The organism is Roseomonas sp. BN140053 (genome assembly GCF_047690175.1).
Taxonomy (GTDB): domain Bacteria; phylum Pseudomonadota; class Alphaproteobacteria; order Acetobacterales; family Acetobacteraceae; genus Roseomonas.
The window spans coordinates 278983-335343 of the sequence record NZ_JBLLEB010000001.1 but is presented as its reverse complement, the minus strand read 5'-3'; the positions used below and the strand labels follow the sequence as shown (position 1 = coordinate 335343).

The window sequence follows — 56361 nt, the reverse complement described above, 5'->3', positions numbered from 1 at the left end:
GCAGCGTGTCTGCTGCGGCAGGGGCAATTGCCCTTTCGCTCGGGGGGGCGAAACACCATGCTTCGCGAAATGAAACGCCGTTTGCAGGCGGCAGTGTTGCCCGTCGTCTTTCTGGGCATCTGCGGTTACTTCGCCCACCACGCGATCGGGGGATCGCGCGGCACCGAGGCGCGGGAAGCCCGGCTGGCCGAGATCTCGGCCGCCAGGACCGAACTGGCCTCCGCCGAGGCGGAGCGCGACGCCATGGAGCGCAAGGTGGTCGGCCTGCGCAACGACCATCTCGACCGCGACATGCTGGAAGAGCGGGCCCGCGCCCTGCTGAACGTCGTGGCACGCGACGAGATCATCGTGCCCTACGGGCCGTCCAACCGCCTGTACTGACGGCGCCGAAAAGGGCCGCCGGGAAAGGCTGCTCCTACCGGCTCAGGGAAGCTGAATCCCGTGTGGTCGCCACGCCGAACGGTAGGGCCCGATGTCGCATCTAGTGCGACCCGAATACATTTTCCCGAAAACCGACGCTCGCTGGTCCGGTTCAGTGCTGACCTCGGGAGCTTCCCGACCTGCAGGACTGGCAGCTGATTGCGTCCACACCCCTGTCCGCCACCAGCAACAGGCTTAACCTCGATTTGGTTAATCGCTATACTGCACTGCAACATCAATGACTTATGACGGTGCTTCTGCGGGTCGTCGCCTTGCACCGGCTACCTTGCCCGCGTATCTGCCCAGCGAGTGCCCCGCCAAGGGGCGGTCCGGATACTGAGCGGGAGCACCCTAATGATCCAGGGCGTCGACACGGCCACCAAGCGTCGCGGCAAGTCCACGGCACCCGCAGCCTCGCCGGATGAGTTGAAGCGCGCCTACCGCGACATGCTCCTCATCCGCCGTTTCGAGGAAAAGGCCGGCCAACTCTACGGCATGGGCCTGATCGGCGGCTTCTGCCACCTCTACATCGGGCAGGAGGCCGTGGTGGTCGGCCTGCAGATGTGCCTGCGGGAGGGTGACCAGGTCATCACCTCCTATCGCGACCACGGGCACATGCTGGCCACCGGCATGGAAGCGCGCGGCGTGATGGCGGAGCTGACCGGCCGCGCCGGGGGCTACTCCAAGGGCAAGGGCGGCTCCATGCACATGTTCAGCCGCGAGAAGGGCTTCTACGGCGGCCACGGCATCGTCGGCGCGCAGGTGAGCCTCGGCACCGGCCTCGCCTTCGCGAACTGGTACCGGCAGGACGGCAGCGTCTCCATGACCTATTTCGGCGAGGGCGCGTCCAACCAGGGCCAGGTCTACGAGAGCTTCAACCTCGCCGCCCTGCTCAAGCTGCCGGTCGTGTTCATCATCGAGAACAACAAGTACTCGATGGGCACCAGCGTCGAGCGCGGCTCGGCCTCCAAGGACCTGAGCAAGAACGGCGCGCCCTGGGGCATCCCGGGCGAGCAGGTGAACGGCCAGGACGTGCTGGCGGTGCGCGAGGCCGGCGAGCGCGCCGTGGCGCATTGCCGCGACGGCAAGGGCCCGTACCTGCTGGAAGTGCAGACCTACCGCTACCGCGGCCACTCCATGTCCGACCCGGCCAAGTACCGGACGCGGGAGGAGGTGCAGAAGATGCGCGAAACCAGCGACTGCATCGAAACCGCGCGCAAGCAGCTGCTGGAAGCCGGCCTGGCCGAGGCGGACCTCAAGACCATCGACGACGAGGTGAAGGCGATCGTGGCCGACGCGGCCGAGTTCGCGCAAACCTCGCCCGAACCCGACGAATCCGAACTGTTTACCGACGTGCTGGCGGAGGCCGAGTGATATGGGCGTGACGGTGTTGATGCCTGCCCTGTCCCCCACCATGACGGAGGGCAAGCTCAGCCGCTGGCTGAAAAAGGAAGGCGACGAGGTGAAGTCCGGCGACGTGCTCGCCGAGATCGAGACCGACAAGGCCACCATGGAGGTCGAGGCGGTCGACGAGGGCAAGATCACCCGCATCCTGGTGCCGGAAGGCACCGAGGGCGTGTCGGTGAACGCCCCGATCGCCGAGCTGGACGGCGGCGAGGGCGGCAAGGCCGCCACCCCCGGGGACACCGCCACCGCGCCGCAGCAGCAGGGGGCCAAGCCCGCCGCGCCGACGCAGCCGGAATCCAATGCCACGCAGCAGGGCGGTCCGGTGGCGCAGGTCGCCAGGGATGCGGAAGACCATAACAAGGTCGCCGACAAGGGCACGGCGCAGCGCGAGCAGTCCGGTACGGCGGGCAGCGCGCAGGGCCAGCAGGCGGCGCCGGAAAAGGACTGGGGCCCGACCAAGCCGGTCACCGTGCGTGAAGCGCTGCGCGACGCCATGGCCATGGAGATGCGCGCCGACGATCGCGTCTTCCTGATGGGCGAGGAGGTCGCCCAGTACCAGGGCGCCTACAAGATCAGCCAGGGCCTGCTGGACGAGTTCGGCCCGCGCCGCGTGATCGATACCCCGATCACCGAGCACGGCTTCACCGGCATGGCCGTGGGCGCGGCGATGAACGGGCTCAAGCCCATCGTCGAGTTCATGACCTTCAACTTCGCCATGCAGGCGATCGACCAGATCATCAACTCGGCGGCCAAGACCCGCTACATGTCCGGCGGCCAGCTCGGCTCGCCCATCGTGTTCCGCGGTCCCAACGGCGCGGCCTCCCGCGTCGCGGCGCAGCACAGCCAGGACTACAGCTCCTGGTACGCCCACGTGCCGGGCCTGACGGTGGTGGCGCCCTGGTCCGCGGCCGATGCCAAGGGCCTGCTGCGCGCCGCGATCCGCGATCCCAACCCGGTGATCTTCCTGGAGAACGAGATCCTCTACGGGCAGACCTTCGAATGCCCCACGGCGGAAGACTTCGTGCTGCCCATCGGCAAGGCCAAGGTGGAGCGTGAGGGCAAGCACGTCACCATCGTCAGCTACTCCATCATGGTCGGCCTCGCGATGCAGGCGGCCGAGGAACTGGCGGGGCAGGGCATCGAGGCGGAGGTGATCAACCTGCGCTCGCTGCGGCCGCTGGACACGGCGACGGTGGTGAACTCGGTCAAGAAAACCAACCGCCTGGTGACGGTGGAGGAAGGTTGGCCCTACGCCAACATCGGCACCGAGGTGGCGATGCGGGTGATCGAGGAGGCCTTCGACCACCTCGACGCACCGCCGACGCGGGTCTGCGGCGTGGACGTGCCGATGCCCTACGCCGCCAACCTCGAGAAGCTGGCGCTGCCCACGGTGGCGCAGGTGGTCGAGGCAGCCAAGTCCGTGTCCTACAAGAAGTAAGGGGCACCGGAGCATGGCCACCAACATCCTGATGCCCGCCCTGTCCCCGACCATGACGGAAGGGACGCTGGCCCGCTGGCTCAAGAAGGAGGGCGACACCGTCAAGTCCGGCGACATCCTGGCCGAGATCGAGACCGACAAGGCCACCATGGAGGTCGAGGCGGTGGACGAGGGCATCCTCGGCAAGATCCTGGTGCCCGACGGCTCGGAAGGGGTGAAGGTCAACGCGCCGATCGGCGTGCTGGTGGAGAGCGGCGAGGCCGTGCCGTCCGGCGCCGCTGGTGCCTCCGGCGCTGCCGGCGGCAACGGCGCCTCCGGCGGCAGCACCCAGAAGGCCGAAGCGCCGGCGCCCTCGCCCTCCGGCTCGCCCGCGCTGGAAGCGATCAAGGACGCCGGCGGCAAGGTGGCCGGCGCCGCGGAACAGCCCGTGGTGCCTGACCTCCCGCCCAAGGCGTCCGGCGGCGCCGCCCCGGCCCCCGCGTCCAACGGCCACGACGCATCCGGCGGGCGGGTCTTCGCCTCGCCGCTGGCGCGCCGCATGGCGCAGCAGGCCGGGCTGGACCTCAGCGCCGTGCAGGGCTCCGGCCCCAACGGCCGCATCGTGAAGGCCGACGTGGAGGCGGCCGCTTCCGGCGCCAGCAAGCCCAAGCAGGCCGCCGCCCCGGCGCAGCCCGCTGCCGCTGCCCCGGCCCCGGCTCCCGCGGCCGCGCCGGCACCCGCGCCCAAGCCCGCCGCGCCGACGATCACCATGCCGCACACGGCGGTGCCGAACAGCTCGATGCGCAAGGTGATCGCGCGCCGGCTGTCGGAATCCAAGCAGCACGTGCCGCATTTCTACGTCTCGATGGACATCGAGATCGACGCGCTGCTGAAGCTGCGGGCCGACCTCAACGCCCGCTCGCCCAAGGACGGGCCGGGCGCCTACAAGCTCTCGGTCAACGACCTCGTCATCAAGGCGGCCGCCGCGACGCTGCGGAAGTTCCCCAACGTCAACGCCATCTGGACCGACGACGCCATCCTGCAGCTGCACGACGTCGACATCTCCGTTGCAGTCAGCATCCCCGACGGGCTGATCACCCCCATCGTGAAGGGCGCCGACCGCAAGGGCCTGGCCACCATCTCCAACGAGATGAAGGACCTCGCCGCCCGCGCCAAGGCCGGCAAGCTGAAGCCCGAGGAGTTCCAGGGCGGCGGCTTCTCCATCTCCAACATGGGGATGTTCGGGGTCAGCAACTTCGCGGCCATCATCAACCCGCCGCAGGCCGGCATCCTGGCCGTGGGCGCCGGCGAGCAGCGCGCGGTGGTCAAGAACGGCGCCCTGGCCGTGGCCACGGTGATGACCTGCACGCTCAGCGTAGATCATCGCGTGATCGACGGCGCGCTGGGGGCGGAATGGCTGGCCTCCTTCAAGAAGACGGTCGAGGACCCGCTGAGCCTGTTGCTGTGACGGACACCGGGGGCGCGACCCCGCGCTGCCCGGTTCCGCCGCGCGCGCCGTGGCGGCCGGGCAGGGCGGTCCGGCCCCGTGCCGCCTAGCCTCGCCGTGGCGGGTGTCAGCGCCGAACCGGCGCGGCCGGGAAAGGCCGTCGCCCCCGGAGGCTATCCGGCGCGCCACGCGCTGCTGGCCTTCGTCGCCTGCTTCGCGCTGCTGCTAGCGGCGGGGTGGCGCGAGCGGCCGCGCGACCTCGGCTACGGCGACCAGTACTTCTATGCCAGCGTCGCCTGGGACCTGCTGCACCACGGCGTGTATTCGGACGGCTTCTTCGACCGGGTGGACAGTGCCACCGCGGTGCCGCCGCCCGGCATGTTCCTAGGGCCCGGCTATCCCGCCCTGCTGGCCGGGGTGATGGCGCTGGACCCGGCCCTGCGCGACGCCGCCGCCTGCACCGTCCGCCACCTGCCGACCAGCGACGTGTCGCAGCGATGCCCGCCCTATCGCGGCCTCGTGCTGCCGGTGAACATGCTGCTGGTGGCGGGCGCGCTGGGTCTGCTGTTCCTGGCGGCGCGGCGGGTCGCGGCGGGCCGGCTCGCAGTGGCCGCGACCGCCACGGCGATCGGGCTGCTGACCATGCTGTCCTATGCGCGGCTGCTGGGACTGGCGATGACGGAAAGCCTGGGGCTGTTCCTCTTCGCCGCCAGCGCGCTCGGCTTCCTGGCGGTGTGGCAGGACGGCCGCCGCCGCGACGCGGCGCTCACCGGCGCGGCCTTCGGCCTGCTGTTGCTCACCCGTCCGAGTCACGGCGTGCTGGCGCCCCTGTTGCTGGCCGCGCTGGCGCTGGCAGCCCTGCGGGCGCCGCGGGAACAGCGGCGCCGCCGCTGGCAAGGGCTGCTGCTGGGCGCCGCGGCGCTGGCGGCGGTGACGCTGCCCTGGGCGGCGCACAACGAGCTGGTGCTGGGGCGCTTCGCCCTGACCGCCGGCTACGGCCCCGCCGTGCTCGTGGAACGCCTCGCCTTCGACGCGATGACGCCGCGCGAGTTCGGCGCCTCCTTCCTGTACTGGCTGCCGGATTTCGGCGACGCCTGGGCGGAGCGGGTCTTCGGCGCCGAGACGGTGCACCGGCTGGACTGGAACCGCGCCGGCTCCTTCTACGACCAGGGCCAGCAGGACCGGCACGCCGCCCTGGCGCAGCCGGGCAGCCTGGACGACCGGCTGCCGGCGATCCTGCGGGCGGAACTGGCGCGGGCACCGCTGGGCTACGCCATGGCCACGGTGTCGCTGGCCTGGCGCGGCCTCTGGGTCGGGCGCTACTGGGCGCTGGCGATGCTGGTGCTGCTGCCCTTCGGGCTGCTGGCGGCGCGGCGTGCCGGGCGGCTGGGGCTGCTGCTGCTCTTCGCGGCGCCGTCCTGGATCATGCTGCTGGTGCATGCCGGGGCTTCGGTGAACCAGGAGCGTTACAACCTATCTCTCGCCTTGGGGCTGTCGATCGCGGCGGCCTGGGCGCTGGTGGAGTTTGCGGCCCGTATCCGGGCAGCGCGGCCGGGCCCCGTGCGGGCGGGCGCGGCGAATTGAGCGAAACGGAGGAAGGCAGCATGGCCGAGCAGTTCGACCTGGTGGTGGTGGGCGGTGGCCCCGGCGGCTACGTGGCCGCAATCCGCGCCGCGCAGCTGAAGATGAAGGTCGCGCTGGTGGAGCGCGAGAACCTGGGCGGCATCTGCCTGAACTGGGGCTGTATCCCCACCAAGGCGCTGCTGCGGGCCAGCGAGATCAACCACCTGCTGCACACGCTGGACGCCTACGGCTTCGCCGCCGACAACGTGCGCTTCGACGCGGCCAAGGTGGTGAAGCGCTCCCGCGCCGTGGCCGGACAGCTTTCGGGCGGCGTGAAGCACCTGCTGCGCAAGAACAAGGTCACCGTGTTCGACGGCCACGCGAAGCTGGCCGGCCCCGGCAAGCTGGCGGTGGCCAAGGACGGCAAGCCGGTGGCCGAGCTGGAAGCCAAGAACATCATCCTGGCCACTGGCGCCCGCGCCCGGGTGCTGCCGGGCATGGAGCCGGACGGCAAGCTGATCTGGAGCTACCGCGAGGCGATGGTGCCCGACGCCATGCCCAAGTCGCTGATCGTGATCGGCTCCGGCGCCATCGGCGCGGAGTTCGCCTCCTTCTACCTGAACATGGGCGCCAAGGTGACCATCGTGGAGGCGCTGGACCGCGTGCTGCCGGTGGAGGACGAGGAAATCTCGGCCTTCGCCCGCAAGAGCTTCGAGAAGCAGGGCATGACCGTGCTGGTCGGCGCCAAGGTGCAGAGCGTCCGCAAATCCGCCGACAGCGTCACCGCCACGATCGAGGTCGGCGGCAAGGTCCAGGAGGTCACCGCCGAGCGCCTGATCTCCGCGGTGGGCATCGTCGGCAATGTCGAGGACCTCGGCCTGGAAGGCACCAAGGTGAAGGTCGAACGCACCCACGTGCTGACCGACGAGTACGGCCGCACCGGCGAGCCGGGCGTCTACGCCATCGGCGACCTGACCGGCGCCCCCTGGCTGGCCCACAAGGCGAGCCACGAGGGGGTGATCTGCGTCGAGGCCATCGCCGGGCTGCACCCGCACCCCATGGACATCGGCAACATCCCGGGCTGCACCTATTGCCGCCCGCAGGTCGCCTCCGTCGGCCTGACCGAGGCCAAGGCCAAGGCTGCCGGGCACGAGGTCAAGATCGGACGCTTCCCCTTCATCGGCAACGGCAAGGCCATCGCCATGGGCGAGCCCGAGGGCATGGTGAAGACCGTGTTCGACGCCAAGACGGGCGAGCTGCTGGGCGCCCACATGGCCGGCCCCGAGGTCACGGAGATGATCCAGGGCTACACCATCGCCCGCACCCTGGAATCCACCGAGGCCGAGCTGATGCACACGGTGTTTCCGCACCCGACCGTGTCCGAGGCCATGCACGAGGCGGTTCTTGATGCCTATGGCAGGGTGATCCACATCTAGGGGCATGGGAAACCGTATTCTGGTGGATCACCGCGCCGGCGGCGCCGTGGGTCCAGACCTTGCCGGCGTCGCGGCGCCGGCCTCCCCGGGCGGCCTCTTCGCGCCCGAAGGCGTGGCCTCCGGCACGATCCAGGCCGAGGCACGGCCGGCCTTGCGCCACCCCGAGAAGGCGCACCGGCCGGACAATCCCATCAAACGCAAGCCCGACTGGATTCGGGTCAAGGCGCCGACGCACCCGATCTACCACGAGACCCGGGCGCTGATGCGCGACAACCGCCTGGTCACGGTGTGCGAGGAAGCGGCCTGCCCCAACATCGGGGAATGCTGGTCGCAGCGTCACGCCACTATGATGATCATGGGCGAGATCTGCACACGCGCCTGTTCCTTCTGCAACATCACCACCGGCATGCCCAAGGCGCTGGATGCGGACGAGCCGCGCCGGGTCGCGGAGGCCGTGGCCAAGCTCGGCCTGCGGCACGTCGTGATCACCTCGGTGGACCGCGACGACCTGCGCGACGGCGGGGCAGCGCATTTCGCGCACACGATCCGGGCCATCCGCGCCGCGGCGCCGGACACCACGATCGAGATCCTGACCCCCGACTTCCTGCGCAAGCCCGGCGCCCTGGAGGTGGTGGTGGAAGCGCGGCCGGACGTGTTTAACCACAACCTGGAAACCGTGCCGAAGCTGTACCCGAACATCCGGCCGGGTGCGCGCTATTTCCACTCGCTGCGGCTGCTCGACCGCGTCAAGGAACTGGACCCTTCCATCTTCACCAAGTCCGGCGTGATGGTCGGGCTGGGCGAGGAGCGCATCGAGGTTCTGCAGGTCATGGACGACATGCGCTCCGCCGACATCGATTTCCTGACCATCGGCCAGTACCTGCAGCCCACGGTGAAGCACGCGGCGGTAGTCCGCTTCGTGGAACCGGCGGAATTCGCCGACTACGCCGCCATGGCGCGATCCAAGGGCTTCCTGCTGGTCTCGGCCACGCCGCTGACCCGCTCATCCTACCATGCGGACCGCGACTTTGCGGCGCTGCGCGACGCCCGCAATGCCAAGCTGGCCGCACGCGGCAGCGAGCTGACCGCCAGCGGCAGCGTGCTTACCGCAAGCGGCAGCGTGCAGCCCAGCTGATGCCGACCCATGCCGAGAAGAAGCTGCTCCGGTACACGCCGGAGCAGATGTTCGACCTGGTGGCCGATGTCCGGCGCTACCCGGAATTCCTGCCCTGGTGCGTCGGCGCCCGCGTGGTGTCGCAGACGGAGAAGGAGCTGATCGCGGACCTGACCATCGGGTTCAAGATGTTCCGCGAAACCTTCCGGTCCCGCGTCACCCTGGACCGGCCGCAGCACGTCCAGGTGGAATACCTGACGGGCCCGTTCCGTTACCTGAACAACCAGTGGCACTTCCGCCCGGCGCCGGACGGCACGGCGCTGGAGTTCTTCGTGGACTTCGAGTTCAAGTCGCGCCTGCTGCAGGCGGTGATCGGCACCGTGTTCAACGAGGCCGTGCGCCTGATGGTCCGCGCCTTCGAACGCCGCGCCATGGCGCTCTACGGCCGCAACGGCACGGCACCGGCAGCCCCGGCCCCGCAGCCCGCCAGCTGACCGCGTCGTCGCGGCGGTTCCGCCCGCAGCGGCGCTGAGCCGTTCGCGTTTTCGGGAAACGCAGTTCGCCGTCCCCGGCTATCCAGCAGCGGCTCACCCTGGCATCAAGCGCCGCACTCACGCTGGAGACCGTACGCATGGTCCATGCCCCCGCCCGCCCGCCCGAGGGCGCGCGTCCCGTCCGCATCAACCTCTACTCCGACACCCAGACCCGCCCGACCCCCGGAATGCGCGAGGCCATGCTGCGGGCGGAGGTCGGCGACGACCAATCCGGCGACGATCCCAGCATCAACACGCTCTGCGACCGCATGGCGGCGCTGCTGGGCAAGCCAGCGGCGGTGTTCCTGCCCTCGGGCACCATGTGCAACGTCATCGCCACGCTGGTGCACACCCGCCCCGGCGACGAGATCCTGGCGCACGAGACGGCACACATCCTGACCAGCGAGGGCGGCGCCCACGGCGCGCTGGGCGGCGTGCAGATCCAGGGCCTGAAGGGCGAGGGCGGGCTGTTCGACGCCGACACGCTGCGCGCCGCCATCCGCCCGCGCAACCGCAACAGCCCGCCGCAGACCCTGCTGGAGGTGGAGCAGACCGCCAACATCGGCGGCGGCACGGTGTGGCCGCAGGCGCAGCTCGACGCCGTGGTGGCCGTGGCGCGCGAGCAGGGCTGGGCGACGCACATGGACGGCGCGCGGCTGATGAACGCCAGCGTGGCGGCGGGCCTCCCGGCGGCCGAGATCTGCGCCGGCTTCGACAGCGCCTGGCTGGACTTCACCAAGGGCATGGGCGCGCCGCTGGGTGCCGTGCTGGCCGGCTCGGCCGAGTTCATCGACACGGCCTGGCGTTGGAAGCAGCGTCTGGGCGGCGCGATGCGGCAGGCGGGCGTTTGCGCCGCGGCCTGCACCTACGCCCTGGACCACCACGTCGAGCGGCTGGCGGAGGACCACGCCAACGCCAAGGCCCTGGCGCGCGGCCTGCGGCAGATCCCGGGCGTGTCGGTCGGCGAGCCCGACACCAACCTCGTCTACTTCGACCCCTCGGGCGCCGGGATGGACGCGGCCGGGCTGGTGCAGGCGCTGCGCATGCAGGGCATCCTGGTGAGCATGCTGGGCGGCCGCATCCGCGCCTGCACGCATCTCGACGTCCAGGCCGGGATGATCGAGGAAACCCTGGCCGCCATCAGGGACGCCCTGGCGCGACGCTGAGCGCGGGAGGCAGGAAGGCCGGGGGAGTGAACTCCCCCAGTCCCCCTCCTTTTTTCAGGAGTTGAAGAGCGCCATCGGCCAGGGGCGCACCCAGACTCCCGAAAATAGAAGGGGGTTCGGGGGGATACTTCCCCCCGGCTTTTTCGCCCCGCCCCCGTCAGGGCCGCAGCTGCGCCCGCGCCGCCGCGATGGCCCGGCGCGTTTCGCCCCACAGCTCCAGCGCCTCGACCTCCGCCGGCGCGAAGAACCGCGCTTCCGCGGCGTCGTCCCCGGCGCGCGGCTCGCCCGAAACCCAGTCCGCGCAGAAGTCCAGGATCGTGTAGTGGAAGCGCACGCGGTCCTCCGCGTCGCGCTCGATCACGTCCACCGCGACCGCGTGCCGCAGCGGGCCGACCTCAACCGCGGCCTCCTCGCGCAGCTCGCGCCGTGCGGTGGCTTCGGCGGTTTCGCCCAGCGCCTGGGCACCGCCGGGGATCGACCATTGCCCGGCCAGGGGCGGACGGCCGCGGCGCACCAGCAGCACCTCCTCGCCCCGCAGCACCACGCAGCCGATGCCGACCCAGGGGCGGTCCGGGTACTCGCGGCCGCTCAAGGCGCGGCCGGCGCGGCGCCGGGGTCCCGCGGTTCCTGGCGGCGCAGGTCCTCCAGCCGCGGCGCGAAGGCCTTCTCCTTCCAGGCCCCCACCTGGTAGGCCCAGCCGCGCCAGCGGGCATTGAGCCGGGCGGCCTCGTCGTCGCCCGCCGCCGCCAGCCGCAGCCAGATGGCCTCGTTGTCCCGCGTCACCCGCGCCGTGACCGACAGGTTGTCGGTCAGGGTGAAGCGCGACTCCCCCACCGCCTCGCCGCCCAGATCCGCCTCGCGCCGCACATCCGTGAAGGTCAGGACTTCCAGGGCGCGGCCGATCTCGTCCAGGGCCACGTCGTCGGTGGGCGGCGCATCGGCCGGGGTCACCAGCCGCAGCGGCGCGTCGGCGTCGCCGGCGCGGGCCAGCGCCAGCGTGGCACCGTCGCGCGACACCTCGACCCGCTGCACGCGGTCGCGCGGCAGGTTGGCGACGTCGCGGTCGATCCAGAGCTGCGGGTCGGCGTCGATGTTCAGCCGCCCCTCCGCCAGCCAGGCCTGACTCTCCGCCGGGCGGCGCACGTAGATGCTTTCCGGCAGGTTGCCCTGGGTGCGGACGCGGCGGCGGCCGGTCACCAGCTCCAGGATCGGCGCGCCGCCGGAGTCCAGCACGCGCAGCAGGGCGGAGGTCGCGCCCGGCTGGGCCGGGTCCTCCAGCCCCAGGCGCTGCAGCAGCTCCGGGTTGGCGGTGCGCGGCTCGGTCAGCCGCAGCTCGGTCAGCCCGACCAGCAGCTCGCGGACGCGTTCGCCGCGCGCCGGGTAGTTCGCCTTGTCCGGCAGGGTCCAGACATCGCCGGACTGCCGCACCAGGGCGAGGGTGGCGTCGGCGCGCCGCACCTCGACCCGGGCGGCACTGCCCAGGCGCTGCGCCAGCCCCGGAAAGGCCAGCTGCGCGGCGGAGGGCAGGGGCGTCGCGGCCTCGCGCGGCGTCAGCAGCACGGCCGCCCCCACGGCCGCCACGGCCGCGCCGCCCAGGCCGACCAGGGTGCGTCGGTTCACCACCTGCTCCCTCTCAGGCCCGCGCCGCGGCGCGGCGGCGCGAGCGCAGCACGGCCAGGGCGATCGCCAGGATCGTCACCAGCACGGGCACCGCCACGATGTTGAGGATGCGCAGCCAGCGCTCCAGCCCCTCGATGTCGCGGCGCAGCTCCAGCTGCACGGCGCGCAGCTGGCGGCGCGTGTTGACGATCTCCGTGCGGGCGCGGTCGATCTCGGCGCGCTGCTCGGGGGTGATCACCGTGGCGGCGTTGCGCTCGGGGGCGCCGGGGGTGGCGGCGCCGCCCTGGCGCAGCTCGCGCAGCCGGCGCTCCGTGGCCTCCAGCCGCTGCGTCAGCTCCCGCTCGCGCTGCCGGTACTGCGTTTCGGCATTGGCGCGCATGTCCTCCACCAGGTTGAAGGGCCGCAGCGACTCGCCGCGCGACCGCAGCGAGATCAGCGCATCGCCGCCGGCCAGCGTGTCCGTCAGGTTGTTCAGCAGCGACCCGTTGTCGCTGAAGGGCGTGGCGACCTGCTGGCCGAAGAAGTCCTGCACCTGCACCCAGAAGCGGTCTTCCAGCAGGTCGGCGTCGCCCGACACCACCAGGTTGGCCGGGCCTTCCGTGCGGGCGCGGTGGGCGGGGAAGTCGGCGGGGCGCTCGGTGCCTTCCGCGACCGGCGGCGGTCCGTCGGGAAAGGCGCTGGCGAGCTCGCCGCGCACCCGCGCCATCAGAACGTGGCGCTGCCCGTCGGGGCGGAACTCGGCCAGCAGCCGCGCGGGGTCGGGGTTCTGCCGCACCCGCGCCACCTCCGCCAGCATGGAACGCTCGCTGCTGGTCAGGATCGGGGTGAACTCCACCGTGGCGCCCTCGCGCCGGCGCAGCTCGCCCGCGGAGGCCAGGGTCACCTGGTTCAGGTCGGCGCTGGCCACGTCGGAACGGTTCAGGCTGTCACCCTGCAGGTTGAACCACGCCGCGTAGTCCACCGCCTGCACCCGGTCGGTCGGGCTGGCCCGCACGCGCCAGGCGCCGCGCAGGTCCAGCACCACCTTGTCGGACGGCGCCTCGACCCCCCAGGCGTTCAGCAGCCGGTTCAGGCTGGACGCGGTGTCCTGCGGCGGCTGCCCGTTGGGCCCGGGCCGGCTGGCCTGACCCTCGCTGTGCGGGTCGGTCATCACGAACAGCTTGCCGCCGCGCATCACGAACTGGTCGATGGCGTAGAGCGCGTTGTCGTTCAGCCCCTGCGGGTGCACCACCAGCATCACCTGGATGGCGGGGTCCACCGCCTGCACGTCGGCCGGCACGTCGCGCACCGTGAAGAACTGCCGCAGCTGCGTCATCGCCGCGAAGGGCTGCCCGGCCCCGGGCACCCGCATCATCATGGCGCGCGGGTCGCCGTTCAGCGGCAGGGAGGACAGCACGCCCACCACCGGCCGCGTCGGGCTGGACAGGTCGTAGACCAGCCGGGTCAGGTCGTATTCCAGGAAGCGCTCGCGCTCCGGCTGGAAGAAGGCGACCGTGCGCTCGTCATCCAGCAGGTTCACGCCCGCGAGGCCGAAATACACCTGCTCGCCGGACTGATCCACGGGAACGCCCTGCAGCCCGTAGGCCAGCGCCCGGTCCTCGGTTTCCGAGAAGGGCTCGGGGTCCAGCACCTCCAGCCGCAGCTTGCCCCCCGAGAGCGCGACGTATTCCTGCAGCATCTCGCACACCCGGTCGGCATAGGCGCCGTAGACCGGCACGGTGGCGCCCAGGCGGCGGGAATAGAACAGCCGCAGCGTGATCGGGTCGGCCAGCCGCGACAGCACCTGCCGCGTGCCGTCGCTGAGGGTGAAGAGCCGCTGCTGCGTCAGGTCCAGCCGGGCCCGGGGCAGGGTGCGGTCCGCCACCAGGTTCAGCCCGATTGCCAGGGCGAGCGCCGCCACCAGGGCGCCGAAACTCAGCCAGAAGCGGCTCGGCGCCCGCTTGGGCGGCCGGCCGGAAGACGGGGCGGCGCTAGGCGCTGTGGTGTCGCTCAAGGGTCAGTCGGCCTTGCGGTTGTCCACGGCCACGGCATTCGCGAAGAGCCAGAAGCCGATAAAGGTCGCGAAGAAGACGAGGTCGCGGGCGGTCACCACCCCGCGCGAGAAGGCCGAGAGCCGGTCGGTGACCGACAGGCCGCGGGCGATCTCGCTCAGCGCCGGCAGGTTGCGGTCCAGGAACTCGCCCACGATGGGCGACCCGGCGGCGGCGAACAGGAAGCACACCGCCACCGCCAGCACGAAGGCGATCACCTGGTTCTTGGTCAGCGCCGACAGCGCCGCCCCCACCGCCAGGTAGGCCCCCGCCACCAGCAGGCAGCCCAGGTAGCCCGCCGCGATCACGCCGTTATCCGGGTCGCCCAGGATGTTGACGGTGATCACCAGCGGAAAGGTCAGCAGCAGCGCGATGGCGCAGAAGGCCCAGGCGGCCAGGAACTTGCCCAGCACGGCCTGCCACTGCGCGATCGGCAGGGTCAGCAGCAGCTCGATCGTCCCCTGGCGACGCTCCTCGGCCCAGAGCCGCATGGACAGCGCCGGCACCAGGAACAGGAACAGCCAGGGCACGAAGGAGAAGAAGGGCTGCAGGTCCGCCGTGCCGCGGGCGAAGAAGTTGCCCAGCGTGAAGGTCAGCGTGCCCGCCAGCACCAGGAAGATCACGATGAAGACGTAGGCGACGGGGGTGGCGAAGTAGCCCGCCAGTTCCCGCCGCGCCACCACCAGGGCGTTGCGCATCAGCCTTCCCCCGCCGCGGTTTCGGGGCCGAGCAGCGGAGTCAGCGTCAGGTCGCGGAACACGGCGTCCATGGTGGGGCCCCGCCGCGCCAGCGCCGCCGGCGTTTCGTCCGCCACCACGCGGCCGCGGGCGATCACCACCGCGCGGGTGCAGATGGCCGACACTTCTTCCAGCAGGTGGGTGGAGATCACGATGGCCTTGCTCGGCGCCATGCGCACCAGCAGGTCGCGCACCTCGCGCTTCTGGTTGGGGTCCAGCCCGTCCGTGGGCTCGTCCAGTACCAGCACCGGCGGGTCGTGCAGCAGCGCCTGCGCCAGCCCGACGCGGCGCTTGAAGCCCTTGCTCAGCGTCTCGATCGGCTGGAGGCGCACGCCTTCCAGCGTGGTCAGCTGCATCGCCTCCGCGACGCGCTCCCCGACCTGGCGGCCGGAAAAGCCGCGCACCCGGGCCACGAAGGCCAGAAAGGCGGACACCGTCATTTCCGGATAGGTCGGCGCGCCTTCGGGCAGGAAGCCCAGGTGGCGCCGGGCGGCCACGGCGCGGTCCACCACGTCCTCACCCAGGATGCGGGCGGTGCCGGCGGAAGGGGCCACGAAGCCGGCCAGCATCTTCATGGTGGTGGACTTGCCCGCGCCGTTGGGGCCCAGGAAGCCGACCACCTCGCCCTGGTTCACCGTGAAGGACACGTCCTGCACCGCGGTGAAGGCCCCGAAGAGCTTGGTGAGGCGCTCGATCTCGATCAATGCGCTGTTGTCGCCGAGCAACGATGTGGACCCCAGTTTCTGGCGGGCTGCGGGTTTACGCCTGCCCCGTCGCGGCGCAAGTCCCTGGCCGCAAAGGTTACCCGCTGTTCAGTTGGCGCCGCGGCGCAGCTCCGCCTGGATCTTGTCCACGTCGATCGGCACCACCAGGGCGTTGCGGATGCGCGCGGTGGGCTCGTTCTTGCGGATGTTCTGCACGGCGCGGGCCTCGGCCCGTTCCTGGTCCGTGTCCACCACCACCGACAGGGCGAAGCGCTGCGTCACCTCCATCCCTTGCGGGAGGTCGAACACTACCGTGACGGCAAAGGCCTGCTTCAAAACCCATCTCCCGACCGGACGTGTTCCGCCGATGCGGCGGGCCGGGCGCGGCGTCAACCCCGCGCGGGCCGGAGACTGCCCCAAACCAGCCACCGACCGGTGCGCGGCAAGGGCCAAATGTGGCAGGAAACGCCGGAAGTGGCAGAAATCGCCGAATCTGTCACAGACGCCGCCAGGCTTGACCGCCAGACCCTTGAAGTTGTAGGATTATCCTCTGAAAATGGGCCTGTCCGCGCGGCTTCCGGTAAGGAAGTAAGGACGTAAGGCGAAGCGCCGCTCCGGAGGCCCGGGCACGCTCCGCAACTGCCTCTAGCCGGCGCCCAGCGGACCCAGGGTCAGGTCATGGCCGAACAGCGGCAGGAGCTCCCGCGCCGCGCGACCACGGGCCGTGATGTCCAGTTGCGGGTCCTTTTCCAGCAGCAGGGTGGCGTCCTGATGCGCCATGCGCACCAGCCCCCCGTGCCGCTGCGGGTCCACAAACCTCCGGCCGATCTGCCCGGCCTGCCGAGTCCCCAGCGCGTCGCCGCCGCCGCGGAACTCCAGGTCGGCATCGGCGATCAGGAAGCCGTCCTCCGTGTCGCGCAGCACGGAAAGGCGCTTCTTCTCGGTTTCCGTCAGCTCGCCGGAGGGGAGAAGGAGGCAGAAGGACTGCGCCTCGCCGCGGCCGACACGCCCACGCAGCTGGTGCAGGGCGGCGAGGCCAAAGCGCTCGGCCTGCTCGATGATCATGATGGTGGCCTCGGGCACGTCCACGCCCACCTCGACCACCGTGGTGGCCACCAGCAGCTTGGCCCGACCGGCGGCGAAGTCGCCCAGCGACGCTTCGCGCTCGTCCAGCGCCTGGGCGCCGTGGGCCAGGCGCACTGTGTCGCCGAAAACCTCGCGCAGGTCGGCGAAGGTGGTCTCGGCGGCGGCATTGTCGTGGAACTCGCCTTCCTCCACCGCGCGCACCACCCAGTAGGCGCGGTCGCCGCGGTCAAAGGCGCGGCGCAGCGCGGCCAGCACCTCCTCGCGCCGTTCGCGCGACACGATGCGGGTGACGATGGGCTTCCGCCCGGCGGGCCGTTCCGCGAGCCGGGACACCGCCATTTCGCCCCACTGGGTCAGCAGCAGGGTGCGGGGGATCGGGGTGGCGGTCATCACCAGCATGTCCGCCTCGCCCTTGCCCGCCAGGGCGAGCCGCTGCGACACGCCGAAGCGGTGCTGTTCGTCCACCACCACCAGGGCGAGGTCGCGGAAGGCCACCTTTTCCTGGAACAGCGCGTGGGTGCCCACGGCCAGCGGGATGGAACCGCTGGCGAGGCCCAGCAGCACGCGGGAACGCTGCTTGCCCTTCACGCTGCCCGCCAGCAGCTCGACCTGCGCACCCGCCGCGCCGGCGAGTCGCTGAAAGGTCCGCAGGTGCTGCCGGGCCAGCAGCTCCGTGGGCGCCATGATGGCGGCCTGGGCGCCGGCTTCCACCGCCCGCAGCATGGCCAGCAGCGCCACCAGCGTCTTGCCGGAACCGACATCCCCCTGCAGCAGCCGCAGCATGCGGTGCGGGGCGGCGAGGTCGGCGTCGATCTCGGCCAGGGCGCGGGCCTGTCCGGCGGTGGGGGCGAAGCCGAAGGCGGCCAGCGCCTTTTCCCGCAGGGAGCCGTCGCCGCACAGGGCGCGCCCCGGCCGTTCCTGCACCGCCCGGCGCACCAGCCCGATGGCGAGCTGCCCGGCCAGCAGCTCGTCATAGGCCAGGCGGTCGCTGGCCTCCGGGCCGGGCAGGGCCTCGGGCGCCTGCAGCTGCCGCAGCGCTTCCGCGAAGCCGGGCCACCGGCGGCGGCGCAGCAGGGCAGGGTCCTGCCATTCCGCGATGACCTCCAGACCAGCGAGCGCGGTCTCCACCGCTTTCGCCACGTCCTTGCCGGTGATGCCCTTCACCAGCGGCCAGACCGGCTGCAGCGCCGGGATCTCGTCCGGCGGGCTGATGAAGTCGGGCGCGTCCATCTGCCAGCGGCCGCCGAAGCGGCGCAGCCGGCCGGATACGGTGCGGGCCGCGCCTTCGGGGAAGGAGCGGGCCAGCCAAGGGCCGACCCAGCGGGCGCGCAGGAAGTACGCGATCTCCAGCGACTCGCCCTCGCACAGGCAGCGCACCACCCAGGGACGCGACACGTTGCCCGGGGCCGACACGCCGGTGACCAGGACGGGCAGGGTGGCGATGTCGCCGTCCACGGCATGGGCGAGCGTGGTCACCCGCCGCCGGTCCACGTAGCGCTCGGGCCGGTGGAACAGCACGTCGATCAGGCGATCGCCGCCCACCGCCTCGGCCAGCTTGGCGGCCTTGGGCGCGAGGTCGGGGACGGAGGCGAACGGGGAAAGCAGGGTGTCCGGTCGGGCTGACATGGTGGGGAACGCCCCTTATATGGCAGCCCACGAACGAAGGGCGAACCCTCGCCCGCCCCGTGTGATGTGATGCCCACGAACGAACCCGACGAGCTTTCCCCGCGCCGCAAGCGCCTGCTGTTCCGCGCGTGGCACCGTGGCACCAAGGAAACCGACCTCCTGGTGGGGCACTTCGTCGCGCGCCACCTCGCGACCTTCACCGAGGCGGAGCTGGACGAGCTGGAAGCGGTGCTGGAACTGCCGGACGTGGACATGGCGGACTGGCTGTCGGGCCGGCGTCCCATCCCGCCCGAGCACGCCACGCCCATGCTGACGCGGATGGCCGGGGAATGCGCGGCCGCCGGCGCTGGGGTTCCCGTGGAGGCGCGCCGTTGAGCGGCAACACCGCCGCGGTGGGAACCACCGTTTACGGCGCCCCCGAAGGCTTCGACGCCCTGCTGCTGGCCCGGCGACGGGCGGAAAGCGGCAACCCCATCCTGCACGCCTGCCGCGACGACGCCCGCATGGCGCGGCTGGCGGAAGCCCTGGGCTTCTTCGCACCGGGCGTGGAGGTGCTGCGCTTCCCCGCCTGGGACTGCCTGCCCTTCGACCGCGTGTCCCCGAACCCGGAGATCGTGGCGGAGCGCGTGGCGACGCTGGCCCGCCTGCTGGACCCTGCCACCGCGCCGCGCATCGTGCTGACCACGGTGAACGCGCTGGTGCAGAAGGTGCCGCCGCGGGCCATGTTCGCCGGCGCCACGCTGCACCTGAAGCGCGGCGGGCGGGTCAAGCCGGAGCGGCTGACCGGCTTCCTGGAGTCCAACGGCTACGGCCGCACCGGCACGGTGATGGAGCCGGGCGAATACGCCGTGCGCGGCGGCATCGTGGACCTCTATCCCTCCGGCGAGCCCGGCCCGGTGCGGCTGGACCTGTTCGGCGACGAGATCGAAGGGCTGCGCCGCTTCGACCCTTCCACCCAGCGCAGCGCCGAGGCGCTGACGGAGCTGTGGATCCGCCCAGTGGGCGAGGTGTTCCTGGACCCGGACTCGGTGGCGCGATTCCGCACCGCCTACGTGGACCTGTTCGGCGCCGCGGCGACGGAGGACCCGCTCTACGTCAGCATCTCCGCCGGACGGCGGCACCCAGGCATGGAGCACTGGGCGGGGCTGTTCCACGAGGAGATGGAGACGCTGCTGGACTACCTCGGCGCCGGCGCGCCCGAGGTCAGCCTGGACAACCAGGCGGAGGAGGTCCTCGCCGCCCGGCTGGAGATGATCGCCGACCACTACGAGGCCCGGCGCCTGCCGCCGCGCGACGGCGAGATGCCGTACCGTCCGGCGCCGCCGCGTTCGCTCTACCTCGACCGCGCCGGGTGGGACCGCGTCCTCTCGGCCGGAACCCTGGCACGCTTCTCCCCCTTCGCGGGGGAGGACGGCCCCGATGCCGGCGGGCGGCCGGGCCGCCTGTTCAGCGAGGTCCGCACCTCCGGCGGCAACGTCTTCGCCGCCTACGGCGAGCACGCCCAGGCGCTGGCGGCGCAGGGGCGCCGCCCGGTGCTGGCCGCCTGGACTCGCGGATCCCGCGAAAGGCTGGGCAACCTCCTGCGGGAAAATCGCATCTCCGCCGAGCCGGTGGAGAACTGGGCGGACGCCCGGAAGCTGGCGCCGGGCGCGGTGGCGCTGGCCGTGCTGGGGGTGGAGCGCGGCTTCGTGGCGCCCGCCGCCGGCGGCCCCGTCACCGACGGCATCGTGCTGACCGGCGAGCAGGACCTGCTGGGCGAGCGCATCGCCCGCCCGCCCCGCCGGCGCAAGCGGGCCGACCAGTTCATCGCCGACGCCACGGAGATCGCCGAAGGTGACCTCGTGGTGCACGCCGACCACGGCATCGGTCGCTACGACGGGCTGGTGACCATCGAGGTCAACGGCGCGCCGCACGACTGCCTGCGGCTGATCTACGACGGCAACGACCGCCTGTTCCTGCCGGTCGAGAACATCGAGGTGTTGACGCGCTTCGGCTCCGAGTCCGCGGGCGTGTCGCTGGACAAGCTGGGCGGCGCTTCCTGGCAGAACCGCAAGGCCAAGGCCAAGGAACGCATCCGCGACATGGCGGCGCAGCTGATCCGCACCGCCGCGGAGCGCCGGGTGCACGAGGGCCGCGCCGCCATGCCGCCCGAGGGCGCCTGGGACGAGTTCTGCGCCCGCTTCCCCTTCGCCGAGACGGAGGACCAGCAGCGCGCCATCGCCGAGGTGGTGGAGGACCTGTCCTCCGGCCGCCCGATGGACCGGCTGGTCTGCGGCGACGTAGGCTTCGGCAAGACCGAGGTGGCGCTGCGCGCTGCCTTCCTGGTGGCGATGACCGGCGCCCAGGTGGCGGTGGTGGTGCCCACCACGCTGCTGGCGCGGCAGCACTACCGCACCTTCTCCAAGCGGTTCGAGGGGCTGCCGGTGAAGGTGGCGCAGCTGTCGCGGCTGGCCACGCCCAAGGAGGCCACCCAGACGCGGGAGGGGCTGAAGGACGGCAGCGTCAACATCGTGATCGGCACCCACGCGCTGCTGGCCAAGAGCGTGGAGTTCGCCGACCTCGGCCTGGTGATCGTGGACGAGGAGCAGCACTTCGGCGTGTCCCACAAGGAACGGCTGAAGGCGCTGAAGACCGACGTGCACGTGCTGACGCTGACCGCCACCCCGATCCCGCGCACGCTGCAACTGGCGCTGTCGGGGGTGCGGGAGATGAGCGTGATCGCCACCCCGCCGGTGGACCGGCTGGCGGTGCGCACCTTCATCATGCCCTTCGACGGCGTGGTGGTGCGCGAGGCGATCCAGCGCGAGCGCTTCCGCGGCGGCCAGATCTTCTGCGTGGTCCCCCGTCTGGAGGACATGCCCAAGCTGAGCGAGCGGCTGCGCGAGATCGTGCCCGAGGCCCGGGTGATCGAGGCGCATGGGCGCCTCTCGGCCACCGAGCTGGAACGGGTGATGACCGAGTTCGGCGACGGCAAGTACGACATCCTGCTGGCCACCAACATCGTCGAATCCGGCCTGGACATGCCGGCGGTGAACACGCTGATCGTGCACCGGGCGGACATGTTCGGCTTGGCGCAGCTGTACCAGCTGCGCGGCCGGGTGGGCCGCGGCAAGCAGCGCGGCTACGCCTACCTGACCTGGCCGGCCGCGCACCGCCTGTCGGCGGCGTCGCAGAAGCGGCTGGAGGTGATGCAGACCCTGGACAACCTGGGCGCCGGCTTCACCCTGGCCAGCCACGACCTGGACATCCGGGGCGCCGGCAACCTGTTGGGCCAGGAACAGTCCGGCCAGATCCGCGAGGTCGGCATCGAGCTGTACCAGCAGATGCTGGAGGACGCCGTCCAGGAGGTCCGCAACCGCGCCAAGGGCCGTCGCCGGACGGAGGAGGACACGGACTGGACGCCGCAGATCAACCTCGGCCTGCCCGTGCTGATCCCCGACGCCTATGTCCGCGACCTGCCGGCGCGGCTGGGCCTTTACCGCCGCATCGGCAGCCTGGCTTCGGAGGCGGAGGTCGAGGCGATGGCGGCGGAACTGGTGGACCGTTTCGGCCCGCTGCCGGTGGAGGTGGAGAACCTGCTCCAGGTCGTCTCCATCAAGCGCCTGTGCCGCGAGGCGGGCGTGGAGAAGCTGGATGCCGGCCCCAAGGGCGTCGTGCTGGCCTTCCGCAAGAACCGCTTCGGCAACCCGGCCGGGCTGGTGAACTGGGTCACCACCCAGAAGGGGATGGTGCGGCTGCGGCCCGACCACAAGCTGGCACTGAGCCGGGAGATGGACCTGCCCTCCCGTGTCAGGGCGGCCAAGGACATCCTGCTGGCCCTGGTCGGCGTGGCGGCCCAGGCCAAGGCGGCCTGAGCAGGGACCTTCGGGGGCATCGGCGCTGCGGGAGGTTCGCCCACCGCGCCGCGCGAAGCGGCGACCGCCAGCCGGCCTTCAGGCCCCGGCGGCTTCCGTCATTGCCACGTCCAGCAGGCGCTCCAGCACCTCCGGCTCCTGGGCACCGGCGATGGCGTGGCGGCCGGACACCACGAAGCAGGGGACGCCGTTGATGCCGAGCCGGTGGGCGCGGAGGTTCTCGGCGTGCACGGCCTCGGCTTCCGACGTTCCCGCCAGGAAGCGGCGCAGCGTCAGCCGGTCCAGCCCGAGGGTGCCGCCGAGGGCCACCAGCGTGCCGTGGTCGCTGATATCGGCCCCGGTGGAGAAGTGCGCCGTGAACAGCGCTTCCACCGCCGCGTCGGCCACGCCGTAGCGGGCCGCGAAGCGCACCAGGCGGTGCGCGTCCAGCGAGATCGGCACGCGGCGCAGCAGGTCGAAGCGGAAGGGCACGCCCTCGGCCCGGCCCAGCTCGGTCAGGGTGGCGTGCAGGCGGCGGGTGCGTTCCTCGCCGCCGAACTTGCGCGACACGTAGTCATGCCGCGGCAGCCCGGCCGGCGTCGCGTCCGGGTTCAGCAGGAAAGGGCGCCACACCAGTTCGGCCGCCATGTCGGGGCGGGCCCGCAGCGCCCGGCGCAAGCGGCGGACGCCCAGGAAGCACCACGGGCATACGAGGTCGAAGACGACCTCCACGGTCAGGCGAGTACGAGGCGGGACCAGGACGTTCACCGTCCGAGTGTACCGCCGGATGGAGTCGGACGGAACGCTGCTTCCGCGGCGAAAACGGGGTTGTGCGGCGGCCGGAAGGCGCGGGACGCCGGGATCGGCGGATGGGGTGGGATTCGAACCCACGGTAGGCTCACACCTACGGCGGTTTTCAAGACCGCTGCCATAGACCGCTCGGCCACCCATCCGGCGCCAGCCTCCTTGCCTCGTGTGGCCGGCCACGGCAAGGAGCGCTATGCGCCGCACCCTTCTCGCCTCCGTCCTGCTGCCCTTCCTGCTTTCCCCGGCCGGGGCGGCCACGCCGCCGGACCGGGCCGCCGTGCCGCCGCCCGACCCGCAGGGCACGCTCAGCCTGACGGTGGAGAACGACTTCTTCGGCGGCGGCACGGACCGCTACTACAGCAACGGCCTGCTGCTGACCTGGCGTTCCCCGAGCGCCGAGCTGCCCGCGCCCTTCGCCTGGATGGACCGCAACCTCGACTGGCTGCTGGGACCGGGCGAGCTGCGCTGGGGCCTGTCGCTGGGCCACAACATCTACACGCCCGAGGACAAGCAGCGGCGCCCTTCCGACCCTAACGACCGGCCCTATGCCGGCCACCTCTACGGCGCCTTCACGCTGACCCGCGAAACGCTGGGCACGCAGACCCTATTCGAGCTGCAGGCGGGCATTGTCGGCCCGGGCGCCCTGGGCGAGCAGGTGCAGAACAACTACCACCACCTGATCGGGGTGCGTCCGGCGGCCGGCTGGGACTCCCAGCTCAAGGACGAGCCGGTGGTGGACCTGCTGGCCGAACGCCGCTGGCGCCTGCCGCTGGCCCAGGTCAACGCGATCTCGCTGGAAGCGATCCCCTCCGTGACGGGTTCCGTGGGCAATGGCGCCACCTATGCCGCGGCCGGCGGCATGCTGCGGATCGGCGACGGGCTGGACGCGGACTGGGGCCCGGTGCGCATCCGCCCGGCGCTCGCCGGGTCCGGCTTCCTGCGGCCGCGCAGCGACCTCGGCTGGTACCTCTTCGCCGGGGTGGAAGGGCGCGTGGTGGCGCGCGACATCTTCCTGGACGGTAACACCTTCCGGGACAGCCGCAGCGTGGACCGGCGCTGGGTCGTAGGGGACCTGCAGCTCGGGGCGGCGGTGCTGTGGCGGGGGGTGCGGCTGGCCTACACGCAGGTGCTGCGGACGGAGGAGTTCTACGGCCAGCGCGGGCGCCAGTCCTTCGGCTCCGTCAGCCTGTCCGCCCGATTCTGAGGGGGCTTTCCGGCCACCCCGCGCGGCAAAGCGTTTCCGCGCGGGATCATGCGTTGCCGAGTGCGGCGGCCCGTGCCACCTGTGCGCCCATGCTGGCCACCCGTCGCTTCGCCCTGTCCGCCCTCGCTGCCCTCGGCGCGGGACCTGCCCTCGCGCAGCCCGCGGGCAGCTTCGAGAGCTTCCTGGAAGGGCTGCGTGCCGAGGCGCGGCGCGGCGGCGTGTCCAACGCCATCCTGCAGAACGCCCTGGCCGGGCTGCGTCCCAACGACCGGGTCATGGAGCTGGACCGCCGCCAGGCCGAGTTCACCATGACCTGGGAACAGTATCGCGACGGCCGCCTGACGCCGCAGCGCATCGATCGCGGCCGGCAGATGGTGGCGGAGAACCGCGCCCTGCTGGAATCCATCGAGCAGCGCTTCCAGGTCAGCAGCCGGGTGGTGGTGGCGATCTGGGGGCTGGAAACCAACTACGGCAGCTTCACCGGCAATTTCAACGTCGTCGAGGCCTTGGCGACCCTGGCCTGGGAAGGGCGCCGCGCTTCTTTCTTCCGCAGCGAGCTGCTCGCCGCCCTGAAGATCCTGGATGCCGGGCATGTCAGCGTGGAGCGGATGCGCGGTTCCTATGCCGGAGCGATGGGGCAGCCGCAGTTCATGCCGACCAGCTTCAACCGGCTGGCCGTGGACTTCGACGGCGATGGCCGCAAGGACATCTGGGACAACAAGGCCGACGCCCTCGGCTCCATCGCCAACTACCTGTCCCGCAGCGGCTGGCAGGGCGGCGAGCGCTGGGGGCGGGAAGTGATCCTGCCGGCGGGGCTGGACGAGAGCAGCCTGGGCCGGGAGAACCGCCGGCCGCTCGGCGAATGGTCGCGGGCCGGCGTGCGGCAGGCGGATGGCTCGCCGCTGCCGATGTTCGATCAGCCCGCCGGCATCGTGGTGCCGCGCGGCGGCAGCGGGCAGGCCTTCGTGGTGTACCAGAACTTCAACGTTATCCGTCGCTACAACCCGTCCGACTTCTACGCGCTGGCGGTGGGGATGCTGGCGGACAGGGTGGCGTGAGGGGCACTGCCGCCCTCCTGCTGAGCTTGCTGCTCGGGTCCTGCCAGCGAGCGCCGGTGGCGCCACCGCCATCGCCGGCGCAGCAGGTGATCGGGAGCGGCTACAGCCTCCGCGGGCTCTGGTACTACCCGCGCGAAGACTACGGGCTGGCCGAAACCGGGCTGGGCGCCGTGATCGCGGACTCGTCCGCCGGCCGCCGCACGGCCAGTGGCGAAACCTATGACCCTGCGGCGCTGACGGCGGCGCATCGCACGCTGCAGCTTCCCGTGGTCCTGCGGGTGACCAACCTCGAGACCGGCCGCTCCCTGCTGGTGCGCGGCAATGACCGCGGGCCGGCCGATCCGGGCCGGGTGGTGGAGGTGTCGCGGCGTGCGGCGGAACTGCTCGGCATGGCTGCGGGCCGGCCGGCGCAGGTGTGGATCGAGGTGGAGGGCGAGTTGTCGCGGGCGTTGGCCGCCACCGTGCCGCGCGCACCGGGCGAGGCGCCGGCGCTGGCGATCACCACCGCCTCTGCCGGGACGGTGCAGCGCGAAGGCTTGGCGCCGCTGCCCGGGGCACGGCAGTCCGCGCAGCTGCGCGAAGGCCGCGGTCCGGCCGTCTCGGTGGCCGCCGATGTCGCCGCCAGCACAGCGGCCCCGCCACTGCGGCTGCCGGAACAGGTGTCCAGCGTTCCCGTGTCGCCCGGGCGCCTGCTGATCCAGCTCGGGACCTTTACCGGCAACCGGGAGGCCCAGCGTCAGGCGGCGGGCATCCCGGGCGCCCGGGTGGAGCCCTTCGGTCCGGGCGGCCGCCCGGAATGGCGGGTGCGCCTGGGCCCTTATCCCGACCCCGCCTCGGCCGACCGCGCCCTGGAACAGGTGCTGCGCCGGGGCGTGTCGGAAGCGCGAATTCTTGTAGACTGACGTTGAGCGACGATCCGGCCGGGGGGCCGGAAGGGAAGGGATTTTCAGCCATGCCGAACCGACGCGAACTGCTCGGCGCCGCCGCGTTGCTCGGCGCCGCCACCCAGGCCGGAACCGCCGACGCGCAGCGGCGCTCGACGCCGGCCCCGGCGCGTCGCACGCCCGCGCCGGCCGCCCCCACGGGATCGCCGGCCAGTACGCCGCTCGGCCCGGTGGACACCATCGCCCGGCAGGCCATCATCATCGATGCAGGCACCGGCGCCGTGTTGCTCGAGAAGAGCGCGGACGAGCGGATGACGCCGTCCTCCATGTCCAAGCTGATGACGATGTACATCGTCTTCGACATGCTGAAGCAGGGCCGCCTGCGCATGGACCAGCTGCTGCCGGTCAGCGAGCAGGCTTGGCGCATGGGTGGGTCCAAGATGTTCGTGGATCTCGGTTCCCAGGTGTCGGTGGAGAACCTGATCAAGGGCGTCATCATCCAGTCGGGCAACGATGCCTGCGTGGTGTTCGCCGAGGCCATCTCGGGCAGCGAGCAACAGTTCGCCGAGCTGGAAAACGAGTACGGGCGCAAGATGGGGCTGCGCAACAGCACCTTCCGCAACTCGACCGGCTGGCCCGACCCCGAGCACAAGATGACCGCGCGGGACCTGACGATCCTGGCGCAGCGGCTGATGACCGACTTCCCGGAAGAGGCCAAGTACTACAACGAGCGCTCCTTCCACTGGAACAACATCAACCAGGAGAACCGCAACCCGCTCCTGGCCCGGGTTGCCGGAGCGGACGGGCTCAAGACCGGCCACACGGAGGAAGCGGGCTACGGGCTGGTGGGCACCGCGAAGCGCGGCGAGCGCCGCATCGTGATGGTGATCAACGGCCTGCCCACCATGCGGGCGCGCGCCGAGGAAGGCGAGAAGCTGATGGAATGGGCCTTCCGCGAGTTCGACAACGTGGTGCTGTTCCGCGCCGCGGACACGGTGGAGGAGGTGCCGGTCTATCTCGGCGAACGTGCCACGGTGCCGCTGGTGGGCGGGCAGGACCTCGTGCTCACGCTGCCGCGGTCCTGGCGGCGGCAACTGGAAGTCAAGGTGCAGTACGAGTCCCCCCTGGCCGCGCCCATCGCCAAGGGGCAGGAGGTCGGCCGCATGCAGGTGGCGGGGCAGGGCGTGCCGCCGATGTCGCTGCCGCTGATCGCCGGCGCCGATGTGGGCCGCATGGGGCTGCTGCCGCGCATCCCGGCGGTGATCGGGCGCTGGGTGTCCGGCACCTGACGGCTGCGGACTCCTCCCGGGGGCGGCTGATCACGCTCGAAGGCGGGGAAGGGGCTGGCAAGACCACCCTGTCCCGCGGCCTGGCTGCGTTCCTGGCCGGGTGCGGCCTACCCGTGCTGCGCACCCGGGAGCCCGGCGGTTCGCCGGGCGCCGAGGCGGTGCGCCGGCTGGTGCTGGGGCGCGGCGGCTGGGACCCGCTGGCGGAGGCTTTGCTGATGTCGGCCGCGCGGCGCGAGCACATTGCCCGTACCGTGCTGCCGGCCATGGCGGCCGGCATCTGGGTGGTGTCCGATCGTTTCGCCGACAGCACCGCTGCCTACCAGGGAGCGGCGGAAGGCGTGTCGCCGGAACAATGCCGCAGCCTGGCGGAACTGGCCCTGGGGGATTTGCGGCCGAGCCTGACCCTGGTGCTGGACGTGCCGGCGGGCACGGGTACCCGGCGCGCCCTGGCCCGGGGCGACGCCAATCGCTTCGAAGGGGAGAGCGCCGCCTTCCACGCCCGGGTGCGGCAGGCCTTTCTCGACATCGCGGCCGCCGAGCCGGAGCGCTGCGTGGTGCTGGACGGCTCGGCGCCGGTGGCGGCCGTGCTGGAAGCCGCGCAACGGGCCGTCGGGCAGCGGCTGGGCCTTTCCGCTCCATGAGCCTGCCACCCGAGCCACGCGCCAACCCCGAGCTCGTCGGCCAGGACGGCGCGGCGCTGGTCTTGCAGGAGGCAGCGCTGGGCGGGCGGCCGCACCACGCGTGGCTGCTCGCCGGGCCCGAGGGCGTCGGCAAGGCGACGCTCGCTTTCCGCTACGCGCGCTGGCTGCTGGCCGGTCGTCCGGCGGCGGATGGCGCGCCCTTGTACCTCGCGCCGGACAGCGCCGTGTTCTCGCGCGTGGCCAACGGTGCCCATGCGGACCTTCGGGTGCTGGCGCCCGAGGTGGCGGAGGGCAAGGTGAAGCGGCAGATCGCGGTGGAGGATGCCCGGGCCGTGCCGCGCTTCCTGTCCATGACTCCCGCCGAGGGTGGCTGGCGCACGGTGATCGTGGACGAGGCGCAGGCGCTGAACGCCGAGGCGCAGAATGCCCTGCTCAAGACCCTGGAGGAGCCACCGAGCCGGGCGGTGCTGCTGCTGGTGACGGAAGCGCCGGACCGGCTTCTGCCGACGATCCGCAGCCGGTGCCGCCGGCTGGACCTGCCGCCGCTGGAAGCGCCCGTGCTCGGCGCGCTGCTGGCGCGCTGGCTGCCCGAGATGCAGGGGCAGGAGCGTGAAACCCTGTCCGCCCTGGCCGGAGGCTCGCCGGGACGCGCGCTGCGGCTGGCGGAGGGTGAGGCGCTGGCACTGCACGGAGAAGTGCAAGCTTTCCTGAACAGCCTGCCCCGCCCGGAGCCGCGCGCCATGCACGCCCTGGCCGACAAGCTGGCGGCCAAGCGCGACGGCACGGCCCTGGTCACCTTCATGGCGCTGCTGCGGGCGGCCATCGCCGCGGCGGTGCGCAAGGCCGGGCGAGGGGAAGCGGCGCCGGCCTGGATCGGGACCCGGCCGCTTGCGGACTGGGCGGTGCTGTGGGACACCCTCGGCCGCCTGGTGGACGAGACGGAGACGCTGTACCTGGATCGCAAACAGGCGGTGCTGGTCGGGCTCGGGGCGCTCGTCGGGCCTTAGCGCGGCGTTTCGTCCTCGGCGTTCATTCCCAGGGCGTTCCGGCCGCGGCACGAGTTTTCGGGAACGCGACGATGAGCGGCCAGCCCCTGACCTACCTGACCACGCCGATCTATTACCTGAACGGCAATCCCCATATCGGCCACGCCTATACCTCCATCGCGGCCGACGTGCTGGCGCGCTGGAAGCGTGTGTCCGGCGCCGAGGTCTTCTTCCTGACCGGCACGGATGAGCACGGCCAGAAGGTCGAGCGCGCGGCCAGCGAGGCCGGCATGGCGCCGGAAGCCTTCACCGACGCGCTGGCCGGCGAGTTCAAGGCGATGGCCGCCGATCTCGGCATCTCCAACGACGATTTCATGCGCACCACGGAGGAGCGGCACAAGCGGGCCTGCGCCGCGCTGTGGACGCGCCTCGCCGAGGGCGGGCACATCTATCTCGGGCATTACGAGGGCTGGTACGCGATCCGGGACGAGGCTTTCTACGGCCCCGACGAGATCGAGGAGCGCAACGGCCAGCGGGTGGCCATTGCCTCCGGCGCGCCGGTGGAGTGGACGCGGGAGCCGTCCTACTTCTTCCGCCTTTCGGCCTGGACCGACCGGCTACTGGCTTTCTACGAGAGCACCCCCGACTTCATCGCGCCCTCCAGCAGCCGCAGCGAGGTGCTGTCCTTCGTGCGGGCCGGCCTGAAGGACCTGTCGATCTCGCGGACCTCCTTCCGCTGGGGCGTGCCGGTACCGGGCGACGCCGACCATGTGATGTATGTCTGGCTCGACGCCCTGACGAACTACATCACGGCCCTCGGTTATCCCGACCTCGACGCGCCGCGCTGGAAGTTCTGGCCGGCCGACGTGCACTTCGTCGGCAAGGAGATCACGCGCTTCCATTGTGTGTACTGGCCGGCCTTCCTGATGGCCGCCGACCTGCCGCCGCCCCGCCGGGTCTTCGCCAATGGCTGGCTGACCATCGAAGGCGAGAAGATGTCCAAGTCCCTCGGGAACGGCATCGACCCGCGGGTGCTGATCGCCGAGTTCGGGCTGGACGCGCTGCGCTACTACCTGCTGCGCGAGGTGCCGTTCGGCAATGACGGCGACTTCAGCCGCAGGGCGCTGATCTCGCGGCTGAACAGCGAGTTGGCCAATGATCTCGGCAATCTGGCGCAGCGCAGCCTGTCGCTGATCCAGCGCAATTGCGACGGCCGGCTGCCCGACCTGACTCCGCCCACGGACGCGGATCGCGAGCTGCTGTCCGCCGTCGAGGGCTTGCCCTCCGGCGTGGGTGATGCGCTGGACCGGCAGGCCTTCGGGGAAGCACTGGAGCGGATCTGGGTGGTGGTGCGCCTGGGCAATGCCTGGATCGATGCGCAAAAGCCCTGGTCGCTGAAGAAGACCGACCCTGAGCGGATGAGTGCGGTGCTGCGCAGCCTGCATACCGCCCTGCGCGGCCTCGCCACCGTGCTGCAGCCCTTCATGCCCGACACCATGGCGGCGATGCTGGACCAACTGGGGGTAGGGCAGGGGGATCGCTCCCTCGCCAGCCTGGCGACGCCCGTTCCGGACGGAACCGTGCTGCCCGCGCCGACTCCGCTGTTCCGCAAGGTGGAGGTTGCTGCCTGAGCATGCTGGCCGATAGTCACTGCCACCTCGACTATTTCGAGGGTGAGGAGTTGGAGGCCGTGGTGTCGCGCGCCCGGGATGCCGGGATCGGCCGCATGATCACCATCGGCACGCGCGTGGGGCAGGCGGCGCAGGTGAAGGCCTTGGCCGAGCGCTTCCCGGAGGTCTGGGGAACGGTGGGTGTTCACCCGCATAACGCGGGTGAGTCACCGATGCCCGATGTGACCGAGCTGGTTGCCCTGGCGGATCACCCCCGGATCGTCGGAATCGGCGAAACGGGGCTGGACTACTTCTACGATTCCGCGCCGCGCGAGGCCCAGGCGGAGAGCTTCCGGCGGCACATCCGCGCAGCCCGGGAGGCGGGCCTGCCGGTCGCCATCCACACGCGGCAGGCTGACGAAGACACCGCGCGTATCCTGCGTGAGGAGCGCGAGTCAGGCGGCGAGTTCAGCGCCTTGCTGCACTGTTTTTCCAGCGGCCGCGCCTTGGCGGAGGAGGTCGTCGCGTCCGGCGGCTACGTGTCTTTCTCCGGCATCCTGACCTTCCCCAAGAGTGATGAGCTGCGCGCCATTGCCGCCGACCTGCCGGAGGATCGGCTGCTGGTGGAGACCGACTCACCCTACCTCGCGCCGGTTCCGTTCCGCGGCAAACGCTGCGAGCCCGCCTACGTCCGAAGCACTGCCGAGGTCCTGGCGCGGGTCCGGGGAGTCAGCCTGGAGAGCATCACGGAACTGACCACCCGTAACCTGCTTCGTTTGTTCAAGAAATTGAACTAGACGGTTGATCTTGCTGGAAATCACGATTCTCGGCTGCGGCAGTTCCAGTGGAGTTCCGCTGATCGGTGGTACCGATGGCCATGGTGATTGGGGTGTTTGCGACCCGCACGAGCCGCGTAACCGGAGAACCCGGGCGAGCATCGCACTGCAAGTTGCTGGGGGCGAAACACTCCTCGTGGATGCGGGGCCTGATCTGCGGGCCCAGTTGCTGCGGGTAGGCCTGAAGCAGGTGGATGCGTTGCTGCTAACCCACTCGCATGCGGACCACATCATGGGTCTGGACGAGATGCGGACGTTGAACCGGCTCATGCAGAAGGCCGTCCCAACCTTCGGGACGGCCTTAACGCTGGCGGATGCCGCGCGGCGGTTCGACTATGCGTTCCGAGAACCCACGCCCGGCTTCTTTCGTCCCGCGCTGACCGCCATTGAGGTTCAGCTGGGTCAGAGGCTGCGGATTGCCGGGCTGGAGCTGCAACTGTTCCGCCAGGACCACAAGGTGATGGACACACTGGGCTTCCGGGCCGGCAGCTTCGGGTACTCGACCGACGTGGTCAGCCTGCCCGAGGAGAGCCTGTCGGTTCTGCAAGGCGTCGACACCTGGGTCGTCGGATGCTTCGGACGCAAGCCGCATCCTGTCCACGCGCATGTGGAGCGGGTCGCGGAGTGGGTCGCACGGCTCAAGCCACGGCGCACCATCCTGACTCATATGGGCTCCGACCTCGATTGGGCCTGGATGCAGGCGAACTTGCCGGCAGGCATCGAGCCAGCCTTCGACGGCATGCGGATCACCGTCGCGGAGCCATGATCCATATTTTACATAATATACATTATCGCTTTTAAGGAGATTGGCCATGGCAGGCTCGCAGCTGTCTTCTGAAGCCGGGCTTTCCCGTCTCCTCCGCATCATGGAGCGCCTCCGCGCGCCGGACGGTTGTCCCTGGGACCGCGTCCAGGACTTCAACAGCATTGCCCCCTACACCATCGAGGAAGCCTTCGAGGTTGCGGACGCCATCCAGCGCCAGAACTGGCCGTCGCTGCGGGACGAGTTGGGCGATCTGCTGTTCCAGGTCGTCTACCACGCCCAGATGGCGTCCGAGGCGGGCCGCTTCGACTTCGCTTCGGTGGTGGAGGCCATCTCCGACAAGATGCTGGCCCGCCACCCCCACGTTTTCGGAGCGGCCGAGATCGGCAGCGCCGCGGCCCAGACGGAAGCCTGGGAAACCCGTAAGGCAGAGGAGCGAGCGGCTCGGGGTGAAGCCGGAACGCTCGCGGGCGTACCCGAGTCCCTGCCGGCGCTGACTCGGGCCGCCAAGCTGACCCGCCGTGCCGGCCGCGTGGGCTTCGACTGGCCCGATGCGGAGGCGGTGCTCGCGAAGCTCGACGAGGAAGTGACGGAGCTGCGCGCCGAACTGCCGGGCCAGGACCGGGAGCGGCTGGCGGACGAGATGGGCGACCTGCTCTTCGTCATGGCCAATCTGGCCCGCAAGCTCGATCTCGACCCGGAAGCCTGCCTCCGCGGAGCCAATCGCAAGTTCGAGCGACGCTTCGGCACCGTGGAAGCTGCCCTGGCGTCCCAGGGCCGGGCGCCGTCCGATGCCACGCTGGACGAGATGGAAGCCTTGTGGCAGGCGGCGAAGGATGCGGAACGCCGCGGTACCTGACCCGTTGGGCGTTCCCATCGAGGTCTCAACCGCGGCGATCCAGTTTCGCCGTGACGTGGAGGCTGGTCGGCCGCTCTCCTAGGCGCGTTGCTCGAACCGGCCGAGATCGGCCGGAGCCAGGCGAACCTGCAGCCGGACCATTCCTTCCCGGTCCTCGCGCGCCAGCACTTCACCATGCTCGTAGAGCCAGGCGATGGCGGCCCCATCCGCCGCCGGCAAGTCCAGCTCGGCCACGACCAGGCCGGCGCTGAGACGCGCGTCCAGCGCGGCCCGTAAGGTTTCCAGCCCTTCACCGGTCAGGGCGGAAACGGCGATGGCGTCCCCTGCCCCGCTCTGGGCCAGTTCGCTGATCCCGCCCAGGAGGTCGGCCTTGTTCAACACCTCCAGGAAACGGGACTGCCAATCCGGGTCCAGCGCCGCGTCGGGGCCCTCGGCCATCTCGGTGAGCACGCTCAGCACGTCGGCCCGCTGAGCCGCCGAGTCCGGGTGCGCCGCGTCCCGCACGTGCAGGATCACATCGGCCGCGGCCACCTCCTCCAGGGTGGCGCGGAACGCCTCCACCAGCTGAGTCGGCAGTTCCGAGATGAAGCCCACCGTGTCGGACAGGATCACCGTCCGTCCGCTCGGTAGCTGAATGGCCCGCATGGTCGGGTCCAGCGTGGCGAAGAGTTGGTTCTGGGCATAGACGCTGGCGCCGGTCAGGGCGTTGAACAGCGTGGACTTGCCGGCATTGGTGTAGCCGACCAGGGCGACCACGGGGTTCGGCACCTTTTCCCGCGCGCGGCGATGCAGGCCGCGCGTACGCCGGACCTGTTCAAGCTCCTTCTTGAGCTTGACGATGCGCTCGCCGATCAGGCGTCGGTCGATCTCGATCTGGCTTTCGCCGGGGCCGCCGAGGAAGCCGAAGCCGCCCCGCTGCCGCTCCAGGTGGGTCCAGGAGCGGACCAGCCGGGTGCGCTGATATTCCAGGTGCGCCAGCTCGACCTGAAGCGAGCCTTCGCGTGTGCGGGCGCGCTCGCCGAAGATTTCCAGGATCAGCCCGGTGCGGTCGATGACCTTGCAGCCCCAGCTGCGTTCCAGGTTGCGCTGCTGCACGGGCGAAAGGGCCGCGTCCACCACCACGAGTTCCACGCGGTGCTCGGCTGCCGCGGTGCGCACCGCTTCCACCTGCCCCTCGCCCAGCAGGGTGCTGGGCCGCCGGGTTCGCAGGGGGAAGATCGCGCTGTGCACGATGGCCACGCCGATGGAGGCGGCCAGGCCCACGGCTTCCGCCAGGCGGGCCTCGGCCGCACGCGTGGCCACCGGGCCATCCGGCCCGGTTCGCCCGTGCTTCTCCCAGGGGAGAATGACCGCGGCGGGCGTTGGGCCCGCCCGGTTGTCAGTCCGTTCCGCCGACAGCCTGTGGCTCCCGATGCAAGGTCATGGTGGTTTCGCGCAGCGGCGTGCCGGAAGCCTGCTGCTGGCCCGTGGTGGAGCCGTCGAACAGCTGGATCGGCGCGCCCGGCATCACCGTGCTGATCGCATGCTTGTACACCAGCTGGGTGTGACCGTCCCGGCGCAGCAGCACCGAGAAGTTGTCGAACCAGGTAATAATCCCCTGAAGTTTGACGCCGTTCACCAGGAAGACCGTCACGGCGGTCTTGCTCTTGCGAACGTGGTTCAGGAACACGTCCTGAACGTTTTGGGACTTCTCCGCAGCCATGGCTGGGTCCTTCTTGTTGTTGCGGAAAACGGCTCGCGCCGTCCTCCTTCACGGGCTGTCCGGTGGCTCCGGACAGCCCGGCGGAGACTCAGCGCATGCGCGCCGCCGATGCAAGCCCGGTTACAGCGGCGCGCAGGTGCTCCGCATCCGGAAACACCAGGTCCGCGTCCACGGCGCCGACACCGCCATCATGCTCGGCGTCGCCCAGCAGCACCGCCTTGCAGCCCACTCGGCGGGCGGCCTGCATGTCCAGGCCGGTATCGCCGACGTACCAGACCTCCGGGCCAGGCAGCACGCCGCACGCGGCGCAGGCGAGCCGCAGCGGCTCCGGTGCCGGCTTGTCGGCCCGCGTGTCGGAGGCTCCGACGAGGGCGCGGAAGTGCCGGGTCCAGCCCAATCGGTCCGCCTCGGCCCGCAGCAGGATGCCCTGCTTATTGGACACCACGGCGAGCGGCGCGAGCGTCGCGAGCGCGGGTATCAGGCCGGTGGTGCCGGGCATGCTGTGCAGGACATCCAGGTGCCGGGTGCGGACTTCGCGGTAGAACACCTCGCGCGCCCGTTCCCATTCGGCGCCGAAGATGGCGGGGAAGGAGTCGCGCAGGGACTTGCGCACCCTTCCCTTCACCTCATCCAAGGTCCAGCGCGGCAGGCCGAAGGCGTCGAAGGCCGCGTTCAGCCCGGCGGAGATGGCGCCCCAGCCATCCACCAGCGTGTTGTCCCAATCGAACACGATCGCCCGGGGAAGCGCGGGGGCGCCGGCTGCCGGCGTGGCTCCTCCTCCGGTGGTCACGCGGCGTTGCGCAATCCGCCCCGGACGTGGCGCGAGAAGATGTCGAAGAGGCGCCGCGTCACCGGCCCCGGCCTGCCATCCCCGACGGGCTTGCCGTCCAGGTGCAGGATCGGCTTCACGAAGGACGTTGCGGAGGTCAGGAAGGCTTCCCGCGCCCGGCCGAGTTCCTCCAGGGTGAAACCGCGTTCCTCGAAGGCGATGCCTTCGGCCTCCAGCTCCGCCAGCAGGGCACCGCGGGTGCAGCCGGGCAGGATGCGCTGGTCGAGGTGGCGGGTGCGGATCGCGCCGGTCTCGTCCACGATCCAGATCGTGGTGGAGGCGCCTTCCGTCACCTCGCCCGTGGCGGGGTCGTGCAGGATGGCTTCCAGCGCGCCGGCGTCGCGGGCGGCTTGCCGGGCCAGGACGTTGGGCAGCAGATTGACGCTCTTGATGTCGCGCCGCGCCCAGCGCAGGTCGGGATGCGTGATGGCATCCGCCGACCAGTTGTCGATGCTGGCGGGATAGGGCGCCATGCGCCGGGCCGTGACCACCAGCGACGGCGGCACGGGCGTGGTCGGAAAGGCGTGGTCCCGGCGCGACACGCCCCGGGTCACCTGCATGTATACCAGCCCTTCCGTGATCCGGTTGCGCCGGACAACTTCCCGCAACACCTGGCGAAGCGACGAGAGCGGCATGGGCAGGGCCAGGCGGATCTCGCCCACGGAGCGTTCCAGCCGCGCGAGATGGCGGTCCTCATCCACGAAGCGCCCGTTGTGCAGGTGCACCACCTCGTAGATGCCGTCACCGAACTGGTAGCCGCGATCCTCGACGTTCACGCAGGCGTCGCGCTGCGGCAGGTACCGGCCGTTGACGTAGGCGATGCGGGACATGCCCTCTCCTCAGGCGCTGGCGGCCGCGCGGTCATCCGCGTTCACGCCCAGGAACTTCAGCTTCCGGTGCAGGGCGGAACGTTCCATCCCCACGAAATTCGCGGTGCGGCTGATATTGCCGCAGAAGCGCAGCAGCTGCGCTTCCAGGTACTGCCGCTCGAACAACTCCCGTGCTTCGCGCAGTGGCAGGGTCATGATTTCCGAGGAACGGTCCAGCTTCAGCATCGCCGGGGTGGCCGAGCCGATCTCGGGTGGCAGCATTTCCGGGCGGATCGGTTCGCCCGGCCCGCCGGGCGCCATGATCAGCAGCCAGTCCACGATGTTGCGCAGCTGCCGGACATTGCCCGGCCAATCATAGGCCTGCATCGCCGCGATCGCGTCCTCGCTGATTTCGCGCGACGGAATGCCGGAAGCCTCGGCCGAGCGCGTCATGAAGGCGCGCGCCAGCACCGGCACGTCCTCGCGCCGCTCGCGCAGCGGCGGCATGCGCAGCGGCACCACGGCAAGGCGGTAGAACAGGTCTTCCCGGAAACGGCCTGCCTGGATTTCCGCGGCGAGGTCCCGGTTGGTGGTGGCGAGCACGCGCACGTCCACCTTCACCCGGGTGGCGCCGCCGACGCGCTCGAAGCCCTGTTCCTGCAGGGCGCGGACGATCTTGCCCTGCGTTTCCAGCGGCATGTCCGCCACCTCGTCCAGCAGCAGCGTGCCGCCATGCGCGCGTTCCAGCACACCGGCGCGACGCGGCTGGGTCGCGGGGTCGGCGCCGCCTTCCACGCCGAACAGCTCTTCCTCGAAGCGCGACGGGTTCAGCGTGGCGCAGTTCAGCGCCACGAAAGGTTCGCCGGCGCGGCGCGAGCGGGCATGGATCATGCGCGCCGCGACCTCCTTGCCCGAGCCGGCCGGGCCGGTGATCAGGGCGCGGGAACCGGTGGGCGCCAGTTTCTCGATCTGCTGGCGCAGCTGCGCGATCGGGGTCGACACGCCCGCCAGCTCGGCCTCCGCGCCGCCGCGCAGCCGCAGCTCGCTGTTCTCGCGGCGCAGGCGCGCGGCTTCCAGGGCGCGGGACACGATCAGCAGGAGGCGATCGGACTGGAAGGGCTTCTCGATGAAGTCGTAGGCACCCTCCTGGATCGCCTGCACGGCCGTCTCGATGGTGCCGTGGCCGGAGATCATCACGACCGGCGTTTGTGGCTCCTCGCCGTGTAGCGCCTGCAGGATGCCGAGCCCGTCCAGCCGCGACTTCTGCAACCAGATGTCGAGGATCACGAGGCTGGGCCGGCGCTGGCGGAAGGCGGCCAGTGCCTCGTCCGAATTGCGCGCCGTCCGGGTCTCGTAGCCTTCGTCCGACAGGATCCCTTCGATCAGGTTCCGGATGTCGGGCTCGTCGTCCACGATCAGGATGTCATGCGCCATGTCGAAGGATCTCCGTCCCCTTGGGAGCCTCGCTGGCAACCTCGGAAGGCTGGGCCAGTGGCAGCAGCAGCGAAGCCCGCGCCCCGGGGCTAGCTTTCGCCCCGTGCGGCCGATCGGTCAACGCCAGCCGGCCACCATGGTCCTCCATGATCTTCTTCACGATAGCAAGGCCCAAGCCGGTCCCCTTAACCTTATGTGTGACGTAGGGTTCCGTCAGGCGGTCGCGCTCGTCGCCCGCGGGCAGGCCCACGCCGTCATCTTCCACGATAAAGGCGGCCCAGTCGCCTTCACATTCCACCGAGAAGGTGATGGTGCCGATCGGGCCATCCTCGGGCCGCTGTTCTCCGTCCTCCTCGGCACGCGTGGCAATGGCGTCGGCGGCGTTTTGCAGCAGGTTGATCAAGGCCTGGTTCAACAAGCGACGATCACAGGCGGCGACCGGCCCGGGATCGGGGAAGGCGGTCTCGTACACGATACGCGGGTGCGCGTCGCGCTGCAGCACCAGCGCTTCCCGTGCGAGGCGCGACAGGTCCTCCGGACGGATCACCGGCTGCGGCATGCGCGCGAAGGCGGAAAACTCGTCCACCATGCGGCCGATATCGCCGACCTGGCGCACGATGGTGTCGGTGCAGGCGCGGAAGGTGTCGGGATCGGAGGTGATCTCCTTCAGGTAGCGCCGCTTGAGCCGTTCGGCCGAGAGCTGGATCGGTGTGAGCGGGTTCTTGATCTCGTGCGCGATACGCCGCGCCACGTCCGCCCAGGCGGCCTTGCGCTGCGCGGAGAGCAACTCGGTGATGTCGTCGAAGGTCAGGACGTAGCCGGCGACGTGGCCGCCCTGCACCTCGGCCCCCATGCGCGCGATCAGCGTGCGTCGGGCGGCCGGGGCGCCGGTGCGGATCTCGGCGGTGTGGGCGCGGTCGGGCGCGGCGGCGGCGAGGTCGGCCAGCTCGGCGAATTCCGGCGCGACCTCGCGCAGCGGGCGGCCGATGGCCTCCTCCAGGTCGTGGCCGAGCAGTTCGGAGGCGGAGCGGTTGGGCAGGTTGACCCGCCCGTCGGCGTCCAGCCCGACCACCCCGGCCGATACGCCGGCCAGCACCGTTTCCGTGAAGCGGCGGCGGTCGTCGATCTGGCGATAGGCTTCCAGCAGTTCCGAGCGCTGCGCCGCCAGCTGGTTTGTCATGCGGTTGAAGGCGCGCGACAGGCTGCCGACCTCGTCGTCCCCCCGCCCCTCCTCGACCTTGACGGACAGGTCGCCGCCGCGCACCCGCTCGGCGGCGTTGATCAGGCTGGAGATCGGGCGCGCCAGCTGGTTCGCCAGCACCAGCCCCACCAGCACCGCCGCCATCAGCACCAGCAACGCCGCGATGGCGAAGATCATGGCGAAGGTGACCTGCAGCCCGGAGCGGTTGCGGTCGAGCTGGTCGTAGGCCTGGAAGGCGCGTTCCGTGGCCTGCATGTGCTCCAGCACGCCGGAGTCCACGGGCCGGCCGATCTGCAGCATCAATCCCGGCTCGATGTCGAGCATGATCAGGGCCTGGACGCGCCCTTCTTCCCCCTCGTTGGCCAGCACCGCCACCTCGCCGGACTTGGCGAGGTCGCTGGCCCAGGTGGGCGGCGGCTCCACCACGGTGGAGGTGGTCAGGCCGGCGCTCGCCACGACGTTGCCCTGGGTGGGATCGAACACCACGGCGTCCTGCAGGCCGCGCAGCATGGTGTGGGTGGATAGCACGCGTGCGAAGGCCAGGGTGTTGTCCGGCATCAGCTGCGCCGCGCGGTTCAGGTCCGCCGCCATGGCCAGGGCGTCGCCGCGGATGGTGTTGCGGTGCTCGTCCAGGTAGGCGCGCGAGGCGACCAGGCTGGCTTCCAGCGTCGAGCGCACCCGGTCGCTGAACCAGGCCTGGATGCCCAGGTTGAAGAACACCGCCGCGAAGATGCCCACCAGTGCCGCCGGCACCACCGCCACCACGCCGAACAGCAGCACCAGCCGGACATGCAGGCGGGAGCCGGCGCTGCCGCGCCGCCGCTCCGCCCAGACCCGCACCAGCCGCCCGGCCAGCGAGGCGCCCAGCAGCAGCAGGAACATCGCGTTGACCAGCACCATGGCCGCGACCTGGCCGGGCCGGGTCGGGCCGAAGGGGCTGCCATTGCTGAGCAGGGTGAAGGTGCCGATGCCCAGCAGCAGCGCACCCACCGCCAGGCCGAGCGTCATGCCCCGGCCCAGCAGCAGGTCCGCCACGCGCTGCACCAGCCCTTTGGGAGGGGCGCCGGAAGAAGGGCGGGAACGGCTCATGCGGGCCAATCTAGCGCAGATCGGGGCGGGCTCCGAAACTGCCCTGGCCGGGGTTGGGCGCGGCCGCCCGGAGTCAGGACAGGCCGCGGACCACCGGCAGTTCCAACTCCCGGATCTTCTTGCGCAGGGTGTTCCGGTTCAGCCCCAGCATGGCGGCCGCCTTGATCTGGTTGCCCCGGGTCGCCGCCAGCGCCAGCCGGATCAGCGGCCGTTCGACCTCGGCCACCACCCGTTCGTACAGGTCGCGGACCGGCATGCCGTCGCGATGGGCGCCAAGGAAGCCCGCCAGATGACGTTCCACCGCCTGTTCCAGGGTTTCCGGATTGCGGGAGTCGGATTGCGGCGCGGAGGCCATGTCGGTCTCGCTCAGTTCCGCCGCCACCGCGTCGGCACCGATCACCTCCTGCGGGTACAGGGCGGCGAGCCGGCGCATCAGGTTCTCCAGTTCCCGGGCGTTGCCGGGCCAGGAATGCTGCTTCAGCCGCTCCAGCGCGTCGTGGTCCAGGCTCTTGCCCGGCAGGCCGGAGGCCTTGGCACGTTCCAGGAAGTGACGGGCGAGGAGCGGGATATCCTCTAGCCGCTCCCGCAGCGGGGGTAGGCGGATGGGCACCACGTTCAGCCGGTAGAACAGGTCCTCGCGGAACACCCCGGCCCGGATCGCCTGCCGGAGGTCACGGTGGGTCGCCGCGATGATGCGGACATTGGCCTTGATCGGCTGGCGCCCGCCCACCGTGGTGAACTCGCCTTCTTGCAGTACGCGCAGGAGGCGGGTCTGCGCCTCGGCCGGCATGTCGCCGATCTCGTCCAGGAAGAGGGTGCCGCCGGCCGCCTGCTCGAAGCGGCCCACGCCGCGGGCCAGGGCGCCGGTGAAGGCGCCGCGCTCATGGCCGAAGAGTTCCGCCTCGATCAGCTCGCGCGGGATGGCGGCCATGTTGATGGCCACGAAGGGGCCGCCTCGCCGCTTGCCATAGTCGTGCAGGGCGCGAGAGACGAGTTCCTTGCCGGTGCCGCTCTCGCCCGTGATCATCACGGTCAGGTCCGTGGTCGTGAGCCGGGCGACGGTGCGATAGATCTCCTGCATCGCCGGCGAGCGGCCGATGATCGGCAGGCGCTCCCCCTCCCCGTCCTCCGGCACTTCGGCGGCGGGGCGGGGCGCGACCAGGGCGCGGCCGACCACGGCCAGCAGTTCGTTGAGGTCGAAGGGCTTGGGCAGGTATTCGAAGGCGCCGCGCTGGGCAGCCTTCACCGCGGTCATGAAGGTGGATTGCGCAGACATCACCAGCACCCGCAGCTCGGGCCGGATGCGCTTGATGCGGGGCACGAGGTCCAGCCCGTTCTCGTCGGGCATCACCACGTCCGTGATCACGAGGTCGCCTTCGCCATCTTCCACCCAGCGCCACAGCGTGGCGGCGGAGGCAGTGGCGCGGACATTGTAGCCGGCGCGGCCCAGCGCCTGGGACAGCACGGTGCGGATCGCCCGGTCGTCGTCGGCGATCAGGATGGTTTGTCCGCTCAAGAAGCGCTCCTGGTGCGGGGGGGCTGGGCCGGACCCGCGGCCGGCCGCTCCGCCGGCGGGATGGGAAGGGAAAGGCGGAAGATCGTGCGCCCGGGGCGGCTGTCGCACTCGATCAGCGCCCCGAGATCGCCCACCAGCTTGGCCACCAGCGCGAGGCCGAGCCCCTGCCCGCCCCGCTTGGTGGTCACGAAAGGCTCGAACAGCGTGGCGCGGACTTCCTCGGGGATGCCGGGACCGTTGTCGCGGACGCAGACTTCCAGAGGCAGGTGGACGCGCTCGTTGCTGCCGGGAATGGCGATACGGACCCCGTGCCGATAGGCGGTGGAGAGCACGATCTCGCCCTCGATCGAGTCCACCGCCTCGGCGGCATTCTTCACCAGGTTCAGCAGCACCTGCACCAGCAGGTCGCGGTTGCCCAGCACCGGTGGCAGGGAGGGGTCGTAGTCCTCCACCACGCGAAGATGCGCGGCGAAGCCGGTGCCGGACACCCGGCGGACATGACCGAGAACCTCATGGATGTTCAGCGGCGTGCGCTCGATCGGGCGCTCGCTGAACATGTCCATCCGCTCCACCAGGTCACGGATGCGGTCGGCCTCGTCCTGGATCAGGGTGCAGAGCTCGCGGTCGGCTTCGCTGGCCGATTGTTCCAGCAGCTGCGCTGCCCCACGGATGCCGGAAAGCGGGTTCTTCACCTCGTGTGCCAGCACCTCGGCCATGGCCGAGGCCCCGCGTGCCGCGCCACGGAAGTTCAGCTGCCGGTCGAGCTTGTGCGCGGTGGAACCGTCCTGCAGCGTCAGCACCACGGCGCCGGGCATTTCCGGCAGGGTCGCGCCTTGGACGGACACGTCCTGGCGGTGCAGCCGGGGGCTTTCCAGCAACAGGTCGTGGTCCGATACCGGGGCGCCCAGGGTGCGGACCTGTCGCACCAGGGCCGCGAGGCGGCTGTCCTCGGGCAGGAGGTCGCCCAGGGTGAGCTGCCCGAGCGAAACGGCCGAGAGCTGCAGGAACAACTCCGCCGCCGGATTAGCGTAGCGGAAGCGGTCCGCCTCATCCAGCACCACCACCGGCATCGGCATGGCGCTCAGCACGGCGGCGGCTTCGGGGCTCAGGCCGATGCGGGGCCGGGGCGCGACCCGGCGGATCAGCGCGGTCACGGGTCCGGTCATGCCGCCAGCTTGTCCCGGCGGCCATGCGCCACGGTCACGCCCTCGGTGATCAATGGTTCCCAGAACTCCCGCAGCTCGGCCATCGCCGCTTCGGGCGTGTCGGCGCGGTTCACCCGGCCGCGGAATTCCGCGCTGCCCGGCAGGCCATAGGAATACCAGGCGAGGTGCTTGCGGGCGAGGCGCATGCCGGGGTCGCGGCCGTGATGCGACAGCATCGCCTCGTAGTGGCGCAGCAGGATGGCATAGCGCTGCGCCAGGGGGGGCTCCTCGGCGATGGCGAAGTCCGCCCTGCCCTGCAGCCCCGCCGCGATGGCCGCCAGCAGCCAGGGCCGACCATAGGCGCCGCGGCCTACCATGACGCCATCCGCCCCGGACCGGCGCAACGCCTCGGCCGCATCGGCGGTGCCGAGGATGTCGCCGTTCACGATCACAGGGATGCCGACCGCAGCTTTGACGGAGGCCACGAAGTCCCAATCAGCCGTGCCAGTATAGAACATCTGCCGGGTGCGGCCATGCACCGTCACCATGCGAATGCCGCAGTCCTGCGCCAGCCGGGCCAGCCGCGGCGCGTTCAGGCTGCTGTGGTCCCAGCCCATGCGCATCTTCAGCGTCACGGGCACCGGCACGGCGCGCACCGTGGCTTCCAGGATGCGGCCCGCCGCGACCTCGTCCCGCATCAGGGCGGAGCCGGCGGACTGGCCGAGTGCCACCTTCTTCACCGGGCAACCGAAGTTGATGTCCACCACCGCCGCGCCCCGGTCCACCGCCAGCCGCGCGGCCTCGGCCATCACGGCGGGCTCGCAGCCCGCGAGCTGCACGGAAGCGGGGCCGCCGAAGCCGTCGACCTCGGCCATCTTCAGGGTCTGGCGGTTTTCCCGCACCATGGCCTGGCTGGCGATCATCTCGCTGACCACCATGGGCGCGCCCAGTTCGCGCGCGAGCTGCCGGAAGGGCAGATCGGTCACCCCCGACATCGGGGCCAGGATCACCGGACATTCGATGCGGACGCCCCCGCCCAGGTCGATCGGGCGCAATTGGGGCTCTCCGTCACCCCGATCAGGTCGGGGAACGCTCGCCTGGGTCACGATGGGGAGATGCATTCCTGCTGCCTATCCGTTGGGCAGCCGCGGCGTCAAGCACCGTGCATACGCAGGGATTTCATCAACCCGGCGCGATTCAAGGCTGGCGCGTGGCCTTCGTGCCTCACCCTGGGCGAGCGGACGGGGGACAGCTATTGCACCACGCGGTCACCAGTTCCGAGGATCAGCCCGATGCGCGTCGCTGCGCTGCTCATGGCTGCCGGCAGTGGGCAGCGCTTCGGCGCCACCATGCCCAAGCAGTTCCTGTCCCTGGCGGGACGGCCCTTGCTGCGCCGGGCCGCGGAGGCCCTGCTTGCCGGCGGAGAGATTTCCGTTCTGCTGCCCGTTTGCGCCGTGGAGGAGGCCGGACGGGTGGCCGAGGCACTGGCAGGACTGCCGGGCGTTCGGGCACCCGTGACGGGCGGCGCGACCCGTCAGGACAGCGTCCGGGCGGGGCTGGAAGCCCTGGCGGACCAGCCGCCGGAGGTGGTGCTGGTGCATGACGCGGCGCGGCCGGTGATCCCCAGCGGCACCGTTGCCGCCCTGCTGGCGGCCCTGGAACGGTGCCAGGGTGCCATCCCAGCCCTGCCGGTCAGCGACACGCTCAAGCGGGGGCGCGACGGCCGGATCGAGGCCACCGTTTCGCGCGACGGCATGTTCCGCGCCCAAACGCCGCAGGCCTTCCGCTTCGGCACCCTGCTGGAGGCGCACCGCACCGGCCCGGCGGGCGCAACCGATGATGCCGCCCTGCTGGAAGCGGCCGGCGAAACGGTGGCCCTGGTGCCGGGAGCCGAGGAGAACGTGAAGGTGACCTTTCCCGAGGATCTCGCCCGCCTGGAGGCCGCGGCCCGTGCCGCCCTGCTGCCGCGCGTCGGCACCGGCTTCGACGTCCACCGCCTGGTGGAGAACCGTCCGATGATCCTGTGCGGCATCAAGATCGATCACCCGCTCGGCCTGGACGGGCATTCCGACGCGGATGTCGGCATCCACGCCCTCTGCGACGCGATCTACGGGGCCCTGGCCGAGGGCGACATCGGCCGGCACTTCCCGCCCTCCGAGAGCCGTTGGCGCGATGCCGACAGCGCGGCCTTCCTGCGCCACGCGGCCGGGCGGGTGGGGGCCCGCGGCGGAATGATCGCTTCCGCCGACGTGACGCTGATCTGCGAACAGCCCAAGATCACCCCGCATGCCACCGCCATGCGGGAGCGGCTGGCCGAGCTCATGGGGGTGCCGCTCGGGCGGGTATCGGTGAAGGCGACCACCTCCGAGCGGCTGGGCTTCACCGGCCGGGGCGAGGGCATCGCGGCCCAGGCCGCCGTGTCGCTGCTGGTGCCGGACTGACCGGGCAAGGCCCTGCGCAAGGCCGGCTCAGTCCAGCGGCGGCGGAAGGTCCCGCAGCACGAAGGGGCAGAGCTCACGTATTTCCGCCCGGATTTCGCCGGGCCGGGGTACGTCGCGCAACGTGGTGAACCAGTGTTCCGGCGGTTCCCGCCCGGCCGCCCGGAACCAGGTCAGGTCCCGCAGAATGCTCTCAGCCGCCGGCGGCAGACGCGGTGGTAGGGTGTGGCCGTTCAGCGTGCCCCAGACGCCCGTCCAGCAGCGGGCCACTGTCCAGGGGTTGTAGCCCCCACCGCCGGTGACGATCAGCCTCGCCGACAATCCCACCAGCGCCCGCACCACGGCGAAATGCGCGTTGTTCGACAAGGAGAGGCGGGACAGCGGGTCATCCTCCAGCGCATCGGCGCCGCACTGGAGCACGATGGCCTGGGGGCGGAAGTGACGGATGATCGGCAGCACGGCGTGCCGCAGCACCCAGTCCATCTCGCTGTCGTTGAAGCCGGGCGGCACGGGCAGGTTTCGCGCGTAGCCGCCGGCCCGATCCTCGGCTTTGCCGGTGTGCGGCCAGCGCCCGGCCTCGTGCACCGAGAGGGTGAAGACCCGCGGGTCATCGTGAAAGGCGAGTTCCACGCCGTCGCCGTGATGGGCATCGATGTCGAGGTAGAGGACCCGCGTCAGCCCGGCATCCACCAGGGCGAAGAGCCCGAGAGCCACGTCGTTGAGATAGCAGAAGCCGCTGGCCCGGTCGGGCAGCGCATGGTGGGTACCAGCGCCGGGCACGTGCACGACGCCGCCCTCCGCCACCAGCGATGCCGCCAGCAGCATCCCGCCCGCGCCGGTAGCGGGGCGACGGAACACTTCCCGGTAGACCGGGTTGCCATGAGCGCCGAGATGGTGGCGCTCGCGCATTCCCTCGTCCGCGCCGCCCGCCGCCTCGGCCCGTTGCAGCGCGGCGACATAGTCGGGCGTGTGGAAGCGGGCGAGCTGCGCCGGGGTGGCACGCGGGCTGTCGTGGTAGCGCGCCGGGTCGAGCCAGCCCAGGGCGCCGATCAGGTCCAGCACGGTGGAAACCCGCGGGATCGCCAGGGGGTGTTTCCCGCCATAGGTGGAGCCGCGATAAATCTCCGAGCCGATCAATGCCGGCTTCAGCATGCCGTGCCGTCCGGCAGGCAAGGCTGCCACCGTGTCCACAGCGTCGGCGCCGCGAGGCGGCCCGGCTCGTCGCGGCGGCATTTACCCCGGATGTGTGGCCGTACCGACGCTGACCACGTTCCCCTGCGGTGCCATCGCTGACCACATCCCTGCATGCCCGCGAGATGGCGGGCGTGCCGGATTGCACAAGACGTTGTGGAAGCCCGGGGGCCGGTCCAGGACCGGGAGACAGCGAAGAGACTTCGGCCGGCCGGGCATCGTTCTGCCCCCTGTCGGCAGCTTGTGGGTAAGATCGGGTAGGCGCTATGCGTCGCGCGCGGTGCCTCTCGCAGAGTTGTCACTGGCGACTAGCACCTCGACCGGTGCGAAGAGTCTAGGAATTGCGCGGCAAGCACGACGGTGGATGGCCAGGCTATCCCGGCACCGTTTCCGGCCAGGAGAGCGATTTGGCAGAATTCGGCGACTTCACCTTCGTGGTGCAAGGTCCTTTGACGCCTGGGGAAGACCCGCGCAGCAAAGCGCAGGAACTGCGCGACGTTTTTCCCGGTTGTGCCGTCGTTCTCGCCAGCTTCGAGCCCAGCAGCGGCTTCGAGCCGAACCGTCCCCCGCCGCAGCGCTCGGCGATGCAGGCGAAAGCGTACCTACTGGAATTGCTGGCCCCGGCTTTCGACGCCGTGGCGCTGATCGAACAACCGGCGGCGCTGCCGCAACTCAAGATTGACTCCGGCCAGAACAACATCAACCGTCAGATCGCCTCCACGGCCGCGGGACTGGCCAAGGTGAAGACACGCTACGCCGTGAAGCTGCGCAGCGACGCGTTGCTGGTGAGTCCGGCGCTGCTGCAACGATTCCTGGAATTCAGCGTCGCGGGCGACCGGCCGCTGGCGGTGGGACAGGGCCGCATCCTGATCCCCTCCTTCTTCACGCTGAACCCGCGCATCGACGAGCGGATGCTCTACCACCTGAGCGACTGGGTGCAGGTCGGCTTTACCGAGGACCTGCGCACCTACTGGAGCGCCCCACCCTTCCGCCTGGATGATGCGGTGCACTACCTCACCCACGACTACGCTGCCGGCTCCACCGGGTCGGAGCGGCGCTTCCTGGCGCGCTACGCGGTGGAGCAGTGGCTGGCGATACATTATGCGCGCCGGGTGATGGAGGTCCGCCTGGACTTCCACAACGACTGGAGCCCCGAGCGTCTCGCGCGCTTCGAGGACTTCATGGTGGACAACTTCGTCGTGTTCCGGCCGGAAAACATCGGGCTGGTGCTGCCGAAATACGCCCATGTCAGCCGCTCCGTCAGCGCGGAGCTGAAGTGCTACAACCACAATGACTGGGCCGCCCTGGCCCGGAAGCGCGGGGTGAACTCGCCCTATCGCGACCGCGAGCGGGCCGTTGCCAGCCACGCGCTGCAGCACGCCTACATGGCGCTGCGGCCGCTGATCCGGCGGATACCGGGTGCGGTGGGGCTGATGCGGATGGGGGGACGGGAACTCTAGCGCCCTGGCGCGCCCTGAGGGACTCGAACCCCCAACCAACCGGGTAGAAGCCGGTTGCTCTGTCCAGTTGAGCTAAGGACGCCCGGAAGGACGACGCATGGTGCCGTGGCCGCCCGGCCGCGGCAATCCGCCAGATGGCGTCAGTGGGTCCAGTTGCTACGACGGCCGGCCCGGAAGTTGTCGGCATAGGCTTTCGGCTTGATGGCCGGAACCTCCCGCCGTGCTTCCAGATCGTATTCGATGCCCTGCGACTGGGCATAGGCCACGGCGGCATCCAGCGTCGCGAAGCTCAGCATGACCTGCTGCTGCATGTCGTCCGACCCGTACCAGCCGGTCAACGGGTCAATCCGCTTCGGGGCGTTGGAGGGGAATTCCAGCAGCCAGTATTCCGTCTTGCCGAGGCCCGACTGCATGGAGCTCTTGGTGGCGCAGTAGATACGGGCCTTGTCCATGGAACCGTGTTCGTCCTGTTCTCAAACTGCGGAATGCACCACCATCGGGGCGGCGGGATTCGAACCCACGACCTCCTGTACCCAAAACAGGCGCGCTGCCAGGCTGCGCCACGCCCCGCCGTCGGTGGAGTTCCGGGGCGGAACCTATGGGGTGGCCGCGGCAGGCGCAAGGCGCCCGGCCCCGATGAACTCCAAGCCGCCCATCCAGGGGCGCAGGACCTCGGGCAACCGGACGGAGCCATCCGCTTGCTGGTGGGTTTCCAACACCGCGATCAGCGCCCGCCCGACCGCCACCCCGGAACCGTTCAGCGTGTGCACGAAGGCCGGGCCTGCCTTGGTGCCCGGGACCTCCTTGGGCCGGAAGCGCGCGTTCATCCGCCGGGCCTGGAAGTCGCGGCAGTTGGAGCAGGAGGAGATTTCCCGCCAGGCCGCCTGCCCCGGCAGCCAGACTTCCAGGTCATAGGTCCTGCTGGCCGAGAAGCCGGTGTCGCCGGAACACAGCAGCATGCGGCGCCAGACCAGGCCCAGTTCCGTCAGCACCCGCTCGGCACAGGCCGTCATGCGCTCGTGTTCGGCGGCGCTGTCCTCGGGCTGGGTGATGGAGACCAGTTCCACCTTGGCGAACTGGTGCTGCCGCAGCATGCCGCGCGTGTCCCGCCCGGCCGAGCCGGCTTCAGACCGGAAGGAAGGCGTCAGCGCCGTCATGCGCCGGGGCAGCTCGGCTTCCGGCAGGATCTCGCCGGCGGCGAGGTTGGTCAGCGGGACCTCGGCGGTGGGCACCAGCCAGCGGCCGTCCGTGGTGCGGAACAGGTCTTCCGCGAATTTGGGCAGCTGGCCGGTGCCGAACATGGTGGCGTCGTTCACCAGCAGCGGCACGGAGGTTTCGGTGTAGCCGTGCTCGTCGGCGTGCAGCGACACCATCCACTGTCCCAGGGCGCGCTCCAGCCGGGCGAGCTCGCCGCGCAGCACGGTGAAGCGGGCGCCGGCCAGCCTGGCGGCGGCGGCGAAGTCCATCTGCCCCAGCGCCTCGCCGATCTCGAAATGCTGCTTCGGCGCGAAGGCGAAGTTGGGCGGGGCGCCGTGCTGGTGCAGCAGCAGGTTGGCGCTCTCGTCCGGCCCGTCCGGCACCTCGGGGTCGAGCAGGTTGGGCAGGGCCGCCAGCTCGGCACGCAATTCCGCCTCGGCGGCGGCCAGGGCTTCGCCCGACACCTTCTCGCCTGCCGCGAGTCCGTCGATCAGCCGCTGCGCGTCCTCATGCCGGCCCGCCGCCTTCAGCGTGCCGACCTCCCGGCTGGTCTTGTTGCGGGCGGCCCGGGCTTCCTCGACGGCGGTGGTGGCGGTCCGGCGGGCAGCGTCCAGCGCGATCAGCCGCTCCGCCACCGGCGGCAGCCCGCGCCGTGCCATGGCCGCATCGAATGCGGCCGGATCGGCGCGCACGGCCCGGATGTCATGCATGGCGGCTCAGACCTTGGGCGGCTTGGGCGCCACCCAGCCGGCAGCGATGATGGACAGCTCGTAGAGCAGCAGCAGCGGCACGGCCAAGCCGATCTGGCTGATAACGTCGGGCGGCGTCAGCACGGCGGCGGCCACGAACATGCCCACGATGGCATAGCGGCGGCCCTTCTTCAGCTGCGCCACGTTCACGATGCCGACCTTGGCCATCAGGGTCAGCCCCACCGGCATCTGGAAGGCGATGCCGAAGGCCAGGATCATGTGCATGACCAGCGACAGGTATTCGCTGACCTTGGCTTCCAGCTGCACGGGCAGCCCGCCCGCCGCGCCGGGGCTCTCGAAGGAGATGAAGAACTTCCAGGCCAGCGGGAAGATGAAATAATAGGCCAGTGCCGCGCCCATGAGGAACAGGATCGGCGAGGCGATCAGGAAGGGCGTGATCGCCCGCTTCTCCGACCGGTACAGGCCCGGCGCGATGAACAGCCACAGCTGCGTCGCCCAGATCGGGAACGAGATGAACACGGCGCCGAAGAAGGCGACCTTCAGGTAGGTGAAGAAGGCCTCGTACAGCGCGGTGAAGATCATGCGCCGGTCGCCGGCGCCCTGGTGCTGCAGCACGTCGGCCAGGGGCCGCGCCAGGAAGCCGTAGATCTGCGTCGAGAAGTAGTAGCAGATCGCGAAGGCGATAATGAAGGCGCCGATGGACCACAGGAGCCGCGTTCGCAGCTCGAGCAGGTGGTCGATCAACGGCATGGGCTTGTCGTCGATCGTGTCGTCCGGATCGCGAGGCACTGTGGTTTCGCTTCAAACGTTCTGGTGGGTCGGCGCGGGCGGGTCGAGCGTCACCGGGCGCGGGGCGACCGGCGCGGGGCTCGGCGCATAGGCCGTGGTGGGAATGGCCGGCCTCGCCGCCTGCGGCACGGCCCCCGGCGGCGTTGCCGCCGCCTGGGCCGGACCGGCGGTCACGGCGGCATCGGGCAGCGGGGCGGAGCCGGTGGCGTCGGTTCCGGCGCCGGCGGGCGCTTCGGAGAGCGGCACGGCGGGGGCGGCCGGCGCCACATCCGCGGAGGGGGTGGGCGGCGAGGCGCGGAACGGGTCGTCGCGCAGCGTGTCACGCAGCGCGCCATCCTTGTCCACCGCCCGCTCGATCTCCCCCTTGAGGTCGAAGTTGCGGATGTCGCGGATCTGGTCGCGCACGTCCTCCAGCTTCGCTTCCCGCACCACTTCGTCCAGGTGGCCCTGCAGCTCGCCCGCCATGCGGCGCATCTTGGCGATGCCACGAGCGATGCCCCGGATGGTGTCGGGCAGATCCTTGGGGCCGATCACGACGACGGCCACCACGACGATGACCGCGATTTCGGACCAGGCGAGGTCGAACATGCTGCTCCGCTCATGCCCCCGATGTTGCGTTCCGGCCGGCGCCGGAAGCGTCGGGGCCGCTCCCGTTAGCAGGAACGCCCCGGCCCGCCAATCGCTCCCCCCGCCGGGGAAGCCTGGCCTCGGTGCGGTTATCTAGGAAGTGCCGGCCGGGAATACGAAGGCGCCGCCCGCATCGATCTGCAACCCGGCCTGCCGAGGCGGCGGCGGGTTCCCGGCCGGCAGCATGGCGCGCAACCGGAGATGGCCGCCCTGCCCGTCCGCCACCCGCAGCACCACGGCCGCCGCGGCGCCGAGGATACGCGACGACTCCACCTCGGCCGTCACGCCTTCGCCCTTGGGCAGGACCCGGACGGCTTCGGGGCGCAGCAGGATCTGCACGGGACCGTCGGGCAGCGAGGTCGGCAGGTCACCCAGCGCGAAGCGCGCGCGGCCGCCCGAAGCCTTTGCCGGAAAGCGGTTCACCTCGCCGAGGAACTCGGCCACAAAGGCGCTGGCGGGCCGCAGGTAGAGTTCTTCCGGCGGACCAGCCTGCTCGATCCGGCCGCCGCGGATCAGCGCGATGCGGTCGGCCATGGCCATGGCCTCGGCCGCGTCATGGGTGACGATCAGCGTGGCGATCCCGGCCTCCTGGAGGACCTGGCGGGTTTCCTCGCGCACCTGTTCGCGCAACCGGGCGTCCAGGCTGGCGAAAGCCTCATCCAGCAGCAGCACCGAGGGGCGTGGCGCCAGCGCCCGGGCCAGCGCCACGCGCTGCCCCTGCCCGCCCGAGAGCATGTGCGGGTAGGCCCGCGCGTGCTCCGCCAGCCCGACCCGGGCCAGCGCCTCGGCCACGCGGGAGGCGCGTTCGGGCCGGGGCAGGCGTCGCAGGCCGAAGCCGACATTCTCGGCCACCGTCAGGTGCGGGAACAGGGCGTAGTCCTGGAACACCAGCCCGACGCCCCGGTCCTCCGGCGGCAGGTCGCGCCCGGGCCGGGCAACGATCCGGCCGCCGACCGCCAACTGGCCGGCCTGCAACGGCTCCAACCCCGCAGCCAGCCGCAGCAGGGTGGTCTTGCCGTCACCGGAGGGGCCGAGCAGGCAAACGATCTCGCCCGGCCCGACCTCCAGGTCGATGCCGCGCAGCACCTCACGCGTGCCGTAAGCGTGGCGGATACCCGCGAAGCGCAGGCTCACGCCGGGGGCGGCCCGAGTGGGGCAGAGCCGGCATTCTCCGGCGCCAGCAGGTCTTCCTGGCGCGGCAGCTCCGCCAGGGAGCGCAGGCCGAACTGTTCCAGGAAGCGCGGCGTCGTGCCCCAGAGCACCGGCCGACCCGGGCTTTCCTTGCGGCCGCGTGGCGCGATCAGCCCGGCTTCCAGCAGCGCGTCGAGGCTGTTCTGTGACAGGGAGGCGCCGCGCAGATCCTCGATCTCGGCGCGTGTCACGGGCTGGCGCCAGGCGATGGCCGCCAGGGCTTCCATGGCCGCGCGGGGCAAGCGCTTGGGAACCTCGATCACGCGGGTCAGGGCGGGGGCGAGGTCGGGCGCGGTGCGGAAGGCCCAGCCTCCCGCTACCTCCACCACCTCTACCCCACGGCCGGCATAGCGGTCCCGCAGGGCTGACAGCACCGCCGCCGCATCGCCCTCCTCTCCCAGCGCCGCGGCGAGCCGAGCGGTGGCTACCGGACGGTCGGAGGCGAAGAGCAGGGCTTCGGCCAGCCGCAGGGCCTGCTCCTCAGGCGGCATTGGCGTTCTCCTCCAAGGGCCGCAGCAGGATTGGGCCGAAGGGGGCTTCCTGGCGCAGCTCCACCCCGCCGCCGCGCGCCAGTTCCAGCCCGGCGATCAGGGTGCTGGCCATGGCGGCGCGCCGTTCCACCGGGTCGGCCGACAGGGTGGGCAGGAAGTGCAGCAGCTCGTTCCAGTCCGGCCCGCCCACCAGCAGGCGGCGCAACCGGTCCAGCGCGTCCCGCACAGTCCAGAGGCTGCGATGCTTGGGGACGTAGGGCCGCTTGGCCGCGGCGCGGCGCAGGGCGGCGGTCCAGGCATGCAGCAGCGCCGGCAGGTCGGCCGAGAGGGCACCCTCGCGCTGCTCGGTCAGGCTCTCGGGCGTGCCGCGGGCGAAGACGTCGCGGCCCAGCACCGGCCGCCCACCCAGCCAGCCCGCCCCGGCACGCAGCGCTTCAAGCCCCATGAGCCGGTCGGTCAGGGACTCCGTGGCCGCTTCGGCATCCTCGTCCGGCTCGGGGTCGGGCAGCAGCAGGCGCGACTTCAGCCAGGCCAGCCAGGCCGCCATCACCAGCCAGTCCGCGGCCAGTTCCAGCCGCACCTGCCGGGCACCCTCGATCACCGCGAGGTACTGGTCCACCAGCGACAGGATATCCAGCGCGGCTAGGTCCACCTTCTGACTGCGGGCGAGGTCCAGCAGCAGGTCCAGCGGACCCTCGTAGCCCTCCAGCGTGACGACCAGGGCCTCGGTTCCCGGGCGCGCGGGTGCGGCCACCACGGAGGTGGCCGTCATGGCAGCGCGTGCCCCGCCACGCGCAGCACCAGCTGCAGCACGGGCGACACGGCGTAGCGCAGCAGCCATTCCATGGGGGTCCAGGCCGACACCAGCTGCGGCAGCACGAACAGGACGCCGAGCACCAGCAGCAGCCCGAACCGTTCCAGCCGCAGGAAAGGGATGCCGATCGCCGGCGGCAACAGCCCGCCCAGGATGCGTCCGCCATCCATCGGCGGCAGCGGGATCAGGTTGAACAGGCCGAGGATCAGGTTGGCCAGCACCAGCATGCCGAGGAAATGGAATAGCCAGCCCGAGGCCGCGTCCGGCAGCTCCGCGGCCTGCACGGGATGCCACAGCAGCGCGGCGACGAAAGCGAGGAAGACATTGATGGCAGGCCCCGCGGCAGCCACCGCCACCATGCCGAAGCGCGGGTCGCGCAGGCGGCGGATGTTCACCGGCACCGGCTTGGCCCAGCCGAACATCATCTGCACCTGCCCGATGGTCAGCAACTGCGACACCAGCAGCACCCCCGGCACCAGCAGCGTGCCCATCGGGTCGACGTGGCGCAGCGGGTTGAGGCTGAGCCGCCCCGCTTCCCGCGCCGTGGGATCGCCGAGCCACAGGGCGGCATAGCCGTGCGCCGCCTCGTGCAGTGTGATGGCGAGAACGGCGGCCAGCACCGAGGCAACCAGTTCCGGCAGCCAGTCGGGCATGGTTCGGCTCAGGCCGCCGGGCGACGGGTGGCGAGGCTGAGGGCGCGCGCTTCGGCCAGGCGCTCCGCCGCACGGTCGCTCAGCACCGGGCAGGCGGCGAGCAGGGCCGCATTCTCCGCGAAAATGCCGGGGCAATGCAGCACGAGGTCGCAGCCCGCCGCCAGCGAGGCGGCCGCGAGCGCTGCCGGCTCCCCCGTCAGAGCCTTCATGGCGAGGTCGTCCGAGACCAGCACCCCATCGAAGCCGATCTCGTCGCGGATGACTCCCTCGATCACCCGCGGCGACAGCGTGGCCGGCCGGTCCGGGTCCAGCGCCTCGTAGAGGATATGCGCGGTCATCGCCCAGAGGCTGCGGCCCGCATCGGGCAGGCACACGGCGCGGAAGGGGAAGATGTCCGCCGCCAGCTCCTCGCGGCCGGCGGCGACGCGCGGCAAGGCTTCGTGGCTGTCCAGCGTGGCGCGGCCGTGCCCGGGGACGTGCTTGATCACCGGCACGCAGCCGGCGGCCCGGAGTCCGGCGGTGAAGGCGGCGCCGATCCGCGCCACCTCTGCCGGATCGGCCGAGAAGGCGCGGTCGCCGATGATGTCGTGCGCATCGGGCAGGCGCAGGTCGAGCACCGGCGCGCAAACCACGTCCAATCCCATGGCCAGGCACACCGCCCCGAGCTGCGCGGCGACTTGCCGGGCTTGCTCGGGGCGGCCCTCGAAGCTGGCGCAGGAGGGAAAGGCCGGCCAGTGCGGCGGCTTCAGCCGGGCGACGCGCCCGCCCTCCTGGTCCACGAGGATCGGCGCCTCCTCGCCCAGTTCCTGGCGCAAGGCCGCCGTCAGCGCGAGCAGCTGCGCAGGGTCGGCGATGTTGCGGGCAAAGAGGATCGCGCCCGCGGGACGGTGCTGCCGGAACAGCGCCGCCTCCTCGGCCGACAGGGAGGTGCCGGCGATGCCAACCACGGCCGCCCGGGTGTCGGTCATCCGCCGATGGCGGCGCAGGCCGAGGCGCCCTTGGCCCGGGCGGCGTCGCAGAAGGCCTTGGCCGCCGTGGTATCCGCAAAGCCGCCGGTGCGCAGCCGGTACATGGTGGGCTTGCCGTCGCGTTCGAAGCGCAGCACCTGCGGACGGCGATCGGCCAGCAGCTCGCCCAGACGGCCCTTCAGGCGCGTCCACTCGGCCTGGGCGCTTTCCTCGCTGGACAGGGCGCCGAGCTGCACCACGGCGCGCCCGCTGGCGACGGCAGCCGGGGTTCGCGGCGCGGCCGGCGGTTCCGCCCGGGCCGCGACCGGCGGTACCGGCTCGGCGCGGGGCGCCGCGGCCGTGGCGGCGGCGCCGCCGTTCGGTGCTGCCGCGGGCGCGGCGGATGGTGCGGCCGGAGCCGGGGCGCGCGGCGCCGTGGCCTGCCGCAGGGCGGTCAGGTCCGGGCGTTCCGGTTCCGGCGCCACCTGCGGCGCGCTGGCCTGACCGGGGCGGCCGCCCGCTCGTCCGGCTGGGGCGCGCTGCGTGTCGAAGATCCGCTCTTCCTGGTTGGCCACGCGCAGCCCGCCGGGATCGTCCGGACGGATTCGGAAGGGCCGCGAATCCGCCTCGATCACCGGCACGCCGCGCGACACGGCCCGGGTCAAACCCCAGACCGCCGCGCCACCGACCCCCAACACCGCCAGGATCCCCCCCGAGACCGCCAGCATGCGCCAGGGAATGATCCCCCTCGTCTCCCGCTGCACGCGGTAAGACGGAACCGTGATATCGCTCACCGCATCTCCTCGACCGGCGTCACCCCCATGACGCGCAGGCCCGAGCGGATCACCACGGCCGTCGCGGCGACGAGGGCGAGCCTCGCGCGTGTGGCGGCCGGGTCTTCCTCCCGGATGAAGCGCAGGGTCGCATCCTCGCGCCCCCGGTTCCACAATAGGTGAAAGTCGCTCGCCAAGTCATGCAAATAAAAGGCGATCCGGTGCGGCTCCCGCGCTGCAGCAGCGGCTTCCACGGTGCGCGGCCAGGCGATGATCCGG

52 protein-coding genes and 3 tRNA genes (1 of these 55 only partly in view) are annotated in these 56361 nt (G+C 71.1%); 23 read left to right on the top strand and 32 right to left on the bottom strand.

The features are described 5' to 3' along the window. The first annotated feature begins 93 nt into the window (after positions 1-93). The 9 genes from ACLIBK_RS01585 to ACLIBK_RS01545 all read left to right on the top strand — a co-directional run bounded on the left by ACLIBK_RS01585 (position 94) and on the right by ACLIBK_RS01545 (position 10503). On the top strand, positions 94-381 hold the full coding sequence (locus tag ACLIBK_RS01585) for an FtsB family cell division protein (RefSeq protein ID WP_415385565.1): 288 nt from the start codon (positions 94-96) through the stop codon (positions 379-381). Positions 382-774: 393 nt separating this feature from the next. After that, a complete protein-coding gene (gene pdhA, locus ACLIBK_RS01580; RefSeq protein WP_415385444.1) occupies positions 775-1794 on the top strand; it encodes a pyruvate dehydrogenase (acetyl-transferring) E1 component subunit alpha in 1020 nt (339 codons plus the stop codon). Between the two features lies 1 nt (position 1795). Then, positions 1796-3265 (top strand): pyruvate dehydrogenase complex E1 component subunit beta, encoded by a 1470-nt coding sequence (locus ACLIBK_RS01575; RefSeq protein ID WP_415385443.1) that lies wholly within the window; start codon positions 1796-1798, stop codon positions 3263-3265. A 13-nt stretch (positions 3266-3278) separates the two neighbouring features. Next, entirely contained in the window at positions 3279-4712 is a 1434-nt protein-coding gene (locus tag ACLIBK_RS01570) for a pyruvate dehydrogenase complex dihydrolipoamide acetyltransferase (protein WP_415385442.1), read from the top strand. 78 nt (positions 4713-4790) lie between these two features. After that, on the top strand, positions 4791-6275 hold the full coding sequence (locus ACLIBK_RS01565) for a hypothetical protein (RefSeq protein WP_415385441.1): 1485 nt from the start codon (positions 4791-4793) through the stop codon (positions 6273-6275). A gap of 20 nt (positions 6276-6295) precedes the next feature. Beyond that, entirely contained in the window at positions 6296-7690 is a 1395-nt protein-coding gene (gene lpdA / locus ACLIBK_RS01560; RefSeq protein WP_415385440.1) for a dihydrolipoyl dehydrogenase, read from the top strand. Between the two features lie 4 nt (positions 7691-7694). Next, positions 7695-8825 carry a lipoyl synthase gene (lipA, locus tag ACLIBK_RS01555; protein ID WP_415385439.1) on the top strand — a complete coding sequence of 377 codons (1131 nt, stop codon included), beginning with the start codon at positions 7695-7697 and terminating at the stop codon, positions 8823-8825. After that, positions 8825-9298, top strand: coding sequence for a type II toxin-antitoxin system RatA family toxin (locus ACLIBK_RS01550; RefSeq protein WP_415385438.1), 474 nt, complete (start codon positions 8825-8827; stop codon positions 9296-9298). The genes lipA and ACLIBK_RS01550 overlap by 1 nt, the downstream gene beginning before the upstream one ends. A 137-nt stretch (positions 9299-9435) precedes the next feature. Beyond that, on the top strand, positions 9436-10503 hold the full coding sequence (locus ACLIBK_RS01545) for a threonine aldolase family protein (protein WP_415385437.1): 1068 nt from the start codon (positions 9436-9438) through the stop codon (positions 10501-10503). A 157-nt stretch (positions 10504-10660) separates the two neighbouring features. Here ACLIBK_RS01545 and ACLIBK_RS01540 read toward each other — a convergent pair whose 3' ends face one another. The 7 genes from ACLIBK_RS01540 to recG form a co-directional block, all read right to left on the bottom strand. Beyond that, entirely contained in the window at positions 10661-11095 is a 435-nt protein-coding gene (locus tag ACLIBK_RS01540; RefSeq protein WP_415385436.1) for an NUDIX hydrolase, read from the bottom strand. Next, complete coding sequence (locus ACLIBK_RS01535; protein WP_415385435.1) at positions 11092-12123, bottom strand: DUF4340 domain-containing protein; 1032 nt, start codon at positions 12121-12123, stop codon at positions 11092-11094. Before ACLIBK_RS01535 ends, ACLIBK_RS01540 begins: the two co-directional genes overlap by 4 nt. Before the next feature lie 13 nt (positions 12124-12136). Further along, on the bottom strand, positions 12137-14116 hold the full coding sequence (locus ACLIBK_RS01530; protein ID WP_415385434.1) for a GldG family protein: 1980 nt from the start codon (positions 14114-14116) through the stop codon (positions 12137-12139). Between the two features lie 3 nt (positions 14117-14119). Beyond that, on the bottom strand, positions 14120-14851 hold the full coding sequence (locus ACLIBK_RS01525; protein ID WP_415385433.1) for an ABC transporter permease subunit: 732 nt from the start codon (positions 14849-14851) through the stop codon (positions 14120-14122). Next, positions 14851-15615: an ABC transporter ATP-binding protein gene (locus ACLIBK_RS01520; protein WP_415385432.1), complete on the bottom strand. Its 765-nt coding sequence runs from the start codon at positions 15613-15615 to the stop codon at positions 14851-14853. Before ACLIBK_RS01520 ends, ACLIBK_RS01525 begins: the two co-directional genes overlap by 1 nt. Before the next feature lie 87 nt (positions 15616-15702). Then, positions 15703-15930, bottom strand: a complete 228-nt coding sequence (locus ACLIBK_RS01515) for a hypothetical protein (protein ID WP_415385431.1) — start codon at positions 15928-15930, stop codon at positions 15703-15705. A gap of 309 nt (positions 15931-16239) precedes the next feature. Beyond that, entirely contained in the window at positions 16240-18306 is a 2067-nt protein-coding gene (recG, locus tag ACLIBK_RS01510) for an ATP-dependent DNA helicase RecG (protein WP_415385430.1), read from the bottom strand. A gap of 69 nt (positions 18307-18375) precedes the next feature. Here recG and ACLIBK_RS01505 point away from each other — a divergent pair, with 69 nt between their 5' ends. Further along, positions 18376-18681 carry a succinate dehydrogenase assembly factor 2 gene (locus ACLIBK_RS01505; RefSeq protein ID WP_415385429.1) on the top strand — a complete coding sequence of 102 codons (306 nt, stop codon included), beginning with the start codon at positions 18376-18378 and terminating at the stop codon, positions 18679-18681. Then, on the top strand, positions 18636-22160 hold the full coding sequence (mfd, locus tag ACLIBK_RS01500) for a transcription-repair coupling factor (RefSeq protein ID WP_415385428.1): 3525 nt from the start codon (positions 18636-18638) through the stop codon (positions 22158-22160). Before ACLIBK_RS01505 ends, mfd begins: the two co-directional genes overlap by 46 nt. Positions 22161-22238: 78 nt before the next feature. Here mfd and ACLIBK_RS01495 read toward each other — a convergent pair whose 3' ends face one another. Beyond that, positions 22239-22907 (bottom strand): DsbA family oxidoreductase, encoded by a 669-nt coding sequence (locus tag ACLIBK_RS01495; RefSeq protein WP_415385427.1) that lies wholly within the window; start codon positions 22905-22907, stop codon positions 22239-22241. A 98-nt stretch (positions 22908-23005) separates the two neighbouring features. Then, positions 23006-23092 (bottom strand) — tRNA-Ser (locus ACLIBK_RS01490). Positions 23093-23139: 47 nt separating this feature from the next. On the opposite strand from ACLIBK_RS01490, the gene ACLIBK_RS01485 reads away from it, so the two are divergent. The 10 genes from ACLIBK_RS01485 (at position 23140) to mazG (ending at position 33076) form a co-directional block, all read left to right on the top strand. Then, positions 23140-24150, top strand: coding sequence for a lipid A deacylase LpxR family protein (locus tag ACLIBK_RS01485; RefSeq protein WP_415385426.1), 1011 nt, complete (start codon positions 23140-23142; stop codon positions 24148-24150). A gap of 89 nt (positions 24151-24239) precedes the next feature. Continuing rightward, entirely contained in the window at positions 24240-25208 is a 969-nt protein-coding gene (locus tag ACLIBK_RS01480; protein ID WP_415385425.1) for a lytic murein transglycosylase, read from the top strand. Continuing rightward, positions 25205-26110 carry an RlpA-like double-psi beta-barrel domain-containing protein gene (locus ACLIBK_RS01475; RefSeq protein ID WP_415385424.1) on the top strand — a complete coding sequence of 302 codons (906 nt, stop codon included), beginning with the start codon at positions 25205-25207 and terminating at the stop codon, positions 26108-26110. Before ACLIBK_RS01480 ends, ACLIBK_RS01475 begins: the two co-directional genes overlap by 4 nt. A gap of 50 nt (positions 26111-26160) precedes the next feature. Beyond that, positions 26161-27381 (top strand): D-alanyl-D-alanine carboxypeptidase family protein, encoded by a 1221-nt coding sequence (locus tag ACLIBK_RS01470; protein ID WP_415385423.1) that lies wholly within the window; start codon positions 26161-26163, stop codon positions 27379-27381. Beyond that, positions 27363-28022 carry a dTMP kinase gene (gene tmk / locus ACLIBK_RS01465; protein WP_415385564.1) on the top strand — a complete coding sequence of 220 codons (660 nt, stop codon included), beginning with the start codon at positions 27363-27365 and terminating at the stop codon, positions 28020-28022. The genes ACLIBK_RS01470 and tmk overlap by 19 nt, the downstream gene beginning before the upstream one ends. Then, positions 28019-29029, top strand: a complete 1011-nt coding sequence (locus ACLIBK_RS01460; RefSeq protein ID WP_415385422.1) for a DNA polymerase III subunit delta' — start codon at positions 28019-28021, stop codon at positions 29027-29029. Before tmk ends, ACLIBK_RS01460 begins: the two co-directional genes overlap by 4 nt. 71 nt (positions 29030-29100) lie before the next feature. Further along, positions 29101-30639 (top strand): methionine--tRNA ligase, encoded by a 1539-nt coding sequence (metG, locus tag ACLIBK_RS01455; protein ID WP_415385421.1) that lies wholly within the window; start codon positions 29101-29103, stop codon positions 30637-30639. A gap of 2 nt (positions 30640-30641) precedes the next feature. Then, on the top strand, positions 30642-31415 hold the full coding sequence (locus tag ACLIBK_RS01450) for a TatD family hydrolase (RefSeq protein WP_415385420.1): 774 nt from the start codon (positions 30642-30644) through the stop codon (positions 31413-31415). Between the two features lie 13 nt (positions 31416-31428). Beyond that, a complete protein-coding gene (locus ACLIBK_RS01445; RefSeq protein ID WP_415385563.1) occupies positions 31429-32220 on the top strand; it encodes an MBL fold metallo-hydrolase in 792 nt (263 codons plus the stop codon). A 46-nt stretch (positions 32221-32266) separates the two neighbouring features. Next, complete coding sequence (gene mazG / locus ACLIBK_RS01440; RefSeq protein ID WP_415385419.1) at positions 32267-33076, top strand: nucleoside triphosphate pyrophosphohydrolase; 810 nt, start codon at positions 32267-32269, stop codon at positions 33074-33076. Positions 33077-33154: 78 nt separating this feature from the next. Here the strand turns inward: mazG and hflX are convergent, their stop codons facing one another. The 9 genes from hflX to dusB form a co-directional block, all read right to left on the bottom strand. Then, the gene (gene hflX / locus ACLIBK_RS01435; RefSeq protein ID WP_415385562.1) at positions 33155-34474 is read right to left on the bottom strand and encodes a GTPase HflX; all 1320 of its coding nucleotides are present in this window, start codon (positions 34472-34474) and stop codon (positions 33155-33157) included. Then, positions 34455-34778 carry an RNA chaperone Hfq gene (gene hfq, locus ACLIBK_RS01430; protein ID WP_415385418.1) on the bottom strand — a complete coding sequence of 108 codons (324 nt, stop codon included), beginning with the start codon at positions 34776-34778 and terminating at the stop codon, positions 34455-34457. Before hfq ends, hflX begins: the two co-directional genes overlap by 20 nt. 88 nt (positions 34779-34866) lie before the next feature. Further along, positions 34867-35568 (bottom strand): HAD family hydrolase, encoded by a 702-nt coding sequence (locus ACLIBK_RS01425; RefSeq protein WP_415385417.1) that lies wholly within the window; start codon positions 35566-35568, stop codon positions 34867-34869. Further along, positions 35565-36437 (bottom strand): D-amino-acid transaminase, encoded by an 873-nt coding sequence (locus ACLIBK_RS01420; protein WP_415385416.1) that lies wholly within the window; start codon positions 36435-36437, stop codon positions 35565-35567. Before ACLIBK_RS01420 ends, ACLIBK_RS01425 begins: the two co-directional genes overlap by 4 nt. Before the next feature lie 9 nt (positions 36438-36446). Beyond that, positions 36447-37850 carry a sigma-54-dependent transcriptional regulator gene (locus tag ACLIBK_RS01415; protein ID WP_415385415.1) on the bottom strand — a complete coding sequence of 468 codons (1404 nt, stop codon included), beginning with the start codon at positions 37848-37850 and terminating at the stop codon, positions 36447-36449. Continuing rightward, the gene (locus ACLIBK_RS01410; protein WP_415385414.1) at positions 37840-40140 is read right to left on the bottom strand and encodes an ATP-binding protein; all 2301 of its coding nucleotides are present in this window, start codon (positions 40138-40140) and stop codon (positions 37840-37842) included. The genes ACLIBK_RS01415 and ACLIBK_RS01410 overlap by 11 nt, the downstream gene beginning before the upstream one ends. Before the next feature lie 73 nt (positions 40141-40213). Next, positions 40214-41656 carry a nitrogen regulation protein NR(I) gene (ntrC, locus tag ACLIBK_RS01405; protein WP_415385413.1) on the bottom strand — a complete coding sequence of 481 codons (1443 nt, stop codon included), beginning with the start codon at positions 41654-41656 and terminating at the stop codon, positions 40214-40216. Next, positions 41653-42822: a two-component system sensor histidine kinase NtrB gene (locus ACLIBK_RS01400; RefSeq protein ID WP_415385412.1), complete on the bottom strand. Its 1170-nt coding sequence runs from the start codon at positions 42820-42822 to the stop codon at positions 41653-41655. Before ACLIBK_RS01400 ends, ntrC begins: the two co-directional genes overlap by 4 nt. Continuing rightward, entirely contained in the window at positions 42819-43922 is a 1104-nt protein-coding gene (gene dusB, locus ACLIBK_RS01395) for a tRNA dihydrouridine synthase DusB (protein ID WP_415385411.1), read from the bottom strand. The genes ACLIBK_RS01400 and dusB overlap by 4 nt, the downstream gene beginning before the upstream one ends. A 171-nt stretch (positions 43923-44093) precedes the next feature. Between dusB and ACLIBK_RS01390 the strand changes: the two genes are divergently transcribed. Beyond that, positions 44094-45242 (top strand): bifunctional 2-C-methyl-D-erythritol 4-phosphate cytidylyltransferase/2-C-methyl-D-erythritol 2,4-cyclodiphosphate synthase, encoded by a 1149-nt coding sequence (locus ACLIBK_RS01390; protein WP_415385410.1) that lies wholly within the window; start codon positions 44094-44096, stop codon positions 45240-45242. Between the two features lie 27 nt (positions 45243-45269). Here ACLIBK_RS01390 and ACLIBK_RS01385 read toward each other — a convergent pair whose 3' ends face one another. Next, on the bottom strand, positions 45270-46391 hold the full coding sequence (locus ACLIBK_RS01385; protein WP_415385409.1) for an acetoin utilization protein AcuC: 1122 nt from the start codon (positions 46389-46391) through the stop codon (positions 45270-45272). A 446-nt stretch (positions 46392-46837) separates the two neighbouring features. Between ACLIBK_RS01385 and ACLIBK_RS01380 the strand changes: the two genes are divergently transcribed. After that, positions 46838-47890 (top strand): WavE lipopolysaccharide synthesis family protein, encoded by a 1053-nt coding sequence (locus ACLIBK_RS01380; RefSeq protein WP_415385408.1) that lies wholly within the window; start codon positions 46838-46840, stop codon positions 47888-47890. A 5-nt stretch (positions 47891-47895) separates the two neighbouring features. Here ACLIBK_RS01380 and ACLIBK_RS01375 read toward each other — a convergent pair. From ACLIBK_RS01375 to argS, 13 genes are all read right to left on the bottom strand, one after another. After that, positions 47896-47972, bottom strand: a tRNA-Arg gene (locus tag ACLIBK_RS01375). Between the two features lie 58 nt (positions 47973-48030). Then, positions 48031-48342 carry an ETC complex I subunit gene (locus ACLIBK_RS01370; RefSeq protein WP_415385407.1) on the bottom strand — a complete coding sequence of 104 codons (312 nt, stop codon included), beginning with the start codon at positions 48340-48342 and terminating at the stop codon, positions 48031-48033. Between the two features lie 44 nt (positions 48343-48386). After that, positions 48387-48460 (bottom strand) — tRNA-Pro (locus ACLIBK_RS01365). 26 nt (positions 48461-48486) lie between these two features. After that, entirely contained in the window at positions 48487-49797 is a 1311-nt protein-coding gene (gene serS / locus ACLIBK_RS01360) for a serine--tRNA ligase (protein WP_415385406.1), read from the bottom strand. Positions 49798-49803: 6 nt separating this feature from the next. Continuing rightward, a complete protein-coding gene (gene tatC / locus ACLIBK_RS01355; protein WP_415385561.1) occupies positions 49804-50547 on the bottom strand; it encodes a twin-arginine translocase subunit TatC in 744 nt (247 codons plus the stop codon). A gap of 51 nt (positions 50548-50598) precedes the next feature. Next, positions 50599-51174, bottom strand: coding sequence for a Sec-independent protein translocase protein TatB (gene tatB / locus ACLIBK_RS01350; protein WP_415385405.1), 576 nt, complete (start codon positions 51172-51174; stop codon positions 50599-50601). A 132-nt stretch (positions 51175-51306) separates the two neighbouring features. Beyond that, entirely contained in the window at positions 51307-52347 is a 1041-nt protein-coding gene (locus tag ACLIBK_RS01345; RefSeq protein ID WP_415385404.1) for an ABC transporter ATP-binding protein, read from the bottom strand. After that, positions 52344-52895, bottom strand: coding sequence for an SMC-Scp complex subunit ScpB (scpB, locus tag ACLIBK_RS01340; RefSeq protein ID WP_415385403.1), 552 nt, complete (start codon positions 52893-52895; stop codon positions 52344-52346). The genes ACLIBK_RS01345 and scpB overlap by 4 nt, the downstream gene beginning before the upstream one ends. Next, a complete protein-coding gene (locus tag ACLIBK_RS01335) occupies positions 52885-53667 on the bottom strand; it encodes a segregation and condensation protein A (RefSeq protein WP_415385402.1) in 783 nt (260 codons plus the stop codon). The genes scpB and ACLIBK_RS01335 overlap by 11 nt, the downstream gene beginning before the upstream one ends. Beyond that, positions 53664-54362, bottom strand: coding sequence for a site-2 protease family protein (locus ACLIBK_RS01330; protein WP_415385401.1), 699 nt, complete (start codon positions 54360-54362; stop codon positions 53664-53666). The genes ACLIBK_RS01335 and ACLIBK_RS01330 overlap by 4 nt, the downstream gene beginning before the upstream one ends. Positions 54363-54370: 8 nt before the next feature. Beyond that, positions 54371-55330, bottom strand: a complete 960-nt coding sequence (gene nagZ, locus ACLIBK_RS01325) for a beta-N-acetylhexosaminidase (RefSeq protein WP_415385400.1) — start codon at positions 55328-55330, stop codon at positions 54371-54373. Continuing rightward, positions 55327-56103, bottom strand: coding sequence for an SPOR domain-containing protein (locus ACLIBK_RS01320; protein WP_415385399.1), 777 nt, complete (start codon positions 56101-56103; stop codon positions 55327-55329). Before ACLIBK_RS01320 ends, nagZ begins: the two co-directional genes overlap by 4 nt. Beyond that, positions 56100-56361, bottom strand: partial view of an arginine--tRNA ligase gene (gene argS / locus ACLIBK_RS01315; protein ID WP_415385398.1) — the 3' end only. Its footprint extends 1508 nt past the window's final position; the window shows 262 of its 1770 coding nt (coding positions 1509-1770); its start codon lies beyond the right edge, outside the window; its stop codon occupies positions 56100-56102. The genes ACLIBK_RS01320 and argS overlap by 4 nt, the downstream gene beginning before the upstream one ends.

What these genes read in the sequence shown, in the direction of transcription:
- dusB (WP_415385411.1), bottom strand. Translation starts at nt 43,922, where the DNA reads ATGCATCTCCCCATCGTGACCCAGGCGAGCGTTCCCCGACCTGATCGG.
- lpdA (WP_415385440.1), top strand. Translation starts at nt 6,296, where the DNA reads ATGGCCGAGCAGTTCGACCTGGTGGTGGTGGGCGGTGGCCCCGGCGGC.
- ACLIBK_RS01420 (WP_415385416.1), bottom strand. Translation starts at nt 36,437, where the DNA reads ATGTCCCGCATCGCCTACGTCAACGGCCGGTACCTGCCGCAGCGCGAC.
- scpB (WP_415385403.1), bottom strand. Translation starts at nt 52,895, where the DNA reads ATGCCGCCTGAGGAGCAGGCCCTGCGGCTGGCCGAAGCCCTGCTCTTC.
- ACLIBK_RS01525 (WP_415385433.1), bottom strand. Translation starts at nt 14,851, where the DNA reads ATGCGCAACGCCCTGGTGGTGGCGCGGCGGGAACTGGCGGGCTACTTC.
- ACLIBK_RS01575 (WP_415385443.1), top strand. Translation starts at nt 1,796, where the DNA reads ATGGGCGTGACGGTGTTGATGCCTGCCCTGTCCCCCACCATGACGGAG.
- ACLIBK_RS01450 (WP_415385420.1), top strand. Translation starts at nt 30,642, where the DNA reads ATGCTGGCCGATAGTCACTGCCACCTCGACTATTTCGAGGGTGAGGAG.
- ACLIBK_RS01460 (WP_415385422.1), top strand. Translation starts at nt 28,019, where the DNA reads ATGAGCCTGCCACCCGAGCCACGCGCCAACCCCGAGCTCGTCGGCCAG.
- ACLIBK_RS01335 (WP_415385402.1), bottom strand. Translation starts at nt 53,667, where the DNA reads ATGACGGCCACCTCCGTGGTGGCCGCACCCGCGCGCCCGGGAACCGAG.
- serS (WP_415385406.1), bottom strand. Translation starts at nt 49,797, where the DNA reads ATGCATGACATCCGGGCCGTGCGCGCCGATCCGGCCGCATTCGATGCG.
- mazG (WP_415385419.1), top strand. Translation starts at nt 32,267, where the DNA reads ATGGCAGGCTCGCAGCTGTCTTCTGAAGCCGGGCTTTCCCGTCTCCTC.
- ACLIBK_RS01550 (WP_415385438.1), top strand. Translation starts at nt 8,825, where the DNA reads ATGCCGACCCATGCCGAGAAGAAGCTGCTCCGGTACACGCCGGAGCAG.
- metG (WP_415385421.1), top strand. Translation starts at nt 29,101, where the DNA reads ATGAGCGGCCAGCCCCTGACCTACCTGACCACGCCGATCTATTACCTG.
- ACLIBK_RS01385 (WP_415385409.1), bottom strand. Translation starts at nt 46,391, where the DNA reads ATGCTGAAGCCGGCATTGATCGGCTCGGAGATTTATCGCGGCTCCACC.
- ACLIBK_RS01390 (WP_415385410.1), top strand. Translation starts at nt 44,094, where the DNA reads ATGCGCGTCGCTGCGCTGCTCATGGCTGCCGGCAGTGGGCAGCGCTTC.
- ACLIBK_RS01415 (WP_415385415.1), bottom strand. Translation starts at nt 37,850, where the DNA reads ATGGCGCATGACATCCTGATCGTGGACGACGAGCCCGACATCCGGAAC.
- nagZ (WP_415385400.1), bottom strand. Translation starts at nt 55,330, where the DNA reads ATGACCGACACCCGGGCGGCCGTGGTTGGCATCGCCGGCACCTCCCTG.
- hfq (WP_415385418.1), bottom strand. Translation starts at nt 34,778, where the DNA reads ATGGCTGCGGAGAAGTCCCAAAACGTTCAGGACGTGTTCCTGAACCAC.
- ACLIBK_RS01410 (WP_415385414.1), bottom strand. Translation starts at nt 40,140, where the DNA reads ATGAGCCGTTCCCGCCCTTCTTCCGGCGCCCCTCCCAAAGGGCTGGTG.
- pdhA (WP_415385444.1), top strand. Translation starts at nt 775, where the DNA reads ATGATCCAGGGCGTCGACACGGCCACCAAGCGTCGCGGCAAGTCCACG.
- ACLIBK_RS01545 (WP_415385437.1), top strand. Translation starts at nt 9,436, where the DNA reads ATGGTCCATGCCCCCGCCCGCCCGCCCGAGGGCGCGCGTCCCGTCCGC.
- ACLIBK_RS01330 (WP_415385401.1), bottom strand. Translation starts at nt 54,362, where the DNA reads ATGCCCGACTGGCTGCCGGAACTGGTTGCCTCGGTGCTGGCCGCCGTT.
- mfd (WP_415385428.1), top strand. Translation starts at nt 18,636, where the DNA reads ATGCGCGGCCGCCGGCGCTGGGGTTCCCGTGGAGGCGCGCCGTTGAGC.
- ACLIBK_RS01370 (WP_415385407.1), bottom strand. Translation starts at nt 48,342, where the DNA reads ATGGACAAGGCCCGTATCTACTGCGCCACCAAGAGCTCCATGCAGTCG.
- lipA (WP_415385439.1), top strand. Translation starts at nt 7,695, where the DNA reads ATGGGAAACCGTATTCTGGTGGATCACCGCGCCGGCGGCGCCGTGGGT.
- ACLIBK_RS01400 (WP_415385412.1), bottom strand. Translation starts at nt 42,822, where the DNA reads ATGACCGGACCCGTGACCGCGCTGATCCGCCGGGTCGCGCCCCGGCCC.
- ACLIBK_RS01485 (WP_415385426.1), top strand. Translation starts at nt 23,140, where the DNA reads ATGCGCCGCACCCTTCTCGCCTCCGTCCTGCTGCCCTTCCTGCTTTCC.
- tatB (WP_415385405.1), bottom strand. Translation starts at nt 51,174, where the DNA reads ATGTTCGACCTCGCCTGGTCCGAAATCGCGGTCATCGTCGTGGTGGCC.
- tatC (WP_415385561.1), bottom strand. Translation starts at nt 50,547, where the DNA reads ATGCCGTTGATCGACCACCTGCTCGAGCTGCGAACGCGGCTCCTGTGG.
- ACLIBK_RS01505 (WP_415385429.1), top strand. Translation starts at nt 18,376, where the DNA reads ATGCCCACGAACGAACCCGACGAGCTTTCCCCGCGCCGCAAGCGCCTG.
- ACLIBK_RS01480 (WP_415385425.1), top strand. Translation starts at nt 24,240, where the DNA reads ATGCTGGCCACCCGTCGCTTCGCCCTGTCCGCCCTCGCTGCCCTCGGC.
- ACLIBK_RS01570 (WP_415385442.1), top strand. Translation starts at nt 3,279, where the DNA reads ATGGCCACCAACATCCTGATGCCCGCCCTGTCCCCGACCATGACGGAA.
- ACLIBK_RS01470 (WP_415385423.1), top strand. Translation starts at nt 26,161, where the DNA reads ATGCCGAACCGACGCGAACTGCTCGGCGCCGCCGCGTTGCTCGGCGCC.
- recG (WP_415385430.1), bottom strand. Translation starts at nt 18,306, where the DNA reads ATGTCAGCCCGACCGGACACCCTGCTTTCCCCGTTCGCCTCCGTCCCC.